53 protein-coding genes, 1 pseudogene and 1 other annotated feature (2 of these 55 running past the window's edge) are annotated in these 57,671 nt (G+C 55.7%); of the genes and pseudogenes, 17 read left to right on the forward strand and 37 right to left on the reverse strand.

Annotated features, from left to right (window positions below; translation table 11 throughout):
* The 9 genes and pseudogenes from carB to F3J31_RS23445 all read right to left on the reverse strand — a co-directional run.
* Positions 1–1,388, reverse strand: partial view of a carbamoyl-phosphate synthase large subunit gene (gene carB, locus F3J31_RS15600; RefSeq protein ID WP_047072642.1) — the beginning only. 1,837 nt of this gene lie to the left of the window's left edge; the window shows 1,388 of its 3,225 coding nt (coding positions 1–1,388); the start codon lies at positions 1,386–1,388; its stop codon lies off the left edge, out of view.
* Between the two features lie 18 nt (positions 1,389–1,406).
* Positions 1,407–2,555: a glutamine-hydrolyzing carbamoyl-phosphate synthase small subunit gene (gene carA / locus F3J31_RS15605; protein ID WP_010427050.1), complete on the reverse strand. Its 1,149-nt coding sequence runs from the start codon at positions 2,553–2,555 to the stop codon at positions 1,407–1,409.
* Positions 2,556–3,009: 454 nt separating this feature from the next.
* On the reverse strand, positions 3,010–3,831 hold the full coding sequence (dapB, locus tag F3J31_RS15610) for a 4-hydroxy-tetrahydrodipicolinate reductase (protein WP_048028544.1): 822 nt from the start codon (positions 3,829–3,831) through the stop codon (positions 3,010–3,012).
* A 205-nt stretch (positions 3,832–4,036) separates the two neighbouring features.
* Positions 4,037–4,987: a 4-hydroxy-3-methylbut-2-enyl diphosphate reductase gene (gene ispH, locus F3J31_RS15615; RefSeq protein WP_045907765.1), complete on the reverse strand. Its 951-nt coding sequence runs from the start codon at positions 4,985–4,987 to the stop codon at positions 4,037–4,039.
* A 1-nt stretch (position 4,988) separates the two neighbouring features.
* Positions 4,989–5,438: an FKBP-type peptidyl-prolyl cis-trans isomerase gene (fkpB, locus tag F3J31_RS15620; RefSeq protein ID WP_003856450.1), complete on the reverse strand. Its 450-nt coding sequence runs from the start codon at positions 5,436–5,438 to the stop codon at positions 4,989–4,991.
* A gap of 117 nt (positions 5,439–5,555) precedes the next feature.
* Positions 5,556–6,056 carry a signal peptidase II gene (gene lspA / locus F3J31_RS15625; RefSeq protein WP_167214030.1) on the reverse strand — a complete coding sequence of 167 codons (501 nt, stop codon included), beginning with the start codon at positions 6,054–6,056 and terminating at the stop codon, positions 5,556–5,558.
* Positions 6,056–8,872, reverse strand: a complete 2,817-nt coding sequence (gene ileS / locus F3J31_RS15630) for an isoleucine--tRNA ligase (RefSeq protein ID WP_167214033.1) — start codon at positions 8,870–8,872, stop codon at positions 6,056–6,058. The genes lspA and ileS overlap by 1 nt, the downstream gene beginning before the upstream one ends.
* Before the next feature lie 45 nt (positions 8,873–8,917).
* On the reverse strand, positions 8,918–9,844 hold the full coding sequence (gene ribF / locus F3J31_RS15635; RefSeq protein WP_045907763.1) for a bifunctional riboflavin kinase/FAD synthetase: 927 nt from the start codon (positions 9,842–9,844) through the stop codon (positions 8,918–8,920).
* A 7-nt stretch (positions 9,845–9,851) separates the two neighbouring features.
* Positions 9,852–10,058 (reverse strand): annotated as a pseudogene (locus tag F3J31_RS23445) (DUF2575 domain-containing protein); the annotation flags it as partial.
* Positions 10,059–10,173: 115 nt separating this feature from the next.
* Here F3J31_RS23445 and rpsT point away from each other — a divergent pair.
* On the forward strand, positions 10,174–10,437 hold the full coding sequence (rpsT, locus tag F3J31_RS15645) for a 30S ribosomal protein S20 (protein ID WP_003856458.1): 264 nt from the start codon (positions 10,174–10,176) through the stop codon (positions 10,435–10,437).
* A 59-nt stretch (positions 10,438–10,496) separates the two neighbouring features.
* On the opposite strand, the gene nhaR is transcribed toward rpsT, so the two are convergent.
* The 4 genes from nhaR to dnaK all read right to left on the reverse strand — a co-directional run bounded on the left by nhaR (position 10,497) and on the right by dnaK (position 15,949).
* Positions 10,497–11,396: a transcriptional activator NhaR gene (gene nhaR / locus F3J31_RS15650; RefSeq protein ID WP_032660752.1), complete on the reverse strand. Its 900-nt coding sequence runs from the start codon at positions 11,394–11,396 to the stop codon at positions 10,497–10,499.
* 58 nt (positions 11,397–11,454) lie between these two features.
* A complete protein-coding gene (gene nhaA, locus F3J31_RS15655) occupies positions 11,455–12,630 on the reverse strand; it encodes a Na+/H+ antiporter NhaA (protein ID WP_047746184.1) in 1,176 nt (391 codons plus the stop codon).
* A 172-nt stretch (positions 12,631–12,802) separates the two neighbouring features.
* Entirely contained in the window at positions 12,803–13,948 is a 1,146-nt protein-coding gene (dnaJ, locus tag F3J31_RS15660; RefSeq protein ID WP_008502040.1) for a molecular chaperone DnaJ, read from the reverse strand.
* A gap of 87 nt (positions 13,949–14,035) precedes the next feature.
* Positions 14,036–15,949, reverse strand: a complete 1,914-nt coding sequence (gene dnaK, locus F3J31_RS15665; protein WP_048028553.1) for a molecular chaperone DnaK — start codon at positions 15,947–15,949, stop codon at positions 14,036–14,038.
* A 297-nt stretch (positions 15,950–16,246) separates the two neighbouring features.
* On the opposite strand from dnaK, the gene satP reads away from it, so the two are divergent.
* Positions 16,247–16,813 carry an acetate uptake transporter gene (gene satP, locus F3J31_RS15670; protein WP_167214035.1) on the forward strand — a complete coding sequence of 189 codons (567 nt, stop codon included), beginning with the start codon at positions 16,247–16,249 and terminating at the stop codon, positions 16,811–16,813.
* On the opposite strand, the gene F3J31_RS15675 is transcribed toward satP, so the two are convergent.
* From F3J31_RS15675 to tal, 3 genes are all read right to left on the reverse strand, one after another.
* On the reverse strand, positions 16,790–18,112 hold the full coding sequence (locus tag F3J31_RS15675; RefSeq protein WP_048028554.1) for an MFS transporter: 1,323 nt from the start codon (positions 18,110–18,112) through the stop codon (positions 16,790–16,792). The genes satP and F3J31_RS15675 overlap by 24 nt on opposite strands.
* A 122-nt stretch (positions 18,113–18,234) precedes the next feature.
* Positions 18,235–18,822, reverse strand: coding sequence for a molybdopterin adenylyltransferase (gene mog / locus F3J31_RS15680; protein WP_008502044.1), 588 nt, complete (start codon positions 18,820–18,822; stop codon positions 18,235–18,237).
* A gap of 110 nt (positions 18,823–18,932) precedes the next feature.
* Positions 18,933–19,886, reverse strand: coding sequence for a transaldolase (tal, locus tag F3J31_RS15685; RefSeq protein WP_024907418.1), 954 nt, complete (start codon positions 19,884–19,886; stop codon positions 18,933–18,935).
* Between the two features lie 262 nt (positions 19,887–20,148).
* On the opposite strand from tal, the gene F3J31_RS15690 reads away from it, so the two are divergent.
* A complete protein-coding gene (locus F3J31_RS15690; protein ID WP_045907759.1) occupies positions 20,149–21,579 on the forward strand; it encodes a sodium:alanine symporter family protein in 1,431 nt (476 codons plus the stop codon).
* 66 nt (positions 21,580–21,645) lie between these two features.
* The gene (gene yaaA, locus F3J31_RS15695) at positions 21,646–22,419 is read left to right on the forward strand and encodes a peroxide stress protein YaaA (protein ID WP_048225595.1); all 774 of its coding nucleotides are present in this window, start codon (positions 21,646–21,648) and stop codon (positions 22,417–22,419) included.
* Positions 22,420–22,451: 32 nt separating this feature from the next.
* Here yaaA and F3J31_RS15700 read toward each other — a convergent pair whose 3' ends face one another.
* From F3J31_RS15700 to yjjY, 7 genes are all read right to left on the reverse strand, one after another.
* The gene (locus F3J31_RS15700) at positions 22,452–22,754 is read right to left on the reverse strand and encodes a DUF2502 domain-containing protein (RefSeq protein ID WP_063620732.1); all 303 of its coding nucleotides are present in this window, start codon (positions 22,752–22,754) and stop codon (positions 22,452–22,454) included.
* Between the two features lie 310 nt (positions 22,755–23,064).
* The gene (thrC, locus tag F3J31_RS15705; protein ID WP_023326668.1) at positions 23,065–24,351 is read right to left on the reverse strand and encodes a threonine synthase; all 1,287 of its coding nucleotides are present in this window, start codon (positions 24,349–24,351) and stop codon (positions 23,065–23,067) included.
* A 3-nt stretch (positions 24,352–24,354) separates the two neighbouring features.
* Positions 24,355–25,284 carry a homoserine kinase gene (thrB, locus tag F3J31_RS15710; protein WP_048225593.1) on the reverse strand — a complete coding sequence of 310 codons (930 nt, stop codon included), beginning with the start codon at positions 25,282–25,284 and terminating at the stop codon, positions 24,355–24,357.
* A 1-nt stretch (position 25,285) separates the two neighbouring features.
* The gene (thrA, locus tag F3J31_RS15715) at positions 25,286–27,748 is read right to left on the reverse strand and encodes a bifunctional aspartate kinase/homoserine dehydrogenase I (protein ID WP_045907755.1); all 2,463 of its coding nucleotides are present in this window, start codon (positions 27,746–27,748) and stop codon (positions 25,286–25,288) included.
* A gap of 24 nt (positions 27,749–27,772) precedes the next feature.
* Positions 27,773–27,890, reverse strand: a sequence feature (Thr leader region).
* Positions 27,829–27,897 carry a thr operon leader peptide gene (thrL, locus tag F3J31_RS15720; protein ID WP_015572623.1) on the reverse strand — a complete coding sequence of 23 codons (69 nt, stop codon included), beginning with the start codon at positions 27,895–27,897 and terminating at the stop codon, positions 27,829–27,831. Its footprint overlaps the feature before it by 62 nt.
* 211 nt (positions 27,898–28,108) lie before the next feature.
* Positions 28,109–28,795, reverse strand: coding sequence for a tRNA/rRNA methyltransferase (locus F3J31_RS15725; protein ID WP_045907754.1), 687 nt, complete (start codon positions 28,793–28,795; stop codon positions 28,109–28,111).
* A gap of 399 nt (positions 28,796–29,194) precedes the next feature.
* Entirely contained in the window at positions 29,195–29,335 is a 141-nt protein-coding gene (gene yjjY, locus F3J31_RS15730) for a protein YjjY (protein WP_085928893.1), read from the reverse strand.
* Between the two features lie 95 nt (positions 29,336–29,430).
* Between yjjY and arcA the strand changes: the two genes are divergently transcribed.
* Positions 29,431–30,147, forward strand: coding sequence for a two-component system response regulator ArcA (arcA, locus tag F3J31_RS15735; RefSeq protein ID WP_003856501.1), 717 nt, complete (start codon positions 29,431–29,433; stop codon positions 30,145–30,147).
* 47 nt (positions 30,148–30,194) lie between these two features.
* On the opposite strand, the gene creD is transcribed toward arcA, so the two are convergent.
* From creD to creA, 4 genes are read right to left on the reverse strand one after another with little or no spacing between them, the layout of a single operon-like run.
* Positions 30,195–31,547, reverse strand: a complete 1,353-nt coding sequence (creD, locus tag F3J31_RS15740; RefSeq protein WP_167214038.1) for a cell envelope integrity protein CreD — start codon at positions 31,545–31,547, stop codon at positions 30,195–30,197.
* 56 nt (positions 31,548–31,603) lie between these two features.
* Positions 31,604–33,028 (reverse strand): two-component system sensor histidine kinase CreC, encoded by a 1,425-nt coding sequence (creC, locus tag F3J31_RS15745; RefSeq protein WP_167214041.1) that lies wholly within the window; start codon positions 33,026–33,028, stop codon positions 31,604–31,606.
* Positions 33,028–33,717, reverse strand: a complete 690-nt coding sequence (gene creB / locus F3J31_RS15750; protein ID WP_069720136.1) for a two-component system response regulator CreB — start codon at positions 33,715–33,717, stop codon at positions 33,028–33,030. Before creB ends, creC begins: the two co-directional genes overlap by 1 nt.
* A gap of 14 nt (positions 33,718–33,731) precedes the next feature.
* On the reverse strand, positions 33,732–34,202 hold the full coding sequence (gene creA, locus F3J31_RS15755) for a protein CreA (RefSeq protein ID WP_048225583.1): 471 nt from the start codon (positions 34,200–34,202) through the stop codon (positions 33,732–33,734).
* Positions 34,203–34,413: 211 nt separating this feature from the next.
* Here creA and robA point away from each other — a divergent pair, with 211 nt between their 5' ends.
* Positions 34,414–35,283, forward strand: a complete 870-nt coding sequence (gene robA, locus F3J31_RS15760; RefSeq protein ID WP_045907752.1) for an MDR efflux pump AcrAB transcriptional activator RobA — start codon at positions 34,414–34,416, stop codon at positions 35,281–35,283.
* Here robA and gpmB read toward each other — a convergent pair.
* The gene (gpmB, locus tag F3J31_RS15765; RefSeq protein WP_008502057.1) at positions 35,280–35,927 is read right to left on the reverse strand and encodes a 2,3-diphosphoglycerate-dependent phosphoglycerate mutase GpmB; all 648 of its coding nucleotides are present in this window, start codon (positions 35,925–35,927) and stop codon (positions 35,280–35,282) included. The genes robA and gpmB overlap by 4 nt on opposite strands.
* Positions 35,928–35,977: 50 nt before the next feature.
* Here gpmB and yjjX point away from each other — a divergent pair, with 50 nt between their 5' ends.
* Positions 35,978–36,493, forward strand: coding sequence for an inosine/xanthosine triphosphatase (yjjX, locus tag F3J31_RS15770; protein WP_008502058.1), 516 nt, complete (start codon positions 35,978–35,980; stop codon positions 36,491–36,493).
* Here the strand turns inward: yjjX and trpR are convergent.
* Positions 36,490–36,816, reverse strand: a complete 327-nt coding sequence (gene trpR, locus F3J31_RS15775; protein ID WP_047747961.1) for a trp operon repressor — start codon at positions 36,814–36,816, stop codon at positions 36,490–36,492. The two genes, yjjX and trpR, sit on opposite strands and share 4 nt — an antisense overlap.
* Positions 36,817–36,871: 55 nt before the next feature.
* Positions 36,872–38,809 (reverse strand): murein transglycosylase, encoded by a 1,938-nt coding sequence (gene sltY / locus F3J31_RS15780; RefSeq protein WP_167214043.1) that lies wholly within the window; start codon positions 38,807–38,809, stop codon positions 36,872–36,874.
* A gap of 227 nt (positions 38,810–39,036) precedes the next feature.
* On the opposite strand from sltY, the gene ettA reads away from it, so the two are divergent.
* Positions 39,037–40,704, forward strand: a complete 1,668-nt coding sequence (ettA, locus tag F3J31_RS15785; protein WP_003856515.1) for an energy-dependent translational throttle protein EttA — start codon at positions 39,037–39,039, stop codon at positions 40,702–40,704.
* A gap of 128 nt (positions 40,705–40,832) precedes the next feature.
* Here the strand turns inward: ettA and F3J31_RS15790 are convergent, their stop codons facing one another.
* A complete protein-coding gene (locus F3J31_RS15790; protein ID WP_167214046.1) occupies positions 40,833–41,732 on the reverse strand; it encodes a LysR family transcriptional regulator in 900 nt (299 codons plus the stop codon).
* Between the two features lie 108 nt (positions 41,733–41,840).
* Here F3J31_RS15790 and F3J31_RS15795 point away from each other — a divergent pair, with 108 nt between their 5' ends.
* Entirely contained in the window at positions 41,841–42,842 is a 1,002-nt protein-coding gene (locus F3J31_RS15795) for a zinc-binding alcohol dehydrogenase family protein (RefSeq protein ID WP_167214049.1), read from the forward strand.
* Positions 42,843–42,907: 65 nt separating this feature from the next.
* Here the strand turns inward: F3J31_RS15795 and nadR are convergent, their stop codons facing one another.
* From nadR to serB, 3 genes are all read right to left on the reverse strand, one after another.
* Positions 42,908–44,140: a multifunctional transcriptional regulator/nicotinamide-nucleotide adenylyltransferase/ribosylnicotinamide kinase NadR gene (gene nadR, locus F3J31_RS15800; protein ID WP_032643997.1), complete on the reverse strand. Its 1,233-nt coding sequence runs from the start codon at positions 44,138–44,140 to the stop codon at positions 42,908–42,910.
* Between the two features lie 35 nt (positions 44,141–44,175).
* Positions 44,176–45,561 carry a DNA repair protein RadA gene (gene radA, locus F3J31_RS15805; protein ID WP_023293325.1) on the reverse strand — a complete coding sequence of 462 codons (1,386 nt, stop codon included), beginning with the start codon at positions 45,559–45,561 and terminating at the stop codon, positions 44,176–44,178.
* Positions 45,562–45,635: 74 nt separating this feature from the next.
* Entirely contained in the window at positions 45,636–46,604 is a 969-nt protein-coding gene (gene serB, locus F3J31_RS15810) for a phosphoserine phosphatase (protein ID WP_008502066.1), read from the reverse strand.
* Positions 46,605–46,721: 117 nt separating this feature from the next.
* Between serB and F3J31_RS15815 the strand changes: the two genes are divergently transcribed.
* The 8 genes from F3J31_RS15815 to F3J31_RS15850 all read left to right on the forward strand — a co-directional run bounded on the left by F3J31_RS15815 (position 46,722) and on the right by F3J31_RS15850 (position 54,907).
* Positions 46,722–47,366, forward strand: a complete 645-nt coding sequence (locus F3J31_RS15815; RefSeq protein WP_048225575.1) for a YtjB family periplasmic protein — start codon at positions 46,722–46,724, stop codon at positions 47,364–47,366.
* Between the two features lie 39 nt (positions 47,367–47,405).
* On the forward strand, positions 47,406–48,422 hold the full coding sequence (gene lplA, locus F3J31_RS15820; protein WP_167214052.1) for a lipoate--protein ligase LplA: 1,017 nt from the start codon (positions 47,406–47,408) through the stop codon (positions 48,420–48,422).
* A 234-nt stretch (positions 48,423–48,656) separates the two neighbouring features.
* Positions 48,657–49,367 (forward strand): DUF1120 domain-containing protein, encoded by a 711-nt coding sequence (locus F3J31_RS15825; protein ID WP_045907746.1) that lies wholly within the window; start codon positions 48,657–48,659, stop codon positions 49,365–49,367.
* 245 nt (positions 49,368–49,612) lie between these two features.
* Positions 49,613–50,329 (forward strand): DUF1120 domain-containing protein, encoded by a 717-nt coding sequence (locus F3J31_RS15830; RefSeq protein ID WP_045907745.1) that lies wholly within the window; start codon positions 49,613–49,615, stop codon positions 50,327–50,329.
* A gap of 82 nt (positions 50,330–50,411) precedes the next feature.
* Entirely contained in the window at positions 50,412–51,101 is a 690-nt protein-coding gene (locus F3J31_RS15835) for a fimbria/pilus chaperone family protein (protein WP_240152767.1), read from the forward strand.
* Positions 51,102–51,164: 63 nt separating this feature from the next.
* Positions 51,165–53,531 carry a fimbrial biogenesis usher protein gene (locus tag F3J31_RS15840; RefSeq protein ID WP_345790465.1) on the forward strand — a complete coding sequence of 789 codons (2,367 nt, stop codon included), beginning with the start codon at positions 51,165–51,167 and terminating at the stop codon, positions 53,529–53,531.
* Positions 53,522–54,085 carry a hypothetical protein gene (locus tag F3J31_RS15845; RefSeq protein ID WP_167214059.1) on the forward strand — a complete coding sequence of 188 codons (564 nt, stop codon included), beginning with the start codon at positions 53,522–53,524 and terminating at the stop codon, positions 54,083–54,085. Before F3J31_RS15840 ends, F3J31_RS15845 begins: the two co-directional genes overlap by 10 nt.
* Positions 54,086–54,202: 117 nt before the next feature.
* Entirely contained in the window at positions 54,203–54,907 is a 705-nt protein-coding gene (locus F3J31_RS15850) for a DUF1120 domain-containing protein (RefSeq protein WP_045907742.1), read from the forward strand.
* Between the two features lie 43 nt (positions 54,908–54,950).
* On the opposite strand, the gene deoD is transcribed toward F3J31_RS15850, so the two are convergent.
* From deoD to deoA, 3 genes are all read right to left on the reverse strand, one after another.
* On the reverse strand, positions 54,951–55,673 hold the full coding sequence (deoD, locus tag F3J31_RS15855) for a purine-nucleoside phosphorylase (protein ID WP_045907741.1): 723 nt from the start codon (positions 55,671–55,673) through the stop codon (positions 54,951–54,953).
* Between the two features lie 103 nt (positions 55,674–55,776).
* Positions 55,777–57,000, reverse strand: a complete 1,224-nt coding sequence (deoB, locus tag F3J31_RS15860) for a phosphopentomutase (RefSeq protein ID WP_014882457.1) — start codon at positions 56,998–57,000, stop codon at positions 55,777–55,779.
* 53 nt (positions 57,001–57,053) lie between these two features.
* Positions 57,054–57,671: the 3' end of a thymidine phosphorylase gene (gene deoA, locus F3J31_RS15865; RefSeq protein WP_024908263.1), read on the reverse strand. It continues 705 nt past the right edge of the window; 618 of the gene's 1,323 nt are visible here — the last part of the coding sequence; the start codon falls outside the window, past its right edge — the gene reads right to left on this strand; it ends in the stop codon at positions 57,054–57,056.

The raw sequence follows: 57,671 nt of genomic DNA on the forward strand, positions 1-57,671 counted from the left end.
AGGAACCAGCGGTCGATGTTAGTCAGGTTGAACACGCCGTCGACGGACAGGCCGGCACGGAAGGCATCGGCGATGTACCAGATACGCTCTGCACCCGCGTCTTTCAGCTCGCGGCGGATTTTGGTCAGCGCTTCCGGGTCGTCCAGACTCACTTTCGGGTCGAAACCGGTCGCGCCCACTTCCAGGCCGCGCAGCGCTTTCTGCAGGGATTCCTGCTGGGTGCGGCCAATCGCCATCACTTCACCGACAGATTTCATCTGGGTGGTCAGACGGTCGTTCGCGCCCGCGAATTTCTCGAAGTTGAAGCGAGGAATTTTGGTCACAACGTAGTCGATGGACGGCTCGAAGGACGCAGGGGTGCGGCCACCGGTGATGTCGTTCATCAGCTCGTCGAGGGTGTAACCCACCGCCAGTTTCGCCGCCACTTTCGCAATCGGGAAGCCGGTCGCTTTAGAGGCCAGCGCGGAGGAGCGGGACACGCGCGGGTTCATTTCGATAACAATCAGGCGGCCGGTTTTCGGGTTCACGGAGAACTGCACGTTTGAACCACCGGTTTCCACGCCGATTTCACGCAGTACCGCCATCGAGGCGTTACGCATGATTTGGTACTCTTTGTCGGTCAGCGTCTGGGCTGGCGCAACGGTGATGGAGTCGCCGGTGTGGATACCCATCGCATCGAAGTTTTCGATGGAGCAGACGATGATGCAGTTGTCGTTTTTATCACGCACCACTTCCATCTCGTACTCTTTCCAGCCAATCAGCGATTCATCAATCAGCAGCTCTTTGGTTGGAGAGAGATCCAGACCGCGTTCGCAAATTTCTTCGAACTCTTCACGGTTGTAAGCGATACCGCCGCCGGTGCCGCCCATGGTGAACGATGGACGGATGATGCATGGATAGCCCACGTCAGCCGCAACGGCCAGCGCTTCTTCCATGTTGTGTGCGATACCGGAGCGCGCGGTGTCGAGGCCGATTTTCTTCATCGCCACGTCGAAGCGGCGACGGTCTTCGGCTTTATCAATCGCGTCGGCGGTCGCACCAATCATGGTGACGCCGAATTCGGCCAGCACGCCCTGACGCTCCAGCTCGAGCGCGCAGTTCAGCGCCGTCTGGCCGCCCATGGTTGGCAGCACCGCGTCCGGACGCTCTTTCTCGATGATTTTACGCACCACTTCCCAGTGAATCGGCTCGATGTAGGTCGCATCTGCCATTTCCGGGTCGGTCATGATGGTAGCCGGGTTAGAGTTAACCAGGATGACGCGGTAACCCTCTTCACGCAGGGCTTTACACGCCTGCGCGCCGGAGTAGTCGAATTCGCAGGCCTGGCCGATGACGATCGGGCCAGCGCCAAGGATCAGGATGCTTTTTATGTCTGTACGTTTTGGCATTGTCTTCTCGGCTCCTGATTATTTAGCGGTCTTACGGTATTGCTCGATAAGTTCGATGAAGTGATCGAACAGCGGCGCGGCGTCGTGTGGGCCCGGGCTGGCTTCCGGGTGTCCCTGGAAGCTGAACGCTGGCTTATCGGTACGATGAATCCCCTGCAGGGTGCCATCGAACAGCGACTTATGGGTCACGCGCAGGTTAGCCGGCATTGAGGCCTCATCGACGGCAAAGCCGTGGTTCTGCGCGGTGATCATCACCGTGTTGTTATCGATATCTTTCACCGGGTGGTTACCACCGTGGTGGCCGAACTTCATTTTGACGGTGTTCGCACCGCTCGCCAGCGCCAGCAGCTGATGGCCGAGGCAGATGCCGAATACCGGAATGTCGGTTTCCAGGAAGGACTTGATGGCAGCGATGGCGTAATCGCACGGCGCCGGGTCGCCAGGGCCGTTGGACAGGAAAATACCGTCCGGATTCATCTTCAGTACGTCTTCAGCAGACGTTTGTGCTGGCACTACCGTCAGGCGGCAGCCGCGGTCAACCAGCATGCGCAGGATGTTGCGCTTGGCGCCGAAATCGTAGGCCACCACGTGGAACGGCAGCTCGCTCTCTTTTTTCGCTTCCGGCAGGTCGCCTTCCAGCGTCCAGCTACCCTGCGTCCAGCTGTAGGCTTCTGCGGTAGTCACTTCTTTCGCCAGGTCCATGCCGTTCAGGCCCGGGAAGGCTTTCGCTTTTTCCAGCGCCAGCGTCGCATCGAGGTTATCACCCGCGATGATGCAGCCGTTCTGTGCACCCTTCTCGCGCAGCAGACGCGTTAACTTACGGGTATCGATATCGGCAATCGCCACGATGTTATGGCGCTTCAGGTAAGAAGAGAGGTCTTCGGTATTGCGGAAGTTGCTGGCAATCAGCGGCAGGTCACGAATGACAAGGCCTTGCGCATGTACCTGAGAGGATTCTTCGTCAGCCGCATTGGTGCCGACATTGCCGATATGAGGATAAGTAAGAGTAACGATTTGGCGAGAATAGGAAGGATCAGTGAGGATTTCTTGATAACCGGTCATTGAAGTATTGAAAACGACTTCCCCAACCGCCGAACCCGTTGCCCCTATGGCCCGACCGATAAACTGGGTTCCGTCTTCCAGAACCAATAGCGCTGACTTAATCAAAACACCCTCCAGAGAATATTCACTCACTTTATTTGCATATTAATTCATAACCATGTCATGGATCAATGCAAATGTGTTGCCAGCGGATTTTTGGCAAACGGCGGCATTCTGGAGATTTGGTGGGTAAAAGTCAACTTAAAACCGATATTTTGTTTAGTCTTTTGCGTATCTGACGAGGTGAGTGGAGCTTAAGCGACAAAAAGATCAGGTAAATCACTGCGGAAAACGCTTGCGCACCGGTTTTAATGAAAAATGAGTCGGCACAGCATCAAAAAGTGGACCAAATGGTCAAAATTTACATTTCAGTAACGAGAATTAAGGGTAATAGCTATACTTTCAAGGCCAAAGGAACGAAATGAGCACGAAACAGATAAAATAAAAGGGCAATAAATTATTGCCCTATGCAATCAAAGGATTACGACTGCAATAACCACATCACGATGGGTAATAATGCTTACAGATTGTTGAGATCAAGCACATCTCTCATATCAAAAAGACCATTTTTCTTCTCTTTCAGCCACAAGGCGGATCGAACGGCACCATTGGCAAACGTCATTCGGCTGGACGCTTTATGCGTAATCTCGACGCGCTCGCCAATATCGGCGAACATCGCGGTATGTTCGCCGACGATGTCACCCGCCCGGACGGTTGCGAAACCAATGGTGCCCGGCACGCGCTCCCCGGTGTGGCCTTCGCGGGCATAGACCGCGCAGTCTTTTAAATCTTTATCAAGTGCATGAGCAATCGCTTCGCCCATTGCCAGCGCCGTGCCTGATGGTGCATCAACCTTATAGCGGTGGTGAGCCTCGACAATCTCAATATCGGTGTAGTTGCCCATCACCTTCGCCGCCTTCTCCAGCAGCTTCAGCATGACGTTAACGCCCACGCTAAAGTTTGCGGCGAAGACAATCGCAATCTCTTTGGATGCATCCTGGATAGCCTGCTTGCCCGCATCGTCAAAACCGGTGGTGCCGATCACCATCCCCTTGCCGTGCTGGCGGCAAAACGCCAGATGCGCGAGCGTCCCTTCAGGACGGGTAAAATCGATGAACACATCGAAGTCATCTTTAACCGCGTCCAGGCTGCTTTGTACGGTTACGCCGGTCTTTCCCGCGCCCGCCAGCTCGCCAGCATCGGTCCCCAGAAGTGATGAACCGTCACGCTCCAGCGCCGCGCCAAGTGCTACGCCATCCATCTGAAGTGCCGCCTGAATAAGCTGACGGCCCATACGTCCACCCGCGCCCGCAATGGCGACACGGATCTGTGCATCATGCATAGTTATTCTCTTACGTTAAAATGATGTAAACCGTTTTCAGATTAACCAGCCTTTCTGAGCACTGCCAACTGAAAACACCGATAATTAGAATTTAACGTGAAACCGACTTAAATATCAGTAAAAGACATGATTTTGTCGTCACGATAAAGTAACGGGTAAAAAAAAGGCCAGCACAGGAGGTGCTGGCCTTTCATCAGAAAAGGGACTATTCGACTTCGCGGGCGTCGATTCTCAGCTCTTTCGGCACTTCGAAAACAATATTCTCTTCGCGTCCTTCCAGCGGCACCGCTTCGCCGCCGCCCAGCTCCTGCAGACGGGAAATGACGTTTTGTACCAGAATATCGGGCGCGGATGCCCCGGCCGTCACGCCTACGCAGGCCGCGTCTTTAACCCACACTTCCTGAATATCCGTGGCATCGTCGATCAGGAACGCCGCCTTCCCCATTCGCTGTGCCAGTTCAGCCAGACGGTTAGAGTTGGAGGAGTTCTTAGAGCCGACCACCAGCACCACGTCCGCCTGTTCAGCCAGTGCGCGCACCGCTTCCTGACGATTGGTGGTGGCGTAGCAGATGTCGTCCTTGCGCGGCCCGACGATTTTCGGGAAGCGCTGACGCAGGGCATCAATCACGTCTGAGGTATCGTCGACGGAGAGCGTCGTCTGGGTCATAAACGACAGGCGCGCTTCGTTTTTCACGTTCAGCGTGAAGACATCTTCAGGCGACTCCACCAGGTACATTCCCCCTTCAGGGTTGCTGTACTGGCCCATGGTGCCCTCGACTTCCGGGTGGCCAGCATGGCCAATCAGGATCGACTCTTCACCACGGCGGCTGGCGCGCGCCACTTCCATATGCACCTTGGTCACCAATGGGCAGGTGGCATCGAAGACGGTCAGATCGCGGCTTTTGGCTTCGTTACGGACCGCCTGAGAGACGCCGTGCGCGGAGAAAATCAGGATCGCACCGTCCGGCACTTCGCTGATCTGCTCGATAAAGATGGCACCGCGTTCGCGCAGGCTGTCGACCACGTAGCGGTTATGCACCACTTCGTGACGTACATAAATCGGCGCGCCGTAAATCTCCAGCGCGTTTTCAACAATGCTGATAGCGCGGTCTACACCGGCGCAGAAGCCGCGCGGGTTAGCCAACAGGATCTGCATTTCAGGCCTCCAGTGCCGGATCGATTTCCAGCACTTCAACATCAAAATGAACGGTACGCCCGGCAAGCGGATGGTTGAAGTCAACGGTAATCGAGTCGCCGTTGATTTCGCGGATCACGCCAGGCATTTCGCTGCCGTCCATAGCGGTAAAGAGCATAATCGCGCCGATTTCCGGTTCACCTGCGTCCATAAACTCGCGGCGCGAGAAATACTGGATCAGGTCCGGGCTTGGCACGCCAAATGCCGCATCCGGCTCCAGCGAAAAGGCTTTTTTCTCGCCCTCTTTCAGGCCCAGAAGCTGCTGCTCAAGACCTTCAGACAGGGAGGTATCGCCAAGACGAAACAGGGCCGGTTTGCCGTTATTGCGGGTGGACTCAGCCGTTGAACCATCATCCAGCTTCAGCGTGAAGTGAACGAGAACCGCGCTGTTGCTCTGTACGGATTTAGACATGCAAATTGCTCGCTTGTTTTGGGTCACCTGTTGCCCGGTGGCGCTACGCTTACCGGGCCTACGGGAAGCCACAAATTCTGTAGGCCGGGTAAGCGTAGCGCCACCCGGCATTGATGCTTACGCCTGCTCTTTCGCAGCGGGTTTAGGCAAGAAGCCTTCCAGCACGATTAACGCCGCACCGATGCAAATGGCGCTATCAGCGAGGTTAAAGGTCGCGAAGTGCCAGTCGCCGACGTAGAAGTCGATCATATCGACCACAAAGCCGTGCCACAGGCGATCAAACAGGTTGCCCAGCGCGCCGCCAATGATCAGCGCGTAGGCGATGTTATTCAGCTTTTGCGTTGCCTTCGAGCGGTACATCAGCACCGCCAGGATCACGCAGATACCAAGAGCGATACCCGCGAAGAACCAGCGCTGCCAGCCACCGCTGTCGGCAAGGAAACTGAACGCCGCACCGTAGTTGCGCGCGTAGTGCAGGTTAAGCGACGGGAACAGCGGGATCGTCTCCCCCAGAGCAAAATTCTGGAGGATCAGGAACTTGCTGCCCAGATCAATAATCAGCACCACCACAACCAGCCACAGCCAGCGCAGTCCTGTTGAACAGAGAGTTTTACTCATCAGGCAAACTTACGTTTTTCGCCGTCACCGGCGACGTTGCTTACACAGCGTCCGCAGATGTCTGCGTGTTCCGCCACCTGACCGACATCGGTGGTGTAATGCCAGCAACGCGGGCATTTCTCACCGTCGGCTTTGCTCAGCGCGACTTTCAGTCCTTTGAGCAGTTCGCTCTGCTGAGCATCAGCAGAAGCCTCGGCATAATCCGCAACTTTCGCACCGGAGGTCAACAGGACAAATCGTAATTCATCGCCCAGCGCCGTCAGCTTCGCCGCCAGCTCTGGCTCCGCGTACAGGGTTACTGCCGCTTCCAGAGAGCCGCCGACTTTCTTATCAGCACGCGCCTGCTCGATAACCTTGTTCACTTCGCCACGTACTTTCAGCAGCTCGTCCCAGAAGGCATCGTTCATTGCTTCGGTGCTGGAGAGATCGAACAGACCTTCGTACCACTCGCCCGTGAAGACATACTTCTCGCGGTCGCCCGGCAGATAACCCCAGATTTCATCTGCGGTGAAGGACATGATCGGCGCCATCCAGCGTACCAGCGCTTCTGCGATATGGAACAGTGCGGTCTGGCAGCTACGACGCGCCACGCTGTCCGCTTTCGCGGTGTACTGGCGGTCTTTGATGATGTCGAGGTAGAACGAGCCCATCTCGATGGAGCAGAAGCGCATCAGGCGCTGCACCACTTCGTGGAAGTCATAAGACTCGTAGGCCTTCAGGATATCTTCCTGCGCCGCTTTCGCGCAGCCTACCGCCCAGCGGTCCAGAACGACCATCTCTTCCGGTTTCACCATGTCTTTTGCCGGATCGAACCCGTTCAGGTTCGCCAGCAGGAAGCGCGCGGTGTTACGGATACGACGATAGCTGTCGGCAGCGCGTTTCAGGATCTCGTCAGACACCGCCATTTCGCCGGTGTAGTCGGTCGACGCCACCCACAGACGCAGAATGTCTGCGCCCAGTTTGTTCATCACATCCTGCGGAGAAACGGTGTTACCGATAGATTTGGACATCTTACGGCCCTGACCATCCACGGTGAAGCCGTGAGTCAGTACCTGACGGTAAGGCGCTTTACCCTTCATGGCGGTAGAGATCATCAGAGATGACATGAACCAGCCGCGGTGTTGGTCAGACCCTTCCAGATACATATCGGCAGCGTGACCGGCAAACTCCGGACGCACGTCAACCACGGAGGAGTGGGTAGACCCGGAATCGAACCACACGTCCAGGGTATCCGGCACTTTCTCGTAGTTATCCGCATCAGCGCCCAGGATGTCGCGGGCGTCGAGATCCCACCACGCCTGAATGCCGTCAACTTCGACGCGCTTCGCCACTTCTTCCATCAGTTCCAGGGTGTTCGGATGCAGCTCATGCGTCTCTTTATGCACGAACAGCGACATCGGCACGCCCCAGGTACGCTGACGGGAGATACACCAGTCAGGACGGTTAGCCACCATGGATTCGATACGCGCCTGGCCCCAGTCCGGGATCCACTGCACGCCTTTGATCTCTTTCAGAGACTGCTCGCGCAGGCCCTTCTGATCCATGCTCACGAACCACTGCGGGGTCGCACGGAAGATGATCGGGGTCTTGTGACGCCAGCAGCACGGATAGCTGTGCTGCATTTTTTCAACGTGCAGCAGCGCGCCGCTGGTACGCAGCATGTCGACGATAATGTCGTTCGCTTTGAAGACGTTGATACCGTCCAGCGCCGGGTAGGTGCCAGGCAGGTAAGAACCATCCGGACCAACCGGGTTAGCGATTTCCAGACCGTACTTCAGGCTGATGTTGTAGTCGTCAGGACCGTGGCCACCGGCGGTATGTACCGCACCGGTACCCGCTTCCAGCGTCACGTGGTCGCCGAGGATCGCCGGAACGTCGAAGTCCAGGAACGGGTGTTTGAAGCGCATCAGCTCCAGGGCGTCACCTTTCACGGTACCCAGCACGGTGTAGTCAGTGATATGCGCGCGCTTCAGCACGCTCTCAACCAGATCTTTCGCCAGGATAACCGCCTGACCGTCAATCTGCACCAGCGCGTATTCGAACTCACCGGACAGGGAGATCGCACGGTTGGCTGGCAGGGTCCACGGGGTGGTGGTCCAAATCACCAGAGAGATCGGGCCGTTTACCGAGGCGACGCCAAATTTGGCTTTTACCGCATCCTGATCCACCGCGTGGAAGGCCACGTCGATAGACGGAGAGGTTTTGTCGTAATACTCCACTTCAGCTTCTGCCAGCGCAGAACGGCAGTCCACGCACCAGTGCACCGGCTTAGCGCCTTTGTGCAGGTGGCCATTACCGATGATTTTGCCCAGCGCACGGATAATGTTGGCTTCCGTTTTGAAGTCCATGGTCAGGTACGGGTGCGACCAGTCGCCCAGTACACCCAGACGGATGAAGTCAGCACGCTGACCGTCAACCTGCGTGGCTGCGTATTCGCGGCACTTCGCACGGAACTCAGCGGCGGTGAACTTCTCACCTGGCTTGCCGAACTCTTGTTCGACTTTCAGCTCGATTGGCAGACCGTGGCAGTCCCAGCCCGGAACGTAAGGCGAGTCATAGCCCGCGAGTCCTTTGGACTTCACGATAATGTCTTTCAGAATCTTGTTAACCGAGTGACCAATATGAATGCTGCCATTCGCATAGGGAGGGCCATCATGCAGAATGAAGGTTCTTTTGCCTTTTTTGGCTGCACGAATGATGCCGTACAGGTCATCATCAGTCCAACGCGCCAGCATTCCCGGTTCGCGCTTGGCGAGATCGCCGCGCATCGGGAACCCTGTTTCCGGCAAATTCAGGGTTGATTTATAGTCACTCATCAGATTCTCGGTTCCGTATTTATCACGTAGGCAGTTAAGCCGGTTCTAAAGCCCAAAAAACTCGCGGGCCGTCAATTCATCTCGCGCAATTTGCGCTTTGAGTTCATCCAGCGAACCAAATCGCTGCTCATTGCGTATTTTTTTACGCAGTATTACATCTATATGGCGACCATACAGGTCCATTACAACGTCCAGCAGGTGCACTTCTAGCTGTTGACGCACACCGGCGACGGTCGGACGCGTGCCAATATTGGCGACGCCGTAGAACGGCTTATCGCCCAGTCCTGCCACTTCTACCGCATAGACCCCTTTAACCGGGGAAACCTGACGACGCAGCGGTATATTCGCCGTCGGGAAACCTATCGTGCGGCCCAGCGCATCGCCATGGACCACGCGGCCAGAGATGGTGAACGGATGCCCCAGCAGGGTTTCTGCCGTATCCAGTTCGTCATCGGCCAGTGCCCGGCGTACCGCCGTGCTGCTGACGCGCACGCCGCCTTCACAGAAAGTCATCGCGCTGGTGACGTCAAAACCGTACTCCAGACCAGCCTTCTGTAATAGCAAGAAATCGCCCTGACGACCAGCGCCAAAGCGGAAATCATCGCCCACGGCAAGAAACTGCACGCCAAGACGCTTAACCAGCAGGTCGCTGACGAAATTTTGTGCTGTCAGCGCGGCAAAGCGGCGATCGAAACGTACGCACAATACGTAGTCCACGCCGGACTCAGCCAGATAGCGCAACTTCTCGCGCAGGCGTGTAAGACGGGCGGGAGATTTATCGCCCGCGAACAGCTCCAGCGGCTGCGGTTCGAAAATCATCACTACAACGGGCAGACCGCGGGCCTCCCCTTCTTTACGCAATCCCTGCAACAGCGCCTGATGACCACGATGCACGCCGTCGAAATTACCAATGGTCAGCACGCACCCGTGCGGGGCTCTGCTGAGATTATGTATGCCGCGTATCAGCTTCATGTCTGGCTCAAAACAGTGAAAATCGCCAAAGTATACCTTGTACAGCGGTTAAGGTTAACCGGCGATTGTTCGTGCAAAACAGAAAGCCGTAATGATTTCATCAGGCTGACCTTTCGCAGCGAAAAAATCTGCTCGCGAACTGCGATTTTTATGCCGAAAAGCTGTATTCACGAACAACAAGCTGGTAGAATCCTGCGCCATCACTACGTAACGTAGCGTCGCCACATTAACGGCGCTTATTTGCACAAATCCATTGACAAAAGAAGGTATAGAGGGCATATTCCTCGGCCTTTGAATTGTCCACATAGATCATATTTGGGAGTTGGACCTTGGCTAATATCAAATCAGCTAAGAAACGTGCCGTACAGTCTGAGAAGGCTCGTAAGCACAACGCAAGCCGTCGCTCTATGATGCGTACCTTCATCAAGAAAGTATACGCAGCTATCGAAGCTGGCGACAAAGCTGCTGCGCAGAACGCATTTAACGAAATGCAACCAATCGTGGATCGTCAGGCTGCTAAAGGTCTGATCCACAAAAACAAAGCAGCGCGTCATAAAGCAAACCTGACCGCGCAGATCAACAAACTGGCTTAATCGCCGCTTGTTGTTGCTTGTTTTAAAAGAACCCGCTTAACGCGGGTTTTTTTATGTCTTCAGATTGCCGGTGGCGTAAACAGCGCCGAGTAGTCACGGTTACAGATTCGCTGTACCGCGGGGTGCTGAATCATTCTTTCGGCAAATATGGCGTGATACTCCTCCATCACGTTATCCACTCTGCCTATCTCCGTAATCTTGTCATCCGAATAGAGATCGTGCGCGTAGAGCGTCGGCGCAACAAAGATGGCGTTATGCGCTTCACCAAAGGCTTTCATCAGCGCCGCATCGTCAAACTCACCGAGGATTTCCACCTTCAGCCCCTGGGAATTAAACCAGTTCAGCAGCTTGCGTCCGAGCATGGAACGTCTTCCCGGCACCAGCAGGCGACGCTCTTCCAGGCAGGCCGGGAAGGGTTTCTCCGGCGGCGGATTAATGCACCAGAAGCTCACGCCGCATTCACCAATCTTCACCGAGAACAAGCCTTCCTGCTGCGTCGAGTCAATCGGGCAGTCCGAGATAATCATGTCCAGCTTGTGCTGGCTTAGCTGTTCCAGCAGCATCTCGTGAGTGGATTCAAAGCAGCGAAGATGAATTTGTTCATCTTCAACCACCGCCGCGTCCAGCACGCCGCTCACCAGCCGTTTGGACAGCGCATCCGCCACGCCAACATCAAAGAGCAGGTTCGACTCTTTGCGATAGTTAACGATATCCAGCATCTCCTGGCTCAGGGTGAACATCTTGTCCGCGTAGCGGAAAACCAGTTCACCCAGTTCGCTGGGTTCAATCCCGCGCCCCTTACGCTTGAACAGCTTGCCCTGCAAACGCTCTTCCAGCGCCTTAATTTGCCCGGTGATAGTTTGCGGCGTCAGGTAGAGCGCCTCTGCTGCCCCGACCACCGATCCCTGTTTATAGACGTGCCAGAAGTAGTAAAGATGGTTGTAATTCAAATGAGACATCGCGTCTTCTCTCCCTGAGTGTGTATCGGGAGAAGGCTCGCCTCCTCCCGGTGTTCCGTTATGCCTGGACGGCCTGTCCGGACAATTTTACCTTCAGCAAGGTATAACCGATTACCGCGGCCAGTAATGACCCGATAAGAATGCCGAGTTTCGCCCAGACGATCAGCTCAGGCGCATGCGCGCCAAACGCCAGCGTCGAGATAAAGATCGACATCGTAAACCCGATACCACACAGCACGCCGACGGCCATAATCTGCTTAAACGTGGTGCCGTGCGGCAATGACGCCAGCTTCAGTTTCGTCGCCAGCCAGCAGAAAAGACTAATACCCAGCGGCTTACCGATAAACAGCCCGGCAATAATGCCCAGCGGCAGCACGGACGTTAGCCCGTCCAGCGTCACCCCGCCGAGGGAAACGCCCGCGTTGGCAAACGCAAACAGCGGCAGGATCATAAAGGCGACCCACGGGTGCAGCACATGCTCCAGCTGTTTGGCAGGCGACTTGCCGTCCTGCGGCTTCAGCGGCACGAAGAAGCCGACGATCACCCCAGCCAGCGTGGCATGCACGCCTGATTTCAGCACCGCCGTCCACAGCACCATCCCCACGAGGATGTAGATACCGATGCGGCGCACATTAAAGATGTTCAGCAGCGCCAGCACCGCAATCGCCCCGGCAGCCACGCTCAGAGACAGGATCGACAGATCGCTGGTGTAGAACAGCGCGATAATCACAATGGCGCCAAGGTCATCAATAATCGCCAGCGCCATCAGGAAGATTTTCAGGGCTACCGGCACGCGGCTTCCCAGCAAGGCCAGCACCCCGAGCGCAAAAGCGATATCCGTCGCAGCCGGGATTGCCCAGCCGTGACGTGCGATCGGATCCTGCCAGGTGAACGCCAGAAAGAGCAGCGCCGGCACCACCATCCCGCCGAGCGCAGCAATGACCGGGAACGCCGCACGCTGGCGGCTGGCAAGCGAACCCAGCACCAGCTCGCGCTTAACCTCAAGCCCCACAAGCAGGAAGAACACCGCCATCAGCGCATCGTTGATCCACAGCAGCATGTTCTTGTTGATTTCCAGCGCCCCGACCTTCAGTTCAACGGGCGTTTCCAGAAAAGCATGATACAGATCGCGGGTCATTCCGACGTTGGCCAGTACCATCGCGGCCGCAGCAGCCATAATCAGGATCACGCCGCCGGATGCCTCACTGCTAAAGAAACGGTGTAGTAATTTCACTTTAGTTCTCTCTTTTACAACAATACCTCGATAAAACCATAATACCAAGCCAGATAGCTCGGCAAAAACAGATTAATATTGAGTATAGGTTCAGTTTAACCGAGCAATACCGACAAAAAGAAAAAGCCCGGAATCGCTTCCGGGCTTTTGCGGATGAAAACCAGCTAGTCGATTAGCGGGTCAAATCATCGAAGAATTTTTTGACACCATCGAAGAAGCTTTTGGAGCGCGGGCTATTTTTCTCACCCGTCGGGCCACCGAAACTCTCCTGCAACTCTTTCAGCAGCTGTTTCTGCTTGTCGTTCAGGCCAACCGGCGTTTCCACGACGACGCGGCAAAGCAGGTCGCCCTGCGCACCACCACGAACGGATTTAACGCCTTTACCGCGCATGCGGAACAGCTTACCGGTCTGGGTCTCGCCCGGGATCTTCAGATTGACGCGACCATCCAGCGTCGGTACTTCAATTTCGCCACCAAGTGCCGCCATCGCGAAGTTGATCGGCACTTCACAGTACAGGTTATTCCCTTCACGCTCGAAAATCGCGTGCTGTTTAACCTGCACCTGAACGTACAGATCGCCTGCCGGTGCGCCGTGTTCACCTGCTTCACCTTCGCCCGCCAGACGAATGCGGTCGCCCGTATCGACGCCAGCTGGGATCTTAACGGACAGGGTCTTGGTTTTCTCAACGCGACCGTGGCCGTGGCACTTGGTGCACGGATCTTTAATCAGCGTACCGCGACCGTGACAGTGCGGACAGGCCTGCTGTACCGCGAAGAAGCCCTGACGCATCTGCACCTGGCCGGAGCCGTGACAGGTTGGACAGGTCTGCGGCTGCGTACCCGCTTTCGCGCCGCTGCCGTGGCAGACGTCACACTCTTCCAGCGTCGGAATACGGATCTCTTTGGTGACGCCGCGAACGGCCTCTTCCAGCGTCAGATCCATGTTGTAGCGCAGATCCGCGCCGCGCGCCGCGCGCTGACGACCACGACCGCCGCCGAAGATGTCGCCAAACACATCGCCAAAGATATCGCTGAAGTCAGCGCCGCCGCCAAAGCCGCCGCCACCGAATCCACCGCCGCCCATGCCGCCCTGTTCAAAGGCTGCGTGACCGTACTGGTCATAGGCCGCACGTTTTTGTGCATCGGTCAGGACTTCATAGGCTTCTTTGATCTCTTTAAATTTGGCTTCAGCCTCTTTGTCACCCTGATTACGGTCCGGGTGGAATTTCATGGCCAGGCGCTTATACGCCTTTTTGATTTCACGCTCTTCCGCAGTTTTCGGAACGCCTAAAATCTCGTAATAGTCTTGCTTTGCCATTGGTTTTTTTAAGCCCCTTAACATGCGAGCACGGGCGTGGAGAGTTCTCCTACGCCCGTGCCGATTAATTACCCTGCATCAGGGCGATTATTTTTTGTCTTTAACTTCTTCGAACTCAGCGTCGACAACGTCGTCGTCTTTCGCGTTGTTCGCAGAAGCGTCAGCGCCCGCCTGCTGTTGAGCGTGCTGCTGCTGAGCGATTTCCATCAGCTTCTGGGAAGCCTGTGCCAGCTCCTGCATCTTCGCTTCGATGTCCGCTTTGTCTTCGCCTTTCAGAGACGTTTCCAGCGCGCTCAGTGCAGTTTCGATAGCAGTTTTGTCTTCCGCTGGCAGCTTATCGCCGGCTTCTTCAACCTGCTTACGGGTGCTGTGCAGCAGATGGTCACCCTGGTTACGGGTCTGAACCAGCTCTTCGAACTTACGGTCGGATTCAGCGTTAGCTTCGGCATCGCGAACCATTTTTTCGATTTCTGCTTCGTTCAGGCCAGAAGATGCCTTGATGGTGATCTTCTGCTCTTTACCGCTGTTTTTGTCTTTCGCAGACACGTGCAGGATACCGTCAGCATCGATGTCGAAGGTGACTTCGATCTGCGGCATGCCGCGCGGTGCCGGGTTAATACCGTCCAGGTTGAACTGACCCAGAGATTTGTTATCCGCCGCACGCTTACGCTCACCCTGCAGCACATGGATGGTTACCGCAGACTGGTTGTCTTCAGCGGTAGAGAACACCTGGCTGTGCTTGGTTGGGATGGTGGTGTTTTTGTTGATGAGCGCAGTCATCACACCGCCCATGGTTTCGATACCCAGAGACAGCGGGGTAACGTCCAGCAGCAGTACGTCTTTCACTTCACCGGTCAGTACGCCACCCTGAACCGCAGCACCAATTGCCACCGCTTCGTCTGGGTTAACGTCTTTACGTGGCTCTTTACCAAAGAACTCAGCCACTTTCTTCTGCACCATTGGCATACGGGTCTGGCCACCAACGAGGATAACGTCGTTGATATCAGACACGGACAGGCCAGCGTCCTGCAGAGCAACTTTCAGCGGCTCGATAGAACGGTTCACCAGGTCTTCTACCAGGCTTTCCAGTTTCGCACGGGTCACTTTGATGTTCATGTGTTTAGGACCGGTCGCGTCTGCGGTGATGTACGGCAGGTTCACGTCGGTCTGCTGAGCGGAAGACAGTTCGATCTTCGCTTTCTCAGCGGCTTCTTTCAGGCGCTGCATAGCCAGCGGGTCGTTACGCAGGTCAATGCCCTGATCTTTCTTGAACTCGTCAACGAGGTAGTTGATCAGACGGGTATCGAAGTCTTCACCACCCAGGTGGGTATCACCGTTGGTTGCCAGAACTTCGAAAGTTTTTTCGCCGTCAACTTCGTCGATTTCGATAATAGAGATATCGAAGGTACCACCACCCAGGTCGTAAACCGCGATAGTACGGTTGCCAACTTCTTTATCCAGACCGTAAGCCAGTGCAGCCGCGGTTGGTTCGTTGATGATACGTTTTACTTCCAGACCTGCGATACGGCCAGCATCTTTGGTTGCCTGACGCTGAGCATCGTTGAAGTAGGCAGGAACGGTGATAACAGCTTCAGTTACCGGCTCACCCAGGTAATCTTCAGCGGTTTTCTTCATTTTTTTCAGCACTTCAGCAGAGATCTGCGGTGGTGCCGTTTTGGTGCCTTTCACATCAAGCCATGCATCGCCGTTATCTGCTGCGATGATTTTGTAAGGCATGATGGAAACGTCACGCTGAACTTCTTCGTCCTGGAAGCGGCGACCGATCAGGCGTTTAATCGCAAACAGGGTGTTTTGCGGGTTTGTCACTGCCTGACGTTTAGCCGGCTGACCAACCAGAGTTTCACCATCCTGGGTATAAGCAATGATAGAAGGCGTGGTGCGATCGCCCTCGGCGTTCTCCAGCACGCGTGCAGTAGTGCCATCCATAATCGCTACACAAGAGTTGGTTGTACCCAGGTCGATACCAATAATTTTACCCATCTAAACGTCTCCACTAAAAATTCAGTCAACATGTGGTTGTGTACCTGTAATAAGGGCAGAACGTGCTTTTTCAACTGCCCAGATTTGATTTTTTTTCAGGTCCACACACTGCGGTTGACTACAAGATGGGGTCGCGACGGCATCCATCAAGGGGGAATGATAAAAAAAATTTTAATTTCACCCTGATGAGATCATAGACGCCATCGATTGCGCCCATTATGATGCCGCGCCCCGTCAGGGAGAACTGACGCGGGTTTAACCATTTCACCATATTAATGATGATTTTTTTGAGGACTTATGGGCAACACTAAGTTGGCTAATCCGGCTCCGCTGGGCCTGATGGGTTTTGGCATGACCACTATTCTGCTGAACCTGCACAATATCGGGATGTTCCCGATGGATGGCATCATCCTGGCGATGGGCATTTTTTACGGCGGTATCGCGCAAATTTTCGCGGGCCTGCTGGAATATAAAAAAGGCAATACCTTCGGCTTAACCGCCTTCACCTCTTACGGTTCTTTCTGGCTGACCCTGGTTGCCATTCTGCTGCTGCCTAAAATGGGTATGGCAGACGCGGCAAACGCCCACTTCCTGGGCGTTTATCTGGGCCTGTGGGGCATCTTCACCCTGTTCATGTTCTTCGGTACCCTGAAAGGCAACCGCATGCTGCAGTTCGTCTTCCTGAGCCTGACCGTCCTGTTCGCCCTGCTGGCAATCGGTCACCTCGTGGATAACGAAGGCATCGTTCATGTTGCAGGCTGGATTGGTCTGGTTTGCGGCGCGAGCGCTATCTACCTTGCAATGAGTGAAGTGCTGAACGAGCAGTTTGACCGCACCGTGCTACCGATTGGTGAAAAACACTGATCCTTCTGTCGTGTCCGCCTCGCGGGCACGACATCCCTTCTTCTGCCCCAGCCAAATCCCTAATCCCAGCCCCATCACCGACAGCGCCAGCACGTACCAGGCCGGAGCCATGGGAGACACGCCCATCAGGACCGTCACCGCAATCGGCGTCAGCCCACCGAAAATGGCATACGACACGTTGTAGGAAAACGAAATCCCGGTGAAGCGAACCTCTGGCGGGAACGCGCGCACCATCACGTACGGTACCGCCCCGACAACGCCCACGCACAGCCCTACCACGCCGTACAGCAGGAACAACTGTTCAGGATGGCTGCCTGCCAGATGGTAAAACGCCCAGCTTGAAGCGGCCAGTAACAGGCTGCCGACAATAAAGGTGACGCTGGCACCGAAACGATCCGCCGCCAGCCCGGCGGCCAGACAGCCAAAGCAGAGCATGATTGTCGCGATACTGTTTGCCTGTAGCGTCACGGCAGGGGCGAAACCGTATTGCTTTTGCAGCCAGACTGGGGACATCAATATCACTACCACAATGCCCGCCGAGAGCAGCCAGGTGAGCAGCATCGATACCACCACCGCTTTTTTATGGCGTACCACGACCGCCTTCACCGGCAGCTCCTGCGCCAGCGCTTTGCGCTGCTGCATTTCGAGGAAAATGGGGGTCTCCTGCAGCCAGCGGCGCAGGTACATCGCGACCAGACCAAATGCCCCGCCCAGCAGGAACGGAATACGCCACCCCCAGTCGTGCACAGCCTGCTGCGTCATGCTGGTATTCACAATGGTTGCGACCACCGAGCCGAGCAGGATCCCGACCGTCAGCCCCGCCGTTAAGGTTCCACAGGCGATACCAATGCGGCGCGCCGGAACATGCTCCGCGACAAACACCCACGCGCCCGGCACTTCACCGCCAATTGCCGCGCCCTGAAGCACGCGCATCAGTAACAGCAGCAACGGCGCGAGAATGCCCATCGAGGCATAGGTAGGCAACAGACCAATTGCCAGCGTGGGTACCGCCATCAGCAGGATGCTTAGGGTAAACATCTTCTTACGGCCGACCAGATCGCCAAAGTGGGCCATGATAATGCCGCCCAGCGGACGCGCCAGATACCCGGCGGCAAAAATGCCGAAGGTTTGCACCTGACGCAGCCACTCCGGTATATCTGCCGGGAAGAAGAGCTCCCCCACCACGGCGGCGAAGAAGACGAAGATAATGAAATCGTAAAACTCCAGCGCGCCGCCTAAGGCCGCGAGCGTGAGGGTTTTGTAATCCTGTCGATTCAGAGGTCGGGTGTTATGTGACATAGCGAACCATTATGCGTGTATTGTGGATTTATTTTTACAGCAATCGTAAAGAAAAAATTACTATACCGTAAAACCGTTACCACGCTATCGCCGCTTCAGCTTATGTCACATATTGATTAATTTCAGGAGATTGTTTCGCGACGCGCGTTTTTAGGACGAAAAGCTGCTACCACTTTCTCATCGGTTTCGACATACGGGCCGTCAAGCAGCTGTATACAATACGGTACACTTGCAAAGATGCCGTGAACGATGACGCTGCCGTCTTCCGCTTTAAGCCCTTCCAGGGTCTCTTTGATCGACTTCGGCTGGCCCGGCAGGTTCAGGATCAACGCCTGCTTGCGGATCACCCCCACCTGGCGGGAAAGAATGGCCGTCGGAACAAAGTGTAGACTGATCTGGCGCATCTGTTCGCCGAAGCCAGGCATTTCACGATCGGCAATCGCCAGCGTCGCGTCCGGCGTCACGTCGCGGCGCGCGGGGCCGGTTCCGCCGGTGGTTAACACCAGGTGACAACTCATCTCATCCACCAGCTCACACAGGGTCTGCTCGATGATCGGCTGTTCGTCGGGAATCAGGCGAGTCTGGATCTCAAACGGGGTAGTCAGTGCACTGGCCAGCCACGCTTCCAGAGCGGGGATGCCTTTATCCTGGTAAACACCGCTGGAGGCGCGGTCAGAAATCGACACTAAGCCGATGCGTAAGGTATTCATATCCATTCCATTCAAAGAGTACTGATTAAAGGGAATGATACACGCAGAGAGGGGATTCAGACAGGGGACGAAAGAAGTCGCGTGACCGGGAGCCCGGTCACGCAGAATGATTACAGCAGGTCGCCGATCATTTTTTCCAGTTTGCCCTGGTCAACAGCAAACTTACGGATACCGTCCGCCAGCTTGTCTACCGCCATTGGATCCTGGTTGTGCTGCCACAGGAACTCGGATTCAGTGATGCGCTCTGGGCGTGCTTTCACTTCACCGGTGTAGGACAGTTTACGCTCCAGGGTACCTTCGCTTTCTGCCAGCTCTTTCAGCAGCGCAGGCGCGATGGTCAGGCGGTCACAGCCAGCCAGCTCGATGATTTCACCGACGTTACGGAAGCTTGCGCCCATAACCACAGTCTCATAGCCATGCTGTTTGTAGTATTCGTAGATTTCAGTCACAGAAATCACGCCTGGATCTTCAGCCGGTGCGTACTCTTTCTTATCGGTGTTGGCTTTGTACCAGTCCAGAATACGGCCTACGAACGGAGAAATCAGGTATACGCCGGCTTCTGCACAAGCACGCGCCTGCGCGAAGGAGAACAGCAGGGTCAGGTTACAGTTGATACCGTCTTTTTCCAGCTGCTCTGCCGCGCGAATACCCTGCCAGGTAGAAGCCAGTTTGATCAGGATACGGTCGTTACTGATGCCCGCGTCGTTGTACATTTTGATCAGACGTTTCGCTTTGGCGATAGACGCTTCGGTGTCGTAGGAGAGACGCGCATCCACTTCGGTAGAGATACGGCCAGGAACCAGTTTCAGGATCTCCAGACCGATGTTCACTGCCAGTTTGTCAGTGGCATCCACAACCTGCTGCGCGCGGTCATTGCTCTGCGCTTTCGCCCAGGTCACTGCGTCGTCAATCAGTTTGCGATACTCAGGGATCTGTGCGGCGTTAAGGATCAGAGAAGGGTTGGTTGTGGCATCCTGCGGCTGGTAAAGCTTCATTGCCGCGATATCTCCGGTGTCAGCTACGACAGTGGTGAACTGACGAAGGGAGGTCAATTTATCCGTCATGATAGTGTTTCTCTTTTAACGTGCCCTGGATAATTCACGCTACCGACAGCATGCCTGCAGCGGAAAAATGACAGGTTTACTTGTTAGGGGGATGTAACCGGTCTGCCCTGATGATAACACGACGGAGGGGTAGCGCAACCGCAGACAGTGCGCTTAGGCAGAGTATGATAAACTGGAAATATTAACAGGCTGCTAAGCAACAGCATGCCCAATCAGTGGTAGCGCTTACATATTCACATTGGCATCAACAAGAGGGACGTTAATGCCTGATTTCTTTTTCTTTATTAACGAAGTCCTCTGGGGTTCGATAATGATATACCTGCTTCTGGGAGCAGGGATTTGGTTTACGCTACGCAGTGGGTTTATCCAGTTTCGCTATATTCGCAAGTTTGGCAGAAGTCTGAAAAACAGCGTCACGCCTCAGCCGGGCGGATTAACGTCATTCCAGGCGCTCTGTACCAGCCTCGCGGCTCGCCTCGGCAGCGGAAATCTGGCGGGCGTTGCGCTGGCCATCAGCGCCGGTGGGCCGGGCGCGGTCTTCTGGATGTGGGTGACGGCGCTACTCGGGATGGCTACCTCCTTTGCCGAAAGTTCGCTTGCACAACTCTACAAAGAGAAAGATAAACACGGCCAGTTTCGCGGTGGTCCTGCCTGGTACATGGCGCGTGGCTTAGGGATGCGCTGGATGGGCGTCCTGTTCTCGGTTTTTTTACTGCTCGCGTACGGTCTTATTTTTAATACCGTCCAGGCGAACTCGGTTGCCAACGCCCTGCGCTATGCCTTCTCCTGCCCCGAGTGGATCGCGGGTCTCGCTTTAGCCCTCGTCGTTCTGCTTACCATCTCGGTCGGTCTCAAGGGCATCGCTCGCCTGATGCAGTGGCTGGTGCCCATTATGGCGCTGCTCTGGGTTGCCGCGAGCCTGTTCGTTGCCGCACTGCATCTCGACCAGGTGCCGGGCGTGATTGCCACCATCGTCAAAAGCGCCTTTGGCTGGCGCGAAGTGGCCTCCGGGGCGCTGGGCTACACCTTCAGCCAGGCGCTGATGGCGGGTTTTCAACGGGGCATGTTCTCCAATGAAGCCGGTATGGGGTCAACCCCCAACGCGGCCGCCGCCGCCTCTTCCTGGCCGCCGCACCCGGCCGCACAAGGCATTGTGCAGATGATTGGCGTCTTTACCGATACCATTATTATCTGTTCCGCCAGCGCCATGATTTTGCTGCTGGCAGGCCCCGTACCGCACGCGTCGGGCACCGTCGGGATACAGCTTCTCCAGCAGGCGCTGGTCAACCTGACCGGCGGCTGGGGAGCCGGATTTGTCTCGCTCATCCTGATCTTGTTTGCCTTCAGTTCGATAGTGGTGAATTACCTTTACGCCGAAAATAACCTTATTTTCCTGAAACTCGACTCCCGCGCCGCAATCGGAACCCTGCGCCTGGGGGTCATCCTGATGGTGATTGCAGGCTCCCTGCTCAGTATGCCGCTGGTCTGGCAGCTGGCCGATATCATTATGGCGCTAATGGCGATCACTAACCTCACGGCAATCCTGCTGCTCTCGCCCGTGGTGACCCTGATTGCCAGAGACTATCTGCGTCAGCGCAAACTCGGCGTTCCGCCGGTCTTTGATCCCGCCCGCTATCCCGATATCAAGGCGCAGCTTGCCCCCGGCACGTGGGATGATTTGCCGCGGCAATAACAGCTATCGATCAATTCGGGGCGATTTTTTGCTAAAGTCGCTCTAAATTTCCTGCAAGGACTGGATATGCTGATTCTGATTTCACCTGCAAAAACGCTCGACTACCAGAGCCCGCTCGCCACCGAACGCTATACCCAGCCTGAACTGCTGGACTATTCGCAACAGCTGATCCGCGAAGCGCGTAAGCTCTCTGCGCCGCAAATCGCCTCGCTGATGAGCATCAGCGACAAGCTGGCAGACCTTAACGCGACCCGCTTTCATGAATGGCATCCGGATTTCACCCCTGCCAACGCTCGTCAGGCGATTCTGGCATTTAAAGGCGACGTGTATACCGGCCTGCAGGCGGAAGATTTTAGCGAAGCCGATTTCGATTTTGCCCAGCAGCATCTGCGCATGCTGTCGGGTCTGTACGGCGTACTGCGCCCGCTGGATCTGATGCAGCCGTACCGTCTGGAGATGGGGATTCGTCTGGAGAATGCCAAAGGCAAAGACCTTTACCATTTCTGGGGCGATATCATCACCGATAAGCTGAATGCGGCGCTGCACGCACAGGGCGATAACGTAGTGATTAACCTGGCGTCCGATGAATATTACAAGTCGGTGAAGCCGAAAAAACTGGATGCCGACATCATCAAGCCGGTATTCCTTGACGAGAAGAACGGTAAGTTCAAAGTGATCAGCTTCTACGCCAAGAAAGCGCGTGGCCTGATGAGCCGCTACATTATCCAGAACCGCCTGACGAAGCCGGAGCAGCTAACCGCCTTCAACAGTGAAGGCTACTTCTTTGACGAGGCGTCGTCAGGGAAAGGCGAACTGGTGTTTAAGCGCCACGAGCAGTAAAAACAAACCCCGCCAGCTGGCGGGGTTTTGCATTAGTGGTGTTTCCAGTCCGGGCCGCGATCGTCGTGGCGGTCATCGTGGTGATGGTCATCGTGACGATCGTCGTGTTTACGATGCTCATCATGTGGGCGCCAGTGGTTATCGCGCCAGTCATAATGCGCTTTCCACCAGTCGTGGTCGCGCCAGCGGCCGCCGTCCCAGTAATGCCCGTTATTATCCCGGTCGCCAATCTGCAATTTGACCGCAGGTACGAGGGTGATTTCGGATGCCTGTACCGCCATGGGAGCGACCAGCATCAGTGAAAGCGCAATCAGCACAGGTTTCAGTGTAGACATCGGTGACTCCTTATTATCTTTGCCCAACGTGGGCCGATGTAAGGAGAGTACGCGAGGGGAACGGGGGATGTTATTCTCTGCAATCCTAAACGCTAAGTGACCGCATTTATTGGGAATTTCTACTTTTTCCCTGCTATTTTTCTCCTTAATTTCTCCATAAAAAAAGCCGGGTGGCGCTTCGCTTACCCGGCCTACGATTTGTTCGTCGTTGTAGGCTCGGTAAGGCATAGCCACCACCGGGCAACACAATCACGCACGCGTCATCATTGGTTGTAGGTCGGGTAAGGCGTAGCCGCCACCCGACAAAAAATCATGCGCGAGTCATCATCAGCTTACGCAGCGCGGCAAAGTCTGCCGGCAGCTCATGAGACAGCAGCGGCAGGTCGGCACGCTCGGCCAGCTCTTTTGGCAGCGGCAGCGTTTCGCCCAGAATCGCCTCCACGCTCTCTTTGAACTTCGCCGGATGTGCGGTTCCCAGGAACAGGCCGTATTCACCCGGATTAAGCTGATCGCGCAGCGCGCGGTAGGCAATCGCCGCGTGCGGTTCAGAGGTATACCCCACCGCCTTCAGCTCGCGCATGGTGGATTTGGTGGTCTCATCCGTCACCGCGGCATAGCCCAGGTCGCCCAGACGCCAGATCTTACGGCGGAACAGCTCTTCCACGCGCGGCCAGTTGTTTGGCTGTGACACATCCATCGCATTGGAGAGGGTCGCCTGCGTGGCGTTCGGCGCCCACTTCCCGTCTTTCAGGAAGCGCGGCACGGTGTCGTTGGCGTTGGTGGCGGCGATAAAGCGTTTCACCGGCAGCCCCAGGGATTTTGCCAGCAGGCCCGCCGTCAGGTCACCGAAGTTACCGCTCGGCACGGAGATCACCAGCTGGTTGCGCGCTTCCTGCGGCAATTGCGCCACCGCTTCGAAGTAGTAGCAGATCTGCGCCAGCAGACGGCTGATGTTGATGGAGTTGGCGGAGTTCAGACCCAGCGCCACCTTCAGCTCTTCGTCGTCGAAGGCCTGCTTGACCAGCGCCTGGCAGGCATCGAAATCACCGTCAATTGCCACGGTTTCAATGTTGCCGCCGAGGGTGCAGAACAGTTTCTCCTGCAGCGGGCTGATTTTACCTTTCGGATAGAGGATCACCACGCGGACGTTTTTCAGGCCGTAGAACGCATGGGCTACCGCCGCGCCGGTATCGCCGGAGGTTGCGGTCAGGATGGTCACCGGCTTGTCGCCGCTGATGTGGGTCAGCATCTGCGCCATAAAGCGGCCGCCGAAGTCTTTGAACGCCAGGGTCGGGCCGTGGAACAGCTCCAGACAGCCGACGTCAGGCTCAACCTGCTGAACCGGCGCCGGGAACGCGAATGCCGCGCGTACGCGCTCTTCCAGCAGCTCCTGCGGAATTTCATCGCCGATAAACGCGGACAGAATTTTGGTGCTGCGGGTGACAAAATCCTGCTTAAGCAGGTCATCAATCTCGGTCAGCTGGAATTCCGGCAGGTCATGAGGGAAAAACAGCCCCTGATTTTTGCCCAGTCCCTGAGTCACCGCCTGCGCGAAGCTGACCTGCTCGTTATGATCTTTAAGGTTGTAGAGTTTCATTAATTATCCCAGTACTCGTGCGCCAGCCGTGTCCAGACGGCAAATATGAACAAAGCCTTCCTGATTTTGCAGGTAGTGTTTAGAGAGCCAGTCCGCCACGCGCTGCGCAGTGTCTGCCTTGTCGCACAGGGCGAACAGCGTCGGGCCGGAGCCGGAGATGCCGCACGCCTGCGCGCCGATATCCATTGATGCCTGTCGCGCCTCGTTAAAGCCGGGCAGCAGCTTCGTGCGGTACGGCTCGGCAATGACGTCCTTCATCAGTTTGGCCGCCAGCTGCGGCTGGCGGGTGTAGCAGGCGTGGATAAAGCCCGCCAGATGACGCCCGTGGGCAATACAGTCCTGACGACGATACTGCGCGGGCAGGATCGCACGCGCTTCCGCAGTTGAAACCTTGATACCCGGATAGGCCAGCACCCACAGCCACTCATCAAACCCTGGCACCTGCTGGCTGATGATGCCATTTTCTTCGATCATCAATTGCATGCCGCCGAGGAAGCACGGCGCCACGTTGTCATAGTGAATGCTGCCGGAGATACGCCCTTCCAGCTCGCCCATTAAGCCCAGCAGGCGGTTGTTGTTCAGCGGCTTGCCGCAATGCTCGTTCATTGCTACCAGCGCGGCGACCACCGAACAGGCGCTGGACCCAAGACCCGAGCCGATCGGCATACTTTTTTCCAGCGTCATGGCGACCGGCACGTTTTTGCCGATCTCCTGACAAAAACGTTCCCAGCACTGATAGACGATGTTCTCGCGCGGGTCGGACGGTAACTTGCTGGCGAAGCGGCCCACGTTGTTCAGGCTGAAGCTGTCTGCCGCTTCCACCGTCACCGTATCACCCAGCAGCGAACCATCCACCGGCGTCACCGCCGCACCCAGCACGTCGAATCCGACGCTCATATTCGCGCTGGAAGCCGGGGCATAAACTTTGACCATGTTAAACTCCTAACTTCCATGACAGGGTACGCAGCAGATCGGCAAACACACCCGCCGCCGTAACATCGTTCCCTGCGCCATAGCCGCGAAGCACCAGCGGCAGTGGCTGATAATAGTGGCTGTAAAACGCGAGGGCGTTTTCGCCGTTTTTGACTTTGTACAGCGGGTCGTTGCCATCCACTTCGGCAATCTTCACCCGGCACACGCCATCTTCTTCAATGTTGCCAACATAGCGCAATACCTTACCTTCATCACGGGCTTTTGCAACGCGAGCGGCAAACGCGTCGTCAAGCTGCGGCAAACTGGCCATAAAGGCGCCAACATCGCCGCTGCTGTCAAATTCTGCCGGCAGGACCGGTTCAATCACGATATCGGAAAGCTCAAGCTCACGGCCCGTTTCGCGCGCAAGGATCAGCAGCTTGCGCGCCACGTCCATACCGGAAAGGTCGTCACGCGGATCCGGCTCGGTATAGCCCAGCTCGCGCGCGGCGCGGGTGGCTTCCGAGAGGCTCATCCCCTCATCCAGCTTGCCGAAGATAAACGACAGCGAGCCGGAGAGAATGCCGGAGAAACGCTGCAGTTCGTCGCCCGCGTTAAGCAGATTCTGCAGGTTCTCGATAACCGGCAGGCCCGCCCCCACGTTGGTGTCGTACAGGAACTTGCGGCGCGACTTGCTCGCCGCCAGACGCAGCTGGTGATAGTAATCCATCGACGAGGTGTTGGCCTTTTTATTCGGCGTCACCACGTGGAAACCTTCGCGCAGGAAGTCCGCGTACTGGTCGGCCACCGCCTGGTTCGAAGTGCAGTCGACGATGACCGGGTTAAGCAGGTGATACTCTTTTACCAGACGGATCAGGCGGCCCAGGTTGAACGGCTCTTTTGCCTCCTTCATCTCGGCCTGCCAGTTTTCCAGGTTCAGGCCGTGGACGTTGGTCAGCAGCGCTTTGGAATTCGCGATCCCGCAGACGCGCAGGTCGATGTGTTTCTTCTTCAGCCACGCCTGCTGGCGCTTCACCTGCTCCAGGAGCGCGCCGCCCACGCCACCCACCCCAATCAGGAACAGCTCGATGACCTGATCGGTGTTAAACAGCATCTGGTGAACCACGCGAACGCCGGTGGTGGCATCGTCGTTATCGACGACAACAGAAATTGAACGCTCTGACGAGCCCTGGGCAATCGCCACGATATTGATATTGGCGCGCGCCAGCGCGGCAAAGAATTTGGCGGAGATACCGCGCAGGGTGCGCATACCGTCGCCCACCACGGAGATGATCGCCAGACGCTCCTGAATCGCGAGCGGCTCCAGCAGCTCTTCTTTCAGCTCCAGATAGAACTCTTCCTCCAGCGCGCGGCGGGCGCGCAGGCAGTCAGCCTGCGGCACGCAGAAGCTGATGCTGTATTCGGAAGAGGACTGGGTGATCAGCACCACCGAAATACCGTTGCGGGACATGGCCGCAAACACGCGTGCCGCCATGCCGACCATTCCTTTCATCCCCGGACCGGAGACGCTGAACATCGCCATATTGTTGAGGTTGGAGATGCCTTTCACCGGCAGACCGTCCTCATCGGTGCTCGCGCCAATCAGCGTACCCGGCGCCTGCGGGTTACCGGTATTTTTAATCAGGCAAGGGATCTGGAACTGGGCAATCGGGGAGATGGTACGCGGGTGAAGCACTTTGGCGCCGAAGTAGGAAAGCTCCATCGCTTCCTGGTACGACATCGACTTCAGCAGCCTGGCGTCCGGTACCTGGCGCGGGTCGCAGGTATAGACGCCGTCGACGTCAGTCCAAATCTCGCAACAGTCCGCACGTAAGCAGGCAGCCAGCACGGCGGCGGAGTAGTCGGAGCCGTTACGGCCCAACACCACCAGCTCGCCCTTCTCGTTACCGGCGGTAAAGCCCGCCATCAGGATCATGTGGTCAGACGGAATTTTGCTGGCGGCGATACGGCGGGTTGATTCGGCAATATCAACGGTGGATTCGAGGTAGTGGCCCACCGCCAGCAGTTTTTCAACGGGATCGATCACGGTCACGCTATGGCCGCGCGCTTCCAGCACGCCCGCCATGATGGCGATAGAGAGTTTTTCACCGCGACAAATCAGCGCCGCGTTGATGCTGTCCGGGCACTGGCCGAGGAGGCTGATGCCGTGCAGGACATGTTTAATTTGCGCGAATTCCTGCTCAACGAAGGACTTCAGCTGCGCATGCGGGAAGCCAGGCAGCGCCTCTGCCAGCCCTTGCAGTAAGTCAGCGAAGATACGCTCTGCGTCGCTGATGTTCGGAAGTGCATCCTGACCACCGATGGTCTTTTCAATCATCGCCACCAGATGGTTCGTGATTTTTGCCGGGGCAGAGAGCACGGTCGCAACCTGCCCCTGCCTGGCGTTGCTTTCCAGGATATCGGCAACACGCAGAAAACGTTCTGCATTTGCCACTGATGTACCGCCGAACTTCAACACTCGCATGGTTCTACCTCGTTTCCTTTAGCCGAAAAAAAAGCCCGCACTGTCTAGGTGCGGGCTTTTTTCTGTTTTTCCTGTACGCGTCAGCCCGCATCGTTACCTGTGGTAATGATGATGGTTGTGGTAATGGTGGTGATGCTGATGCGTTTCATGGATGTTGTGTACTCTGTCATTATTATCTGTCTGTGCTGTATTCTTTTAGGGTTAAAGGATCGGGCACCTTAAGTCAACGAATTTTTAATTTGATCACAATTCGGGAGACTCTCACGTCCCGCTGTGTGCAGATTTATTTTCATCCGATTCCCCCATGTGCAACCCATCCAGACAGACTTATTCGCCATAGTAAAAACTTATGGCAGTGTTTTACTCGGCCAATTTTTTTTCAATATCGTGTAGCAAACGGTGCAGCATGGCGGTGTCCCGCTGTTCAAGACGCCCCAAACGCTGCTGCAACCAGTCAGCCATTTTTTGATCGTCCGCCACCCCCAGATGCACGAGCAGGTTTTCTACGCGCGCGCGAAGTGCTGCAAGCTGATTTTCATCGGTTCCTGTATTTTGCGACGGGGGAATTTGTATTAAGGATGCTAATTGATAGCAATACACCATGACCGCCTGGCCTAAATTGAGGGACGGATAATCCGCGACCATCGGTGCCCCCGTCAGCACGTCCGCCAGTTCCAGCTCTTCATTGGTTAATCCGGAATCTTCACGCCCAAACACCAGCGCCGCTTTCTCCAGCCACTGGCTTTTCTCGCTGAGCATCGGCACCAGCTCCGCTGGCGTGGCATAGTAGTGGAACTTCGCCCGACTGCGCGCCGTGGTTGCGACGGTAAACGAAATATCGTGCAGCGCATCGGCAAGCGTAGCGTAAGTGGTTATATTATCGAGAATATCTCCCGATCCGTGCGCCACCCAACGGGCGGCGGGTTCCAGATGGGCCGTGCTGTCCACAATACGCAAATCGGTAAAACCCATGGTCTTCATGGCACGCGCCGCTGCGCCTATATTTTCTGCTCTGGCTGGGGCAACCAGTACAATCGACAGATGCATTTATGCTCTCTTTTTAATCAGTTAGCCGGTAAAAATGTGATGCACTTCAACATATTACGCAGCGCGAATTTACAAAATTGCAACACAAATCACCGAAATAGCGTTTCATAACAAATTAAAAACGCTAAACTATTCTGTGTCTGAACAATCAGTTAGAATGTTAACAGAACACTATTATCCTTATGTTTTATAATGATAATAGCGACATGAATACCCTATTCTGATTGGATTCGCTTCGTTTATAAATCAATGTCCGCAACTAGTTGGTTTATTGAAAAATTGTGACAAAGGCTAGCATTCGGCTACGATGATTTCATCAAACTGTTAACGTGCTACAATTGAACTTGATATATGTCAACGAAGCGTAGTTTTATTGGGTGTCTGGTGTCACTTAGCCTGTTATGTTGCTGTTAAAATGGTTAGGATGACAGCCGTTTTTGACACTGTCGGGTCCAAAGGGAAAGTACCCAAGACCAAGCTAATGATGTTGTTGACGTTGATGGAAAGTGCATCAAGAACGCAATTACGTACTTTAGTCACGTTAAGCCGATCATGTTAATTTGCGACATGCATCAGGCAGGTCAGGGACTTTTGTACTTCCTGTTTCGATTTAGTTGGCAATTTAGGTAGCAAACATGCAGACCCCGCACATTCTTATCGTTGAAGACGAGTTGGTAACACGCAACACGTTGAAGAGCATTTTCGAAGCAGAAGGCTACGATGTCTTTGAAGCGACCGATGGCGCAGAGATGCATCAGATCCTTTCTGAAAATGATATCAACCTGGTGATCATGGATATCAACCTGCCGGGCAAAAACGGTCTTCTTCTGGCGCGCGAACTGCGCGAGCAGGCGAACGTCGCGTTAATGTTCCTGACGGGCCGTGATAACGAAGTTGATAAAATTCTTGGCCTGGAAATCGGTGCGGATGATTACATCACCAAGCCGTTCAACCCTCGCGAGTTAACCATTCGTGCACGCAACCTGCTGTCCCGTACCATGAATCTGGGCACGGTCAGCGAAGAGCGTCGTAGCGTTGATAGCTACAAATTCAACGGCTGGGAACTTGATATCAATAGCCGTTCGCTGATTAGCCCGAACGGCGAGCAGTATAAACTGCCGCGCAGTGAATTCCGCGCGATGCTGCACTTCTGCGAAAACCCGGGCAAGATCCAGTCCCGTGCAGAGCTGCTGAAGAAAATGACCGGCCGTGAGCTGAAGCCGCACGACCGTACCGTAGACGTCACCATCCGTCGTATTCGTAAGCACTTCGAATCTACGCCAGATACGCCGGAAATCATCGCCACGATCCACGGCGAAGGGTACCGTTTCTGCGGTGACCTGCAGGAGTAATCCCGCAGTTAACGCATTAAAAAACGGCGCATTTGCGCCGTTTTTTTTTATTTCCAGATCCGCATCGTGTCGTAATCAGGCTCTGCTGGTGGCTCAGGCCGCTTCGGCTGAGAGAGCGAGTACCAGTCGAAATGCCGGGTCAGGTACATCACGGCAAACAGCGCCAGCGCGAGAACCGCTGACCCCAACAGCAGCGCGCTATCCTCCGAGCTCAGCAGGAACCACATCACGACATCCAGCCCGAGTAGCGCCAGTACAAACAGCCCGCTGCGCTTCCAGCTTTTCATAACGGCCTGCAGGTACATTACGTTCATCGCTGCACCAACCAGACTTGCAACAACCCAGGCGGGGGTAAACCCGACGTGTTCAGACAGCGCCAGCAGCACCAGATAGAACAGGACCAGCGACAGCCCCACCAGCAGATACTGCATCGGGTGAAGGCGTAATCCGGTTAAGGTTTCGAAGACAAAGAAGGCCATAAACGTCAGCGCAATCAGCAAAATGGCGTACTTGATCGCACGGTCAGTCAGTTGATACTGATCGGCAGGCGTGGCTACCGTAACGCTAAAAGCAGGGATTGATTCCCACTCTGGCGACTCACTGCTGTTAAACCAGCTCTCAAGATTGTTCGCAAACCAGCTGCTCTGCCAGTTCGCCTGAAAACCAGAATCACCAATTTTATGTTTCACCGGCAGATAGTTACCCATAAAGCCCGGATGTGGCCAGTTGCTGTTGAGCGTCATTTCACTGTTGCGTCCCACAGGAACCACGGCAAAACTCCCCGTTCCGGCCAGATTCAGGGACATCTCCAGGGCAAACGTTTTTGACTCCAGCGTTTTGTCAGTCAGCGGAATATGAATACCGGAAAGCGCACCATCCACACCCGACCCCGGCTCGACGCTCAACGCCTCGCCATTGATGCTGGAAACTTTCACCGTGCCAATGCCCCGCGCATCCCCCACGCCGACAACGATAAACGGTTGCCCAAGGGTCATCGTTTCCCCTTTAAGCTGCGCCATTTTCTCGGTACTGAACCGCACTTTTATCCTGAGATCGGTGTTCCAGATCTGTCCGTCATAGATCCCGATATTTCGGGACTCAACGTGCTGGCTACCTTCAACAACCAGTGACTCCGGCAGAATAAAATGCATATAGCTTTTCTTGTACTCGACTTTCTTCTCATCCTCTACCTTGTAAAAAATCTCTGTTACCGGGATAGCAATCAGCGGCCCGACCAGTTTTTGCGGCCCGCTGGTACTCTGACGCAGCGTATTTTCAACATCGTTGCGGTAGCTCTCTCGCTCTGATATCAGGTTACTGACCATAAAAAGCGGGACTAACAGCAGCAGGATGCACCCCAGAAGGGTGCTAACTTTCCAGAACAGGGGGGATTTCATCATTACGTCTCCTTTGTGATGAGGAGAGCGTAACCAGGCTATGTGGGGCCAGTTTGAAGTTATGTGAAGGGACGGTGAAGTCTCAGCGTGGCCATCACGCCACCTTCATCACGATTACGCAATGTAATCTCTCCCTGATGCAGACGCGCCACCTCCTGAACAAACGCCAGCCCGAGCCCGCTGCTCTTTAACCCGTTCTCGCGCGGAAGGGAATAAAAGCGCTCAAAAATACGCTCCAGCGCGTAATCCGGGATCCCGCTTCCGCTGTCGGTGACGATCAGCTCTACCTGCCTGCGATCTTCCCGGGCCGCCAGCGCAATGGCGCCACCCTGCGGGGTGAAATCGATAGCGTTATCCAGCAAATTGCCGAGCGCCTGCTCGAGAAGGTCGGGATCGCCCGCCACGTAAAGCGATGTCGGCTGAAGGGTCAGCACAATTTTTTTCGCTGCCAACTGCGTCGCTCGCGCGTCTGCAAGCCGAGTGAAGAGCGAGTCAACGCTGACAGCTTCAGGCGTAATCTCGACACGATTTTCAAGCCGCGCCTGAGTGAGCAGCTTTTCAACCAGCGACTGCATGCGCGCATTTTGCACCAGAATATTATCGATAAACCGCGCGGCGACCTGCGGCGGCGGCTGCTCGGAGAGAATTTCTGCCGCGCCGCGTATGGCGGCAATCGGGCTTTTCAGCTCGTGGGTCAGCGCATGGACATAGCGTTCAATGTAGTTTTTCCCTTCAAGGCGAATACGCATATTTTCCAGCGCCTGTGCCAGCTTTTGCAGCTCGCTACTGCCTGGATTAGGCAATGGGAGAGGCGTATCGGTGGTTACCGAGTCGGCATAGCGCGATAACGTACCGATAGATCGATTGATCCACCACGCCACCGCCAAGCCAATCAGCAGGGCAATGCCGAGCAGCGCACCGCCTGCCCACAATATCCGTCGCTCGCTGCGGTGAATCACCGGAGCCATCGCGCTGTTCGGTTTCCCCACCGACAGCACGCCGATTATCTTGCCCTGATCCACAACCGGCGCGGCAACATACATCACCGTGCTTTCCGGATCGTCGGGATGACTCTGGGTACTGCGCGCGCCGTATTCGCCGCGAAGCGTCAGCCAGACATCATTCCAGCGCGAGTAATCTTTTCCCACGGCCAGACCAGCGGAATCAAACACGACCCTGCCCTGCGCATCGGTCATGTAGACGTGATACTCGTTACGCACTTTATGAATACCGCCAATATTGGCGCGAAATGGGCGCTGATGAAGCTGAGAAAAGGCCTGTGCAAGCTTGCCCTGCTGCGCGTGACCCGAAAGCAAATCATCACGTCCGATTTCGGCCAACAGGGTCGCGGTATCGATTAACGTGCCCTCGGTTGCCCTGCGTACGCCGGGCTTCACCTCCTGAACAAAGATCGACAGCACGAACCACGCGGCGATGGCGACGATCAGGAAATACCCCAGCAGCAACCGCATCCCAATGCGCATCAGTAAAGGCCCAGACTGTAGCCCATACCGCGATGGGTGCTGATGGGGGACAGCTCCTCGTTCACCGCCCGCAGCTTGGCGCGCAGGGTTTTGATGTGGGTGTCCACGGTACGATCGAAACTGTCGCCGTCTTCACCCCACACCTTGTCCATGAGCTGCTGACGCGAAAAGACCCGACCGGGCGCCTGTAACAAGGTTTTGAGCAGCAAGAATTCGTAGCGGGTCAAGGGCAATGTTTCCCCGCACCAGCTGATTCGCGCGGCAGGCTCGTTCAGTTCAAATTGCCCGATACGCAACGTTTCTGAGGGTGCAGCGGATTTTTGCATGCGCCGTAAAACAGTCCGCACCCGCGCGCAAACTTCACGAGGGGAGAAAGGTTTCGCAACGTAGTCATCAGCGCCCATTTCCAGGCCAAGCAGCTTGTCGACTTCATCACTGCGCGCCGTCAGAAACAGCACAGGCAGCGAGGGATGCTGCGCCAGCAGCCGACGGCAAAGCTCAAACCCGCTGATGTCCGGCAGTCCGACATCCAGAATGGCGAGCGCCGGAACCTGCCGCCGCGCCTCCTCCAGCACGGGTAAACCGCGTTCAAACGCCTTTACCGCGAATCCTTCCTGCTGAAGCATGTAGATCAGCGTATCGGCGATACTGGTTTCGTCTTCAACCAGCCAGACCACAGGTTGTTGCATGATTCATCCCTGAATTAATGCCACGGCATAATCGGCACCGCGCTGATCGCGTTCTTCGGTGAGCCTTCCACCACTTTGTCAGAATAGGCAAGGTAGGCCAGCGTGTTGCGTTTGGCATCGTAGAAACGCACAACCTGCAGCTTTTTGAACACCAGCGAGGTCCGTTTCTGGAATACCACGTCGCCCTGCGCTTTGCCGTTTTTAATTTTATCGCTCAATTCAACCGGTCCCACCTGCTGACAGGAGATCGCCGCATCGGAGGTGTCCTCCGCCAGCCCCAGGCCGCCTTTGATACCGCCTGTTTTCGCACGGCTGACATAGCAGGTGACGTTTTTCACGTCTGGATCGTCAAACGCCTCAACGACAATTTTGTGGTCCGGGCCAAACATTTTGAACACGGTATCGACGGAACCAATCTGTTCCGCCTGTGCAGCGCGTCCGGCCATCAACATCAGCGCGGTGAAGAGCAAAGTCTTGTATTTCATATTGTTACCATTCTTTAAAATTACACTGAGCGATTATTCAACACTTTAGACAAAAATGTAGCAAGATCACAGGATTAGAATATATTTGCCCATAATGCCCTGCAAAAAGCATGAATGCGCAAAAAAAACACTGAATGCTAAAACATCAAAAAATGCTATTATCCGCTAACCTGTTATCAGGCACCTGCTGTTTTAAGGATGAGGATAGTATATGGATCAGGCTGGAATTATTCGCGACCTGCTCACCTGGCTGGAAGGTCATCTCGACCAGCCTTTGTCACTGGATAATGTGGCGGCTAAAGCAGGCTATTCCAAGTGGCATCTGCAAAGGATGTTCAAGGATGTCACCGGTCATGCTATCGGGGCCTATATTCGCGCACGTCGTTTATCGAAATCTGCTGTGGCTCTGCGCCTGACCGCGCGCCCGATTCTGGATATTGCCCTGCAATATCGTTTCGATTCGCAGCAGACTTTCACCCGCGCCTTTAAAAAACAGTTCTCGTTGACGCCAGCGCTGTATCGTCGCTCGCCTGACTGGAGCTCGTTTGGCATGCGTCCGCCGCTGCGTCTGGGCGAGTTCGCGATGCCGAAGTATGAAATTATTACCCTGCCGGAAACCCATCTGATCGGCACAACGCAGAGCTACTCCTGTTCACTGGAGCAGATTTCCGAGTTCCGTCATCAGATGCGCGTTCAGTTCTGGCGCGACTTCCTGAGCCACGCGCCGGCGATCCCGCCGATCCTGTATGGTCTCAACGAAACGCACCCAAGCCAGGAAAAAGACGACGAGCAGGAGGTGTTCTACACCACCGCGCTGACGCCAGAGATGGCGAATGGCTACATTCAGGGTTCGAAGCCTGTCGTGCTGGAAGGCGGCGAATACGTGATGTTCGCCTATGAAGGGCTGGGAACGGGGGTGCAGGAGTTTATCCTGACCGTTTACGGAACCTGCATGCCGATGCTGAATCTGAATCGCCGTAAAGGTCAGGACATTGAGCTCTATTACCCGGCTCAGGATGCGAAACCGGAAGAAGGCCCTATCAATCTGCGTATGGAATTCTTGATTCCAATACGTCGTTAACGCTGCAGTTCGTCAAGCGCAGGGGCATCAAGATGCGAAATGTCCCCTGCCATCTCCACGACCCAACCTGACGCCAGCCACGCACTTTCCTGATAATCAATTCGGGAAATGGAGCAGTTACGCAGACGCAGACGGCGCTCAGCGTAAGCCGGTAACCCCAGAATGGTGCTCACCAGGCAACCCAACGCAATCCCATGACTCACCAGCAGCGGACGGCTTCCCGCCGGAAGCTTCAGGCATTCCGCCAGGGCGGCATGCATACGTACGCTGAGCTCCTGCATGGATTCGCCCTCAGGAATACGGCCATCTTCGGTACCGTTCACCAGCGTGCGGCGCCAGCCCTCTTCCGTTTCCGTCAGCGTATCGATATGGCGTTTTTCCAGCACGCCCATATCCAGCTCGCGCAGGCGCGGCTCAAGCATGACGTCACAGCCGCAGGCGTCTGCGATGATGCGCGCCGTCTGCTGTGTGCGACCTAAATCGCTGGTAATGACGTGGGTAATGCCCAGCGTTCTGGCACGCTCTGCCACCTGCCACGCTTGCTGCACACCCTTCTCAGTGAGAGGACTGTCTGACTGGCCTTGAATACGTCGCTCGGCGTTCCACTGCGTTTCACCGTGGCGAACAAGGTATACCTGTAACATGCTTTTTTTCCGTTATACTGCGATGAGTTTTTTTTGAATCGAGCTTAATTATGCACCATGTTGTCTCTGCTACCACTAATCCTGCCAAAATTCAGGCAATTCTAAGGGCATTTGACGAGATCTTCGGCGCAGGATCCTGCCATATTGAGGCCATCGGCGTCGAGAGTGGCGTTCCTGAACAGCCGTTTGGCAGCGAGGAAACGCGCGCTGGCGCACGAAATCGCGTGGCAAATGCCAGGGCTGCGGCACCGGATGCGGACTTTTGGGTGGCGATTGAAGCCGGTATCGACGAAGGTGCAACCTTTAGCTGGGTGGTGATCGAAAGCCGTGAACAGCGCGGCGAAGCGCGTTCGGCCACCCTGCCCCTGCCGGAAATCATTCTGGAAAAAGTGCGTGCGGGTGAAGCGCTCGGGCCGGTGATGTCGCAGTACACCGGCATTGATGAGATTGGCCGTAAAGAAGGGGCGATTGGCGTCTTTACCGCAGGCGCGCTGACGCGTTCAGGCGTTTACCATCAGGCGGTGATCCTGGCGTTAAGCCCGTTCCATAACGCGATTTATCGTTAGGTATTTTTCAACAACACCGCTTCCAGCCACTGACGCAGCTCAACGGGCGCCGACTTCAGGCTGTTCGATCCGCGGGTAATCGTTGCGATGCCCGCGCCGAGCTCATTTTTCAGCTCGCGCTGGCTCATCTCGCCGCGCAGTAACTCTTCAATGATCCGCACGCGCGTTCCCAGCGCCTCACGCTCGTCCGGCGTGAGCATCAGCTGCATCAGGGGTAAATGCAAATCCTGCTCGTAAGACTGGCGAAGCAACTCCACAAAACGAAGCCACTCCTGATGACGTTGTTCGGCCATTGCCGAGGAATACGGGGAATGCTGGGTCATGTTATGCTGCCTCTTGTACTCTTTAGCGAGTACAGCATAACACAACCCACGCCGATCAGTAACGTCTCTGCCACTCGGCATCGCTCATCAGGGTATCTTTCTGCCCCATGAAGTAGCGATAGTAGGCATCATAGGCCAGCACGTTCTTCACGTAGCCGCGCGTTTCCGAGAACGGGATGCTCTCGACAAACGCCACGGCGTCGATGCGTCCGGCGCTGTTGCCGAGCCAGGTGCGCACGCGACCCGGTCCCGCGTTATAGGCCGCCGATGAGAAGATGCGGTTGTTGCCGAACTGCTGATACACATACTGGAGATAGCTGGTACCGATATTGATGTTGGTATCCGGATCGAGAAGCTGTGACGGGCTGCTGTATCCAGGGATGTTAAACATCTTCACCGTGTGCGTCGCCGTGCCCGGCATAATCTGCATCAGGCCACTGGCGCCCACCGGGGAACGGACTTTCGGGTTCCAGGCACTTTCCTGACGAGCAATCGCCATCGCGTAGCTTTGCGGAATATCTTTGCCGCGGGTGTAGCGATCGAACAGATCCTTATAAGCCAGCGGGAAACGCTCTTCGAGATGATCCCACAGCTTACCGGCGATCGTCGCCTGCACGCTCAGATCCCACCAGTGGTTATCAAAGGCATAGCGGGCAAGCTGGGCTTTTTCATCGGTGGTGCGGCTGGTCACCAGATTCGCCCATTCGCTGCGCGCGGTGTTATCCATATTCCAGTACATCAGCTCGCGAACGCGCGCCATTTCTGGCCCCTGCGTCAGCGCCGGGTTCGCGTTAGCGGGCGCCTTATCAATGCGGAAGGTGTACTCCTCGCCCAGGCGCTGCGCGGCCGCCATCGGGTAGAACCCGCGTTGCTGCATCAGCGTATGGAGAATCTCTTTGGCTTCATCATCACGACCGCGCTCCATCAGCAGATCGGCCTGCCAGTAGCGCCATTCGTCTTTCTCTTTGGCCTCCATTGGCAACCGCGCGAGCCAGGTATTGAGCCCGCGACGATCGCCCGTACCCAGCGCCATGCGTACGCGGCGCTCCACCAGCGACGTGGAGTTCGAACGCATAATGGCATCGTCTCGCCAGCGCGCCTGCTCGTCGGTCACATCGGTGCCCATCAGTCGCCACGCCACGATATCGCGCAGCTCCTGGGTTTGCTCCTCATTAAGCTGCTGCGCCTGCACCAGCTGCGGGATCATCAGTCGTGCGTTTTCTACATCGTCACGCGCCACGCTGGCAAAAGCTACCGCCGCCATCTGGCGGGTAAAATCGGTCGCGCCCGTACTGCGGGCAAAGGTCAGCACGCTGTTGGGATCGTTTGCCAGCGAGATAACCGCCGTGGAGATCGTCTGGTAATCGGACGGCATCTGCCCCGCCAGCGTGGTCACCAGCCGCGTGTTGCCTGCCTTCATCGCCAGGCGGATGCGCTCAAGATAGGACAGCGGGTCCTGCTTGCCGGAAGCACGCCACGCGCCAAACAGGGAATCACAGGCGTTCGGCTGATTTTTCCCGGTCAGCCAGAGCTCTTTCGCCCCGGCCCAGGCCTCTTCCTGCTGGCCGGTCGCCCATTTTGCGTAGTAGTAGTTACACTGCGCTTCGGTGGTATTCGGCTTTTCAGGGCTAAACGCCAGCAGTCCGCGCCAGTCTTCGCGACGCGCCAGCTCATTCACAAAACGAGACTGGAGATTTCGGGCTGGCGGCAGGGTCGGGTTCGCCTGAATGAAGTTATTCACGGTGACGGTTGGCTGGTTCATGAGATCGTCCGTGATCTGGCGATACTCGAGATACGGATACAGCGGATAATCCTTTAGCGTCGGCATCAGCGCCTGAACGGTATCCATCTGCTTGTTGTCCCACGCCTGTTTAATCTGAGCGTAGCGACTACGTTGTTCATCCAGTGAATCGGCATGCACCGCCTGGCTTACCGCCATTACGCATACGCTGGCAGCCAGCAGACGCCAGACCACCTGTTTGGCTTTTTCCACAAGCTCTTCCTCATTGTTTTTTCGTCAATTGCAGCGTCTTGCCACGTCAAAGTCTAATTAACTTATGCTAACCAGGCATCCTTCAACGCGCCACGTCATGGACACTTTTTTACCTTTCTTGCGCGTTTTAACACTCCCGACGTTCCTGGCTGGGATTAGGGCGGGAAAAAGGCTACACTTCGAGGCTGAAATTCCTTCTCATTACGATAAAAGAGGCGAAGTCCAACGTGGCTCAATTCGTTTATACCATGCATCGTGTCGGCAAAGTTGTCCCGCCGAAACGTCATATTCTTAAAAATATCTCGCTGAGCTTCTTCCCGGGCGCAAAAATCGGTGTTCTGGGTCTCAACGGTGCCGGTAAGTCCACCCTGCTGCGCATCATGGCCGGCATTGATACAGACATCGAAGGTGAAGCCCGTCCGCAGCCTGGCATCAAGATTGGCTACCTGCCGCAGGAACCTCAGCTGAACCCGGAACACACCGTTCGCGAATCCGTTGAAGAAGCGGTATCCGAAGTGGTTAACGCCCTGAAAGGTCTGGATGAAGTGTATGCCAAATACGCCGAGCCGGATGCGGACTTCGACAAGCTGGCCGCACAGCAGGGCAAGTATGAAGAGATCATCCAGGCGCACGACGGTCACAACCTGAACGTGCAGCTGGAGCGCGCGGCTGATGCCCTGCGTCTGCCGGACTGGGATGCAAAAATCGCGAACCTCTCCGGGGGTGAACGCCGCCGCGTGGCGCTGTGCCGCCTGCTGCTGGAAAAACCAGATATGCTGCTGCTCGACGAACCAACTAACCACCTGGATGCGGAATCCGTGGCGTGGCTGGAGCGCTTCCTGCACGACTTCGAAGGCACCGTTGTGGCGATCACCCACGACCGTTACTTCCTCGACAACGTCGCCGGTTGGATCCTGGAGCTGGACCGCGGTGAAGGTATTCCGTGGGAAGGCAACTACTCCTCCTGGCTGGAGCAGAAAGATCAGCGTCTGGCTCAGGAAGCGTCTCAGGAAGCGGCCCGTCGTAAGTCTATCGAGAAAGAGCTGGAGTGGGTGCGTCAGGGCGCGAAAGGCCGTCAGTCTAAGGGCAAAGCCCGTCTGGCACGCTTCGAAGAGCTGAACAACACCGAATACCAGAAACGTAACGAAACCAACGAACTGTTTATTCCACCTGGAGCACGTCTGGGGGATAAAGTGGTTGAAGTGACCAACCTGCGTAAGTCTTACGGCGACCGTGTGCTGATCGACGACCTGACCTTCTCCGTACCGAAAGGCGCTATCGTCGGCATCATCGGTCCGAACGGCGCGGGTAAATCAACCCTGTTCCGCATGATGTCCGGTCAGGAACAGCCAGACAGCGGCTCTATCACCCTGGGTGAGACCGTGAAGCTGGCCTCCGTTGACCAGTTCCGCGACGCGATGGATAACAGCAAAACCGTGTGGGAAGAAGTCTCCGGCGGTCTGGATATCATGCGTATCGGCAACACCGAGATGCCAAGCCGCGCCTACGTTGGTCGCTTTAACTTTAAAGGCACCGATCAGGGCAAACGTGTAGGCGAGCTGTCCGGCGGTGAGCGCGGTCGTCTGCACCTGGCGAAGCTGCTGCAGGTGGGCGGTAACGTTCTGCTGCTCGATGAACCAACAAACGACCTGGATATCGAAACCCTGCGCGCGCTGGAAAACGCCCTGCTGGAGTTCCCGGGCTGCGCGATGGTTATCTCGCACGACCGCTGGTTCCTGGACCGTATCGCGACCCACATCCTGGACTACCAGGACGAAGGTAAGGTGGAGTTCTTCGAAGGTAACTTCACCGAATACGAAGAGTACAAGAAACGCACGCTGGGCGCCGACGCGCTGGAGCCGAAGCGTATTAAGTACAAGCGTATTGCGAAATAAAAGCAAAACGGCAACTTCGGTTGCCGTTTTTTATGGTTGTTCCCTCTCCCCGTGGGAGAGGGCCAGGGTGAGGGCATCAGGCCGCACAGTGTGTAGGCCGGGTAAGGCGAAGCCGCCACCCGGCTTTTTTATTTGCCCACGTAATACCGCTTCACCTCGTCAAACTGCATCGCAAACTCAATATAGCTCATCAGCGCGGGCGAATTCAGCTTGCGGCTCGGGTAGGCCAGCCAGAGGTCGTTGCCTTCAACATTCCACTCCGGCAGCACCTGCACCAGCGCGCCCTTTTCAACCTTATCTTCCAGCAGAAATGTAGGAAGCAGCGTGATCCCCGCCCCGGCCATCGCGCACTCGCGGGCGTACACCAGATTATCGGTCATATGCGCGTTATCCGGCAGGTAGCGGTAATCCTCATTCTCGCTTCGCAGAAGCCACTCCGACCAGGCTCTGTGCGTAATGCTGCGGTGCTCCACCAGTTGACGGGGATGCGTTAGCGGCGCCCGACGCGCCAGATAGTCCGGCGAGGCCAGCATGTAGCGCGGACAATGCCCGATCATTCGGCCAATCAGGGAGGAGTCCTGCGGCTTGCCGGTACGCAGCGCCACGTCAAAGCCGGACTCGACCAGATCCACCACATCATCAGAGATCGACACGTCCAGCGAAACCTCAGGATAGCGAAGCTGGAACTCGGCATTCATATGCGCCAGCAGCGTTGCTCCTATCCCAGCCGGGCAGGTGATGCGCAGCCGCCCGCTCGGGTTTTCGCGCAGGCGCTGAATGGCATACTCCGCCCGCTCGCTGGCCGCCAGCATTTCGCGGCAATGCACCAGATAGTGCTCGCCCGCAAACGTCAGGTTTAGCCTGCGCGTGGTGCGGTTAAGCAGGCGGATACCCACCTGCTGCTCCAGCTGGCTAATTCGCTGGCTGACGCTGGATTTCGGCAGTTCGGCTTTCTGGGCTGCCGCGGTAAAGCTGCCCATCTCCGCCACCAGCGCGAAAAGCGCCATATCCTGCAGCTGTTTAAACATGATTGTTCATCCTGTACGAACGCTGAGTTCTTGATTGTCCATCTTATCATGCAGCTGGCCACTTAATAGACTAGCCTCAACAAAACGCATGCCATTGAGGAGCACACCATGTCAGTTAAAGCCATTGCCGTGAACCCGGAAAATCCGTCCACCTTCATTGAAATCACCCCACCGATGCCACAGCCCGGCGAGCACGATCTGCTGGTGGAGGTGAAGGCCGTCTCCGTTAACCCGGTTGATACCAAAGTCCACGCGGGCATTGCCAAAAACGGGCTGAAAGAGCCGCGCGTGCTCGGCTGGGATGCCAGCGGGATCGTCAAAGCCGCTGGCACTGGCGTCACCGGATTCAAACCGGGAGATGAGGTGTGGTATGCAGGGGACATCACCCGCCCGGGCAGCAACACCACACACCAGCTGATCGACGCGCGCATAGTCGGGCACAAACCGACAAGCCTCGGCTGGGCGGCTGCCGCTGCGCTACCGTTGACCGCGCTCACCGCGTGGGAGGGACTGTTTGAACGGCTGAATATTCAGGATGCCGGTGCGGACAAAACCCTGCTGATCATCGGCGGTGCGGGCGGGGTGGGATCGCTGGCGATCCCGTTTGCGAAGCACAACAGCAAGGTAAAGGTTATCGCAACGGCGTCCCGTGAAGATTCCGCCCAGTGGTGCCGCGATCGCGGTGCAGATGTGGTGGTGAACTACCGCGATCTGAAAGGCGAACTGGCGAAGCACGGGCTGAACTTTGTGGATTACATTTTCATCCTCAACGATACCGACGGACACTGGGAGGCGGTCAGCGAACTGATTGCGCCGCAGGGGCATATCTGTTCTATCGTTGAGAATGAACACCCGCTGAACCAGGACAAGCTGAAGTCGAAATCCGCCGCGCTGCACTGGGAATTTATGTACACCCGCAGCATGTACCAGACCGCTGATATGGCGCGTCAGGGTGAGATCCTCAATGAGGTGGCGAAGCTGGTGGATAACGGCGTGGTGGAAAGCTCACTGAGTGAAACGCTGCACGGGCTGAGCGTGGAAAGCATTACGGAGGCGCACCGTAAAGTGCTGGACGGGCATATGCGGGGGAAAGTGGTGATTGAGTTCTGAGTGGCTTGTTCCCCCTCACCCTAACCCTCTCCCCATAGGGGAGAGGGGATAGCACGGAGCCGTCTTTAACCCTGCTCCCCCATCATCTCCTTCACCAACTCGACGCAGCGCAGGAAACGGGAGTCGTAATCCGACTCTTCCACATGCACAAACTCAACGTTGTTTTCGTTGAGCATATCCACCAGCATGGTCTGGAATTCTCGCCTGTCGACGGAGCTGCCGAGGCTGCGCATGCCGTCGGCCACCCACGGGGTATTGTTTTCCAGCAGGATCACCAGGTCAAAGCGGTATTCGTCAATCAGCGCCTGCACGAACGGATGTTCACGCCCTTCGTACTTTTTGCAGAACGCCTGGGTGGTGACAAAATCGGTATCGATAAACGCCACCTTGTTGGCGTATTTCACCGCGAAATCAATGTACTGGGCATGACCGAGCGCGATTTTGTCGTAGTCGGAATACTGCAGCGCCATCTCATCGCCGCCCAGGTGGGAAAAGACATAGTCGCGCCCGTACTCCCACGCGCTGGTGGTATTGAAGATATTCGCCAGCTTGTTGACCAGCGTTGACTTACCGCTCGACTCGCCGCCCAGGATCGCGACGGTGCGCACAAAGAACGGCTTCACCTCGGTCGGGATGTAATCCCAGTAGCGGAACGGGTTTTCGCGGATCTGCGCCCCGCTGATGTTCATGAAGGTGCGTTTCGGATCGATCAGCACCGTCTCAATGCCCAGATGCTCGCGGAACTGCGGCGCGTCGGACTCTTCAGAGGTGTAGATCCAGTTAGGCGCAATGCCCTTCTCTTCCATAAACGCTTTGATGCCGTTGCTCCACACGTCCCAGCCGTGCGGGTACGGCTCCATGCCCTCTTCGTTGAAGGCATGAATGCGAATGTTTTTCTGGTACTTGAAGGTCTGGAGCAGCCAGCGCAGGCGGTCCGGCACGGTCGGCTGCTGCGACATGGCGCTGTCTTCAAACAGCTGGCGATCGCGGGTTTCGTCGTACCCCATGATGATGTGCAGCTCGTCCACCTGGCTGCAGGCGCGCTGGATCAGATAGATATGCCCGGTATGCAGCGGGTAAAACTTGCCGAACACCACGCCGATGTTCTTTTGCATACGCGGGAATTCCAGCCCCAGAAAGCGGTGCAGCGCTTCGAGCTTCTGCGCGCTGGGGCTTTTGATTTTGGCGTTCAGCAGTTGGCTCAGGTAGCCTTTGGTCATGCCGCTGGCGTCTGCCACCTGCTGCAGCGTGCAGCCCTTCTGGCGGATAGCGGTCTTGATGTAGTCAAATGATGACATAAATTACGGTGCCTCCTGCAAAATCGAATACGTAATTATAAGTCGTCAAAGACATTTAACGCATCTGCGAGTTTCTTCACGCCAAATACCTGCATCCCTTCCGGGATTTTTTTCGGCACGTTGGCAGCCGGAACTATCGCGCGACGGAAACCGTGTTTTGCCGCCTCGGAGATTCGCTCCTGCCCGCTCGGCACCGGACGGATTTCCCCGGCAAGGCCCACTTCGCCGAAGACGACCAGATCCTGCGGCAGCGGTCTGTCGCGCAGGCTGGAGACCATCGCCAGCAGCAGCGCCAGGTCTGCGCTGGTCTCGGTGACTTTGACGCCGCCGACCACGTTCACGAAGACGTCCTGATCCGCCATCTGCAGACCGCCGTGACGGTGCAGCACCGCCAGCAGGATCGCCAGACGGTTCTGTTCCAGACCAACCGCTACGCGCCGTGGGTTGCCCATCATCGAGTGATCGACCAGCGCCTGAATTTCGACGAGCAGCGGGCGCGTCCCTTCCCACAGCACCATCACCGAGCTGCCGGAGGTGATCTCATCGCCACGGCTCAGGAAGATGGCCGACGGGTTGCTGACTTCGCGCAGCCCCTGCTCGGTCATGGCAAACACGCCTAACTCGTTCACCGCACCAAAGCGGTTTTTATGACTGCGCAGGGTGCGGAAGCGGGAATCCGCGTCGCCATCGAGCATCACGGAGCAGTCGATACAGTGTTCGAGCACTTTCGGTCCCGCCAGCGAGCCATCTTTGGTCACATGGCCCACCATCACAATCGCCACGCCGCGTGTTTTAGCAAAGCGCGTCAGGTAGGCCGCCGTTTCACGCACCTGCGCGACGCTGCCCGGCGAGGACTGGATGTCCGCCATGTGCATCACCTGAATGGAGTCGATCACCATCAGCTTCGGCTGCTCTTCTTCGGCGATCATGCAGATCTGCTCGATGCTGGTTTCCGACAGCATGTTCAGATTACCGGTCGGCAGGCCCAGACGGTGCGCGCGCATCGCCACCTGCTGCAGGGACTCTTCCCCCGTGACGTACAGGGTTTTCATCTGTTCGGCGAGCTTGCAGAGCGTTTGCAGCAGCAGGGTTGACTTGCCCGCGCCCGGGTTACCACCGATAAGAATCGCGCTGCCCGGCACCACGCCACCGCCGAGCACGCGATCGAACTCTTTAAATCCGGTGGAGAAGCGCGGCAGCTCTTCGAGGCTGATGTCCGAGAGCTTCTGGACTTTCGCTACGCCCGCATTGCCCGCGTAGCCGCTCAGGCGTTCATTGCGCGCCACGCTCGGCGAAGCCGCCACACCACGCACTTCGGTGATGGTGTTCCAGGCATGACAGGCGCTGCATTGCCCCTGCCAGCGCGGATAATCCGCACCACATTCATTACAGACAAATGCGCGTTTTGGAGCTTTCGCCACGGTTTACCTCGTTATTTCTCTGCGGCCTGCGTGCCGGGTGGCGCTTACGCTTACCCGGCCTACAAAGCATACCGTTATTTCTGATTAAGGCTGCCGGAGAGAATGCAGAACACCCCCATCAGGTCAGCGTGACGGATAGTCACTTCCGTCTTTTCATTCACTTTTGGCTTGGCATGGTAGGCAATGCCCAGGCCGGCCGCTTTGATCATCGGCAGGTCGTTCGCGCCGTCCCCGATGGCGACGGTCTGGACAACCGGAATTTCATATTTTTCCGCCAGACGCGTCAGCGTATTGGCTTTGTACTGGGCATCCACAATATCGCCGATCACCTGGCCGGTCAGCTTGCCGTCCATGATCTCCAGCTCATTGGCCACCACGGTGGTCAGATGCAGTTTTTCCCGCAGATAATCCGCGAAGAAGGTGAAGCCACCGGAGGCGATCGCCACCTTCCAGCCGAGGGACTGCAGCTTCAGCACCAGCTGCGTCAGCCCGGGCATCAGCGGCAGCACATCGCGCACCTGGCGCAGAATGTTGGCATCGGCCCCTTTCAGGGTCGCCACGCGCTGTCTCAGGCTGGCGGTGAAATCCAGCTCGCCGCGCATCGCACGCTCGGTGACTTCCGCCACCAGCTCGCCGCTGCCCGCCAGCTTCGCAATTTCGTCAATACACTCGATCTGAATGGCGGTAGAGTCCATGTCCATGACCAGCAGGCCAGGCGTTTTCAGGTGCGGAATTTTACCCAGTGGCGCAACGTCCAGCCCGGCGTCATGCGCCAGGCGCGTGGCGCGCTGCGTCAGAGAGCCCGCCAGTCGAATGACCTGGTAGTCTTCCACGCACCAGGCGGCGACGATGACCATCGCGGCCCCCAGTTTAGTTTGATACTGGGTCAGGCGTTGCTTATCCAGACCGCGTCCGTACAGCAGCCAGCCGCTACGACCGGCATGGTAATCCAGAGGCATCACCTCATCGCCACTTAAAGAGAGCGGCAATCCTGGCCATAAAGAGACATCCGTTGGCAGGTCACACCAGGTAATGTTCGGCATTAAAGCTCCTGTAATTTCGTTCGCGCCGGAAGGTTGCAGAGGGAAAATAACGCATGAGGCTACCCTGTAACCATCACTTCTGGCAACATTAAGCCGTAAATTTTCAGCAGGTGGAATATGGCTCGCGCAAAACTGAAATTCCGGCTCCATCGCGCCGTGATTGTCCTTTCCTGTCTCGCACTCTTAGTGGTGCTGATGCAAGGGGCATCGTGGTTTAGCCAGAATCATCAACGGCAACGCAACCCGCAGTTTGAAGAGCTGGCCCGCACGCTGGCACGCCAGGTGACGCTCAACGTCGCGCCGTCCATGCGAACCGAAACGCCGGACGAGAAGCGAATAGGCCAGGTTTTACGCCTGCTGACGGAGAACAGCCGCATTCTTGATGCGGGCGTCTATGATGAGCAAGGCAACCTGATTGCCCGCGCGGGCGAACATGTCGACGTGCGCGACAGGCTGGCGCTGGACGGCAAAAAAGCCGGCGGCTACTTCAACCAACAGCTTGTTGAACCTATTCAGGGCAAGAATGGCCCTCTGGGGTATCTGCGCCTGACGCTCGACACCCATACTCTTCCTACTGAAGCCAAGCAGGTCGATAATACCACCAACATTCTGCGCCTGATGCTGCTGCTTTCGCTCGCCATTGGCGTTGTGCTGGCGCGCACCCTGCTTCGCGGCAAACGCACGCGCTGGCAGCAATCCCCGTTCCTGCTGACCGCCAGCCGGTCGGTCCCCGAAGACGAAGAGAGCGAGAAGAAAGAATAGTGATAAAGTAGGCGAACGATTCAGAAAAGGAACTTTGCCATGACGACGTTACGCCTGCTTATCTCTGACTCTTACGATCCCTGGTTTAATCTCGCGGTGGAAGAGTGCATCTTCCGCCAGATGCCTGCCACCCAGCGCGTCCTCTTTCTCTGGCGTAACGCCGATACGGTGGTCATTGGTCGTGCGCAAAATCCGTGGAAAGAGTGCAACACCCGGCGCATGGAAGAAGACAACGTCCGCCTGGCGCGCCGGAGCAGCGGCGGCGGTGCGGTGTTCCACGATCTGGGCAATACCTGCTTTACCTTTATGGCGGGAAAACCGGAATACGACAAAACCATCTCAACATCCATCGTCCTCAACGCGCTCAATGCGCTCGGCGTGACGGCTGAAGCTTCGGGACGCAACGATCTGGTGGTCAAAACGCCCGACGGTGACCGCAAGGTCTCCGGCTCTGCCTATCGTGAAACGATGGATCGCGGCTTCCACCACGGCACCCTGTTGCTGAATGCCGATCTGAGCCGTCTGGCGAACTACCTTAATCCTGATAAGAAAAAGCTACAGGCTAAGGGCATTACGTCCGTACGCGGGCGCGTGGCGAATCTGGTGGAACTGCTGCCCGGGATTACTCACGCGCAGATTTGCGATGCGATCCGTGACGCTTTCTTTGAACATTACGGTGAGCAGGTAGAAGCCGAAGTGATCTCCCCGGACAAAACGCCGGACCTGCCCAACTTCGCCGACACCTTCGCCCGCCAGAGCAGCTGGGAGTGGAACTTCGGTCAGGCCCCTGCCTTTTCCCATCTGCTGGACGAACGTTTTACCTGGGGCGGCGTGGAATTGCACTTTGACGTTGAGAAGGGCCACATTACCCGCACGCAGGTCTTTACGGATAGTCTCAATCCGGCACCGTTAGAGGCGCTGGCTGCGCGTCTGCAGGGCTGTTTGTATCGGGCGGATATGTTGCAGCAGGAGTGTGATGCGCTGATCGGCGATTTTCCGCAACAAGAAAGAGAATTGCGGGAATTATCGGCCTGGATCGCCCAGGCTATAAAATAACCCGGATAAAAAGCGGTGAATAAATGCACCGCTTTTTTATTATTCGCCTCCCTCTACATGTAAATACATGCACAAATGTATTTACCCGCATTAATATTTCTCAAAACAAAAATTAGAATTAATCATTATAGAATTAACATTAACCATTAATAGAATCTTCGCGCTTGCAACACTGCAAGTTAATGACTTCATGATAATTAATACAATTATTCAATTATTGGTTAAGGAATAACAATGAAAAAAGTTCTTCTTGCAACACTGATTGCAATGACGTCCACGGCAGCGCTGGCAGACGGCAGCATCGTGATGAAGGTTCAGGGTAAAATGAACCATGCTTCTTGCACCCCTGAATTAAGCAACGGCGGTTCTATTGATTTTGGGACTATCGCGCTGGATCAGCTCTCTCCAACCCAGACCAACCAGATGGGTCAGAAAGACATGTCTCTGACCATCAACTGCCCGTCTGCAACCAAAGTTGCCTGGAGTATTGCCGATAACAAAGAAGACTCCAATGCGGCAAACGATCTGAGCTCCAGCGAGTTTTATATTCGTGATGCTAAAGACAATGGCGGCGACGTGTATGGTGCAGGCACCACCTATGGCGTGGGCACCACTGCCGCTGGCGACAAAATTGGTGCGTATGCGATCAGCACCCGCGTCAATGAAATCACGGCTAACGGCATGCCTGCCCAGGCTATCTATGCCCCAGCCTACGTGAACAGCAAAGGCGAATACATGTGGCGCAACCTGGCGTCTGGCGTTATCGCTAACGGTAACGCGGAAATTATGACCGCAACCAAGCCTGGCTATACCGCACCGCTGGCCATCACCAACGTGGTTTATCCGTTCAAAGTGTCTCTGGCGATTGTTAACACTAACCGCCTGTCCACCACGGATGAAGCTCAGCTGAGCGGCGAAACCACCATCACGCTGGTTTACCTGTAATCATTGACGATTGGTCACTATCACGGCGGAGTATTCCGCCGTTTTCATTTAAATAAATACATTCATAAATGTTTAAATGAGCCTTATTAAATCTCAAAGCACGTGTAAGTAAAACTAATTATTGAATTACTTAAATCATTACTAAAATCGGCGCTGCTTGTCATGCCGATACTTATCGATTTGCAAGTCATTTTTAAATTAAAAATATCTGAGTTATTAACTCTTTCTATGGTTAAGGAATAACAATGAAAAAGCTCCTTCTCGCTACCGTTTTATCAATGGCAGCGACTGCGGTCTATGCTGAACCGACTGCAATGCTGAAAGTTCAGGGAACGCTGACCAGCGCTGGTTGCGTGCCTGAAATCAGCAACGGCGGTCTGGCAGATTTCGGCGAAGTGGGTCTGGATTCGCTTTCCTCCTCCGCGGCCTACCAGGCTGGCCATAAAGATGTGACATTCACCATCAAATGCCAGTCGGCTACCCGCGTAGGCTGGACGATCAAAGATGACCGTGCAGATTCAAATGCCGGTAAGAATAAAACATCAAGCGAGTTCCACGTGGATAACGGCACGGCGAACGGTGCTCAGGCATCCGGTAACTACCAGCTGAACGGCGTGGGTAAAACCAGCGCAGGGGAAAACATCGGTGCCTATTCCGTTGCGACCTATCTGACTTCCGTCACCGCAGACGGCGCAACGGCTCAGCCTATCGCCGCGTCTATGTACACCGGCGGCGCCATCAGCAGCAGAAGCTGGGTGAACATGTGGACCAGCGGCATCATCATGAACGACGGTACCGACGTAATGACCGTTGCCAAAACGGGTGAGCGTGCGCCAATGGCCTTCACCACTGCAGCTTTCCCACTGAAAATCGCGCTGGCTATCGCGCCAAGCAAAGATCTGACCCTGACCGACAAAACCGATCTCGACGGCCAGTCCACTATTACGCTGGTTTATCTGTAATTCAGCATGTTGCCGCAAAACTCTCCATTTCGATGGGGAGTTTTTTAATACCGTTAACCACGAAAAAATCATGACCAGAATAATGAAAACTACATCCCTGTTTTCCGTCCTTTTATTCGCGCTTCCCACCACGCTGTTCGCCGCAGGCATGGTACCTGAAACCACGCTGCTGATGATCGATGAAGCCAACCACGGCGGCGTAATGAGCGTCAAAAATACCGACACCATACCGACTCTGCTCTACACCTCTATTAACGATATCGAAGGGGAAAATGGCGTAAAGCTCAACGTCACCCAGCCGGTTGTTCGTCTGGAACCAGGCCAGGAACAGCAGGTGCGTTTTATTCTTGAAACCGATAAACCTCTCACGGTCGAACACTATAAGCGCGTGATCTTCGAAGGCATTCCGCCGAAGAGCAAAGATAAAAACGTGAAGGTGGGGATTAACCTTCGCCAGGATCTGCCGGTACTGATCCATCCGAAAAGTCTGCCTGTCGTCACCGATGCGTGGAAGTTACTGACCTGGTCGCTGGAAGGAAAAGAGGTTGTGGTGCGCAATACCTCCCCTTACGTCGTGCGCTTCTCAACCGCCATTACCCTACTTCCATCGCGAGCAACCGGGCTGGTCAACAAGACCTTTATCCTGCCGGGTGAAACCATGAAAGTGCAGATGGACAAGCCGATGGGTAGCACCGATAACGCAGTAGAGTTCAGCCCCGCGAGCCGCTACGGGATTGAAGTGGATAACTACACAGCCCCCCTTAAACGCTAAAACGACAGGGATGCTTTGGTGACTGAGCTATCATTGCGCAACAGGATGCGCCGAGCGGCAGTAGTGGCAGCATTACTGCCGTCTTCCGCGCTGCATGCGTCCGATGTGGATTTTAATACAGATATTCTGGCGACACGTGGCATCAGTACCAACCTCGCCCACTATTTCTCTGAAGCTCAACGCTATCTGCCTGGCAAGCATGCCGTGCAGGTAAAAATAAACGGCATTGAAAAGGGCAGCCTCGCCGTCAAAATTGGGGATGAAGGGCAGCTCTGCGTTGATGATGATTTCATCAGCGCCGTGGGGCTTTTACCGCTAAATATCAGCGAAAAAGAGACGTGTCATGACCTGCTCAAAGACTACCCTTCAGCCACGATCAAGCTCATGCCCAACACCGAGTCACTGGAGATATTCGTTCCGGCAGAAGCCATGGATAACGGGTTCTATGCCGCCAGGTTTTACTCTCACGGCGGCATTGCGGGCCTCATTAACTACAACGCTTTCACCAACTACAACGAATATGGCAGCGGTGGCAACAGCACGTTTTCACAGGGAAATATCGGCACCGGTATTAACATTGCAAACTGGACGCTGCGCAGTAACTACATCCTGACGGACGATAACGGCACCCGCAGCGCCGAGAATCTTTACACCTACGCTGAGCACGTTTTTGAAGAGAAAAAAATGCGTGCGCAGGTCGGTCAAATCAATATCAACTCCGCCCTGTTTAGCGGCGCGCAAATTACCGGGGTCCAGCTCATGCCTGAAACCGGTCTTCAGCCCAATATTCAGGTCACGGAAGTCTCCGGTATTGCCCGTACAAACCAGGCTCGCGTAGAAGTTCGTCAGTCCGGTCAGGTTATCTATTCTTCGCTGATCAATGCCGGTCCCTTCACGCTGCCGGACGTACCGGTTTTGCGCAGCAATGTTGACCTGGATGTCAGCGTCATCGAAACCGATGGCTCAACAACCCATTTCACCGTGCCCTCATCAGCCCTCAACGTCATCGGGAGCAACCGTGCCGAGGGGTTAAATCTGGCACTTGGTCAGGTTCGCGACAGTGGCGATGAAAAGAACTCTCCCTGGGTGTTCACCGTGTCTGACGGTACGAGCCTGACTACACGCCTGACTGCCGTTGCGGCAAGCGTGCTGGCCGAGAAATACCAGTCTACCGGTGCAAAGCTCGACTGGTCCGTCAATGAAAACTGGCTCATTTCACCCAGCGTATTGCTAAGTCAGTCCCGCTTTTATGATACGCAGCGGGGCAGCAAGTTTGAGCTCAGCAGCAATATTTTACTCCCCGCGCAGCTGACGCTCGGGCTCAGTGCTTCCCAGTATAACGGCGACTTTCGTGAGCTCACCGAAGCCATGGACGAAGAATCGCAAAGCTATGAAAACGCATGGAATACCAGCCTCAGCTGGAACAACGAATACATCGGCTCCCTCTCTTTACAATACAGCGCGAACTCTGGCGATGAGAGCAGCGGTGACTCACGCTATCTGATGGCCTCGTGGAGCAAAAGCCTGGGGCGTACCTCGCTGTCCGTAAACTGGCAACACGCCATGAGCAATAGCGAAACAGAAAACAGCACCAGCAACAATGACGATCTCTTCTATGTCAGCCTGATCGTCCCTCTGGGCGACGATCGCGTCAGTACCTACATGCGTACTCAGGGTGAAAAGCAAAACTATGGCGTCCAGGACAGCGGTTCTGTCGGCCGAAACCTTAACTACAACATTTCTGCCGATCGCGATAATCAGGACAAAAGTGATTCCTTTAACGGCAATATCACGACCAACCTGCACTATACCCAACTTGGGCTGTCTGCCGGTCTGAATGACGGAAACCAGCATAACTACAGCGCATCGTTAGGGGGTGGCATTGTCATGCACCGCCATGGCCTCACCTTTGCCCCCTTCCCGGTGAAAGAGACCTTTGGCATCGCAAGGCTAAGTGAGCCGGAAAGCGGGATAGAAATCACCACACCCGATGGCACCGTCTGGACAGATTACTGGGGGCAAGCCGTCGTTCCCGGGCTCAGAGAGTGGCAGAAATCACAAATTGTGATCAATACCAGCTCGCTGCCGCAGGGGATGGATTTATCAAATGGTATCCAGACCGTGTCCGCGGCCTACGGCTCATTTGCACAGGTCGATTTCCATGTGCTGAATACCCGTCGCGTGATGCTGAAGGTAAAACATGTCAATGGCGGCTGGCTCGAAAAAGGGCTAAGTATCGTGGACAAAGACAGCAACTATATTGTCAGTGTGATGGATAACGGCAGCGTGTTTATTTCCGATGCCTCGACGACGCCGGAGCTGTATGTCGTGGACGACAATATGACGCGTTTATGCCAGATCCACTACACGCTGAATGAAGAGAAAGATAAAGACGCCTATTACGAAAAAGCAGAAGGAACATGCCAGTGAAAATAGTTAACGTGATGCTGAGCGGTCTGACATTATTTTTCGCCTCTCAGGTATTCAGCGAGGAGTGCCAGATGACCCTTTCTCAGCCGACCGTCTCGTTTGGCCGATTCAAACAGGACGATATTGCTGCCTCGCTGAAAAACTGGAATCGCATGCCCGCAAAAGAGGTGATGATCAACGTGTTTTGCCCTCAGCCTCAGGTCATGGCCCTGTTCATGCAGTCCGCGTCTGGCGCCAACGGCGGCGTGCTGTTTGGGCAGGAGGGACGGCTGGCGCTGGTCGCGAACAACATGACGGTAGACGGACGCCACTACGATCTCGTCAAAACCACCGACCGGGTAAAATTTACCTCATCAGACAGCCCCAAAGAAAATGTTTTCCTGAAAAACAACGACGGCATCATTGCTCGCCAAAACGCGACACCGGTTCAGGGCAAGCAAATGAGCGTAACCATAAAACTTATACCCATCATTAATAATAACCAGCTGCGCAGAATTTCCGATAATACCGACCTGGAAAGCACCCTCTCCTGGGAATTATTAACAAGCGAGTAAAAGAATTCACCTTCGTATTCATTTTTTGGGTGAAGAGTAAGAAGAAAAATAAACCTTTTAAATTATGGATCCGTCCATTCAATTTAATATTCATTACATCTATGTTAAGGATTAACCATGAAAAAGAGTCTCCTTGCCGCCGCACTGGCACTGGCAGCGACCTGTGCTCATGCGGGTGACACAGCGGTACTGAAAGTCAAAGCGTCGCTGACCGGCAATTCCTGTACGCCTGAACTCAGCAACAATGGCGTGATCGATTTCGGTACCGTCCAGGTCGGCGATCTCTCTCAAACCCAGGCAACCCAACTGGGTGAAAAGGGTCTGACACTCACGATCAACTGCCCAACGCCGACTAAAGTGGGCTGGAGCATTGCGGATAACCGTGCAGACACCAATGCCAGCACCGGCAGCAGTTCCAATCTGAAGGTGATGAATGCGACGTCTAACGGTGGCGAGCTGCGCGGCAGCATCTCGACCTTTGGTCTGGGTAAAACGCATGACGGTAAGAACATCGGCGCATACTCAGTGTATACCAGCACCGGTGACGTCACGGCGAACGGCGCAACGGTTGAGCCTATCCGTACTGCGCTGTCTGCAGGTACAAGTATGGGCCGCTGGCAGAAAGCCAATGGTGGCACCATTGCGAACAAAGACCTGGGTCTGATGAGCGTGGCATCTGCCGGTAAAACCGACCCGATGGCGGTGACCAGCGTCTCTTTCCCGCTGAACGTCTCGCTGGCAGTAGAAAACCTGAAGAAGCTGTCTCTGACGGAAGACACCGAGTTTGATGGTCAGGCGACGATCAGCGTCGTGTATCTGTAAGAAGTGAAAATGCCGGGCAGCGAATGCCGCCCGGCAGACAACATTACGCTTTATCGCCCAGCAGAACGGATTCCAGCGCGATTTTGATCATGTCGTTGAAGGTGGTCTGACGCTCAGCGGCAGTGGTCTGCTCATGAGTACGGATATGGTCGGACACGGTGCAGATGGTCAGCGCTTTCGCACCAAACTCAGCCGCAACGCCGTAGATACCCGCCGCTTCCATTTCCACGCCCAGAATGCCGTATTTTTCCATCACGTCGAACATCTCGCCGCCGTCTGGTGCATAGAACAGATCGGCGGAGAAGAGGTTACCCACGCGCGCGTCAACGCCCAGCGCTTTTGCCGCGTCAACCGCGTCACGCACCATGCCGAAGTCAGCGATTGCCGCGAAGTCATGGTCTTTGAAACGCATGCGGTTTACTTTGGAATCGGTGCAGGCACCCATACCGATAACCACGTCGCGCAGCTTAACGTCCATACGCACCGCGCCACAGGAGCCCACGCGGATGATTTTCTTCACGCCGAAGTCGGTGATCAGCTCTTTGGTGTAGATAGAGCAGGATGGGATACCCATACCGTGACCCATGACGGAGATTTTGCGGCCTTTATAGGTACCGGTGAAGCCCAGCATGCCGCGTACGTTATTCACTTCACGCACGTCTTCGAGGAAGGTTTCTGCAATGTGCTTCGCGCGCAGCGGGTCGCCCGGCATCAACACGACGTCAGCGAAATCACCCATTTCTGCATTAATGTGAGGAGTTGCCATCTTCAGTTCCTTTTACATTGTTGTTTTTGCCGGGTGGCGGCTATGCCTTACCCGGCCTACAAAACCGTAGGCCCGGTAAGCGAAGCGCCACCGGGCAATGACATCAGAACATGGCCTTGCCATATTCCATGTCAGACGTACCAAAATATTTCGCCAGGGTCTGGCCGATGTCCGCGAAGGTTTCACGGTGACCCAGCGAGCCCGGCTTCACTTTCGGGCCGTACACCAGCACCGGAATATGCTCGCGGGTGTGGTCGGTACCGGTCCAGGTTGGGTCACAGCCGTGGTCCGCGGTCAGGATCAGAATGTCATCTTCACCCACCAGCTCCATCAGCTCCGGCAGACGGCGGTCGAACAGCTCAAGACCCGCAGCATAACCCGCGACGTCGCGACGGTGACCCCAGGAGGAGTCGAAGTCCACGAAGTTGGTGAAGACAATGGTCTTGTCGCCCGCTTCTTTCATCTCTTTGATGGTGGCATCGAACAGCGCATCGAGACCGGTCGCTTTGACCTTTTTGGTGATGCCGCAGTTAGCGTAGATATCCGCAATTTTACCCACGGACACCACGTGACCGTCTTTCTCATCGACCAGCTTCTGCAGCACGGTTGGCGCCGGCGGCTCAACGGCCAGATCGTGACGGTTACCGGTACGCTGGAAGTTACCCGCTTTGTCACCAATAAACGGACGCGCGATCACGCGGCCAATGTTGTAGCCGCCTTCGGTCAACTCTTCGCGGGCGATTTCGCACAGCTCGTAGAGTTTATCCAGGCCAAACGTCTCTTCGTGGCAGGCAATCTGGAACACGGAGTCAGCAGAAGTGTAGAAAATCGGCTTGCCGGTTTTCATGTGCTCTTCGCCGAGCTGGTCCAGAATCACGGTACCGGAAGAGTGGCAGTTGCCGAGGTAACCCGGCAGGTTTGCACGCTTCACCAGCTTATCGAGCAGCTCCTGCGGGAAGCTGTTCTCGTGATCGGAGAAGTAACCCCAGTCGAACAGCACCGGCACACCGGCGATTTCCCAGTGACCAGACGGGGTGTCTTTACCGGATGAGAGCTCGTGCGCCCAGGCATAGGCGCCCACGACTTCCGCGTTGCCGTCCATACCGGCTGCGATTTTACCGGTAGAGCCTTCATGCGCTTTCACCAGCCCGAGGCGGGTCAGGTTTGGTAGAGTCAGAGGGCCTTTACGACCGTTGTCCGCTTCGCCTTTCGCACAGGCTTCCGCGATGTGACCCATGGTATCGGAACCCACGTCACCAAAACGTTCTGCATCTTCGGTTGCGCCGATGCCGAATGAGTCCAGCACCATAATAAATGCACGTTTCATAATTGTTCTCCGTACGTAGTGCTTCAAAAATTATCGATCAGATCAGTATACCGCTATTCGGTGATACGGCGATAGACAGTCGGTGTGGTTTCCGGTGCTTTATCGTCAAGCGTGATGGCCGCTTTCACCGCTTTCGCCGCTTCCTGCCAGCTGGCTTCGTCTTTGGCGTGGATCACCGCCAGCGGACGTTGGCCGTCAACGCTGTCGCCCAGACGGGCCATATCGGTAAAGCCGACGCTGTAATCAATGGTGTCTGAGGCCTGACGACGGCCGCCGCCCATTGAGACCACTGCCATGCCGAGGGCACGGGTGTCCATGGCGGAGACAAACCCTTCGCTATCGGCATACACCGCTTTGCTGAGCGTCGCGGTTGGCAGGTACTTCGCGTAATTTTCGACGAAATCGGTCGGGCCTTTTTGCGCCGCGACCATGCGGCCGAAGATCTCCGCCGCTTTGCCGTTGTCCAGCACCGCCTGCAGCTTCGCGCGGGCGTCGGCGTCGTCTTTGGCGAGCTTGCCGGAGATTAACATCTCAACACACAGCGCCATGGTGACGTCGAACAGGCGCGGGTTACGGTATTCCCCCGTCAGAAACTGGACGGCTTCACGCACTTCGACGGCGTTACCGGCGCTGGAAGCCAGCACCTGGTTCATATCGGTGAGCAGTGCGGT

The sequence above is a fragment of the Enterobacter sp. Acro-832 genome (genome assembly GCF_011752745.1).
GTDB classification, from domain to species: Bacteria; Pseudomonadota; Gammaproteobacteria; order Enterobacterales; family Enterobacteriaceae; genus Enterobacter; species Enterobacter quasiroggenkampii.

Coding starts and splice junctions, on each gene's coding strand:
- F3J31_RS15825 (WP_045907746.1), top strand. CDS start 48,657: ATGAAAAAAGTTCTTCTTGCAACACTGATTGCAATGACGTCCACGGCA.
- gpmB (WP_008502057.1), bottom strand. CDS start 35,927: ATGTTACAGGTATACCTTGTTCGCCACGGTGAAACGCAGTGGAACGCC.
- creC (WP_167214041.1), bottom strand. CDS start 33,028: ATGCGCATTGGGATGCGGTTGCTGCTGGGGTATTTCCTGATCGTCGCC.
- F3J31_RS15790 (WP_167214046.1), bottom strand. CDS start 41,732: ATGTTTAAACAGCTGCAGGATATGGCGCTTTTCGCGCTGGTGGCGGAG.
- F3J31_RS15850 (WP_045907742.1), top strand. CDS start 54,203: ATGAAAAAGAGTCTCCTTGCCGCCGCACTGGCACTGGCAGCGACCTGT.
- creA (WP_048225583.1), bottom strand. CDS start 34,202: ATGAAATACAAGACTTTGCTCTTCACCGCGCTGATGTTGATGGCCGGA.
- F3J31_RS15795 (WP_167214049.1), top strand. CDS start 41,841: ATGTCAGTTAAAGCCATTGCCGTGAACCCGGAAAATCCGTCCACCTTC.
- yjjX (WP_008502058.1), top strand. CDS start 35,978: ATGCACCATGTTGTCTCTGCTACCACTAATCCTGCCAAAATTCAGGCA.
- dapB (WP_048028544.1), bottom strand. CDS start 3,831: ATGCATGATGCACAGATCCGTGTCGCCATTGCGGGCGCGGGTGGACGT.
- tal (WP_024907418.1), bottom strand. CDS start 19,886: ATGACGGATAAATTGACCTCCCTTCGTCAGTTCACCACTGTCGTAGCT.
- ispH (WP_045907765.1), bottom strand. CDS start 4,987: ATGCAGATCCTGTTGGCTAACCCGCGCGGCTTCTGCGCCGGTGTAGAC.
- ribF (WP_045907763.1), bottom strand. CDS start 9,844: ATGAAGCTGATACGCGGCATACATAATCTCAGCAGAGCCCCGCACGGG.
- F3J31_RS15700 (WP_063620732.1), bottom strand. CDS start 22,754: ATGTCTACACTGAAACCTGTGCTGATTGCGCTTTCACTGATGCTGGTC.
- serB (WP_008502066.1), bottom strand. CDS start 46,604: ATGCCGAACATTACCTGGTGTGACCTGCCAACGGATGTCTCTTTATGG.
- dnaK (WP_048028553.1), bottom strand. CDS start 15,949: ATGGGTAAAATTATTGGTATCGACCTGGGTACAACCAACTCTTGTGTA.
- F3J31_RS15725 (WP_045907754.1), bottom strand. CDS start 28,795: ATGCATCTGTCGATTGTACTGGTTGCCCCAGCCAGAGCAGAAAATATA.
- robA (WP_045907752.1), top strand. CDS start 34,414: ATGGATCAGGCTGGAATTATTCGCGACCTGCTCACCTGGCTGGAAGGT.
- yaaA (WP_048225595.1), top strand. CDS start 21,646: ATGCTGATTCTGATTTCACCTGCAAAAACGCTCGACTACCAGAGCCCG.
- F3J31_RS15835 (WP_240152767.1), top strand. CDS start 50,412: ATGAAAACTACATCCCTGTTTTCCGTCCTTTTATTCGCGCTTCCCACC.
- nadR (WP_032643997.1), bottom strand. CDS start 44,140: ATGTCATCATTTGACTACATCAAGACCGCTATCCGCCAGAAGGGCTGC.
- dnaJ (WP_008502040.1), bottom strand. CDS start 13,948: ATGGCAAAGCAAGACTATTACGAGATTTTAGGCGTTCCGAAAACTGCG.
- deoD (WP_045907741.1), bottom strand. CDS start 55,673: ATGGCAACTCCTCACATTAATGCAGAAATGGGTGATTTCGCTGACGTC.
- thrA (WP_045907755.1), bottom strand. CDS start 27,748: ATGCGAGTGTTGAAGTTCGGCGGTACATCAGTGGCAAATGCAGAACGT.
- satP (WP_167214035.1), top strand. CDS start 16,247: ATGGGCAACACTAAGTTGGCTAATCCGGCTCCGCTGGGCCTGATGGGT.
- fkpB (WP_003856450.1), bottom strand. CDS start 5,438: ATGTCTAAATCCGTACAGAGCAACAGCGCGGTTCTCGTTCACTTCACG.
- trpR (WP_047747961.1), bottom strand. CDS start 36,816: ATGACCCAGCATTCCCCGTATTCCTCGGCAATGGCCGAACAACGTCAT.
- nhaR (WP_032660752.1), bottom strand. CDS start 11,396: ATGTCTCATTTGAATTACAACCATCTTTACTACTTCTGGCACGTCTAT.
- F3J31_RS15675 (WP_048028554.1), bottom strand. CDS start 18,112: ATGTCACATAACACCCGACCTCTGAATCGACAGGATTACAAAACCCTC.
- deoB (WP_014882457.1), bottom strand. CDS start 57,000: ATGAAACGTGCATTTATTATGGTGCTGGACTCATTCGGCATCGGCGCA.
- F3J31_RS15690 (WP_045907759.1), top strand. CDS start 20,149: ATGCCTGATTTCTTTTTCTTTATTAACGAAGTCCTCTGGGGTTCGATA.
- F3J31_RS15830 (WP_045907745.1), top strand. CDS start 49,613: ATGAAAAAGCTCCTTCTCGCTACCGTTTTATCAATGGCAGCGACTGCG.
- lspA (WP_167214030.1), bottom strand. CDS start 6,056: ATGAGTAAAACTCTCTGTTCAACAGGACTGCGCTGGCTGTGGCTGGTT.
- F3J31_RS15845 (WP_167214059.1), top strand. CDS start 53,522: ATGCCAGTGAAAATAGTTAACGTGATGCTGAGCGGTCTGACATTATTT.
- creB (WP_069720136.1), bottom strand. CDS start 33,717: ATGCAACAACCTGTGGTCTGGCTGGTTGAAGACGAAACCAGTATCGCC.
- F3J31_RS15815 (WP_048225575.1), top strand. CDS start 46,722: ATGGCTCGCGCAAAACTGAAATTCCGGCTCCATCGCGCCGTGATTGTC.
- thrC (WP_023326668.1), bottom strand. CDS start 24,351: ATGAAACTCTACAACCTTAAAGATCATAACGAGCAGGTCAGCTTCGCG.
- thrB (WP_048225593.1), bottom strand. CDS start 25,284: ATGGTCAAAGTTTATGCCCCGGCTTCCAGCGCGAATATGAGCGTCGGA.
- creD (WP_167214038.1), bottom strand. CDS start 31,547: ATGATGAAATCCCCCCTGTTCTGGAAAGTTAGCACCCTTCTGGGGTGC.
- ileS (WP_167214033.1), bottom strand. CDS start 8,872: ATGAGTGACTATAAATCAACCCTGAATTTGCCGGAAACAGGGTTCCCG.
- lplA (WP_167214052.1), top strand. CDS start 47,406: ATGACGACGTTACGCCTGCTTATCTCTGACTCTTACGATCCCTGGTTT.
- arcA (WP_003856501.1), top strand. CDS start 29,431: ATGCAGACCCCGCACATTCTTATCGTTGAAGACGAGTTGGTAACACGC.
- mog (WP_008502044.1), bottom strand. CDS start 18,822: ATGAATACCTTACGCATCGGCTTAGTGTCGATTTCTGACCGCGCCTCC.